Annotated in this window: 50 protein-coding genes and 2 pseudogenes; 32 read left to right on the plus strand and 20 right to left on the minus strand. The window is 44.4% G+C overall.

The features are described 5' to 3' along the window. Positions 1-343: 343 nt before the first annotated feature. Positions 344-850, minus strand: coding sequence for a 2'-5' RNA ligase family protein (locus tag BWI96_RS19535; protein ID WP_106638204.1), 507 nt, complete (start codon positions 848-850; stop codon positions 344-346). Positions 851-907: 57 nt separating this feature from the next. On the opposite strand from BWI96_RS19535, the gene BWI96_RS19540 reads away from it, so the two are divergent. Together BWI96_RS19540 and BWI96_RS19545 are read left to right on the plus strand one after the other, a co-directional pair. Next, entirely contained in the window at positions 908-1,117 is a 210-nt protein-coding gene (locus BWI96_RS19540) for a DUF2945 domain-containing protein (RefSeq protein WP_106638205.1), read from the plus strand. Between the two features lie 80 nt (positions 1,118-1,197). Next, the gene (locus BWI96_RS19545; RefSeq protein ID WP_106638206.1) at positions 1,198-1,386 is read left to right on the plus strand and encodes a hypothetical protein; all 189 of its coding nucleotides are present in this window, start codon (positions 1,198-1,200) and stop codon (positions 1,384-1,386) included. Positions 1,387-1,454: 68 nt separating this feature from the next. On the opposite strand, the gene BWI96_RS19550 is transcribed toward BWI96_RS19545, so the two are convergent. After that, a complete protein-coding gene (locus BWI96_RS19550; protein ID WP_106638207.1) occupies positions 1,455-2,519 on the minus strand; it encodes an L-dopachrome tautomerase-related protein in 1,065 nt (354 codons plus the stop codon). Between the two features lie 229 nt (positions 2,520-2,748). Here BWI96_RS19550 and BWI96_RS19555 point away from each other — a divergent pair. The 3 genes and pseudogenes from BWI96_RS19555 (at position 2,749) to BWI96_RS19565 (ending at position 5,076) form a co-directional block, all read left to right on the plus strand. Beyond that, positions 2,749-3,245: pseudogene (locus BWI96_RS19555) on the plus strand (DinB family protein). 12 nt (positions 3,246-3,257) lie between these two features. Then, a complete protein-coding gene (locus BWI96_RS19560) occupies positions 3,258-4,223 on the plus strand; it encodes an NAD(P)H-quinone oxidoreductase (protein ID WP_106638208.1) in 966 nt (321 codons plus the stop codon). A 97-nt stretch (positions 4,224-4,320) separates the two neighbouring features. Next, positions 4,321-5,076 (plus strand): NIPSNAP family protein, encoded by a 756-nt coding sequence (locus BWI96_RS19565; protein ID WP_106638209.1) that lies wholly within the window; start codon positions 4,321-4,323, stop codon positions 5,074-5,076. Between the two features lie 439 nt (positions 5,077-5,515). Here the strand turns inward: BWI96_RS19565 and hisS are convergent, their stop codons facing one another. After that, positions 5,516-6,877, minus strand: a complete 1,362-nt coding sequence (gene hisS, locus BWI96_RS19570) for a histidine--tRNA ligase (protein WP_106638256.1) — start codon at positions 6,875-6,877, stop codon at positions 5,516-5,518. A 258-nt stretch (positions 6,878-7,135) separates the two neighbouring features. Here hisS and BWI96_RS22040 point away from each other — a divergent pair, with 258 nt between their 5' ends. Beyond that, positions 7,136-7,282: a hypothetical protein gene (locus BWI96_RS22040; protein ID WP_198555320.1), complete on the plus strand. Its 147-nt coding sequence runs from the start codon at positions 7,136-7,138 to the stop codon at positions 7,280-7,282. A 40-nt stretch (positions 7,283-7,322) separates the two neighbouring features. Here BWI96_RS22040 and BWI96_RS19575 read toward each other — a convergent pair whose 3' ends face one another. Continuing rightward, complete coding sequence (locus tag BWI96_RS19575) at positions 7,323-7,745, minus strand: hypothetical protein (RefSeq protein WP_157830455.1); 423 nt, start codon at positions 7,743-7,745, stop codon at positions 7,323-7,325. 258 nt (positions 7,746-8,003) lie between these two features. Between BWI96_RS19575 and BWI96_RS19580 the strand changes: the two genes are divergently transcribed. From BWI96_RS19580 to BWI96_RS19590, 3 genes are all read left to right on the plus strand, one after another. Beyond that, positions 8,004-8,780 carry a DUF1080 domain-containing protein gene (locus BWI96_RS19580; protein ID WP_106638211.1) on the plus strand — a complete coding sequence of 259 codons (777 nt, stop codon included), beginning with the start codon at positions 8,004-8,006 and terminating at the stop codon, positions 8,778-8,780. A 129-nt stretch (positions 8,781-8,909) separates the two neighbouring features. Beyond that, a complete protein-coding gene (locus BWI96_RS19585; protein WP_106638212.1) occupies positions 8,910-9,674 on the plus strand; it encodes a class I SAM-dependent methyltransferase in 765 nt (254 codons plus the stop codon). Positions 9,675-9,794: 120 nt separating this feature from the next. Then, positions 9,795-11,084 (plus strand): aminopeptidase P N-terminal domain-containing protein, encoded by a 1,290-nt coding sequence (locus BWI96_RS19590; RefSeq protein ID WP_106638213.1) that lies wholly within the window; start codon positions 9,795-9,797, stop codon positions 11,082-11,084. A 177-nt stretch (positions 11,085-11,261) separates the two neighbouring features. Here BWI96_RS19590 and BWI96_RS19595 read toward each other — a convergent pair whose 3' ends face one another. After that, entirely contained in the window at positions 11,262-11,564 is a 303-nt protein-coding gene (locus BWI96_RS19595) for a hypothetical protein (RefSeq protein WP_106638214.1), read from the minus strand. 208 nt (positions 11,565-11,772) lie between these two features. On the opposite strand from BWI96_RS19595, the gene BWI96_RS19600 reads away from it, so the two are divergent. Next, the gene (locus BWI96_RS19600) at positions 11,773-12,291 is read left to right on the plus strand and encodes a hypothetical protein (RefSeq protein WP_157830456.1); all 519 of its coding nucleotides are present in this window, start codon (positions 11,773-11,775) and stop codon (positions 12,289-12,291) included. A 206-nt stretch (positions 12,292-12,497) separates the two neighbouring features. Here BWI96_RS19600 and BWI96_RS19605 read toward each other — a convergent pair whose 3' ends face one another. Together BWI96_RS19605 and dacB are read right to left on the minus strand one after the other, a co-directional pair. After that, entirely contained in the window at positions 12,498-13,031 is a 534-nt protein-coding gene (locus BWI96_RS19605; protein WP_106638216.1) for a DUF1003 domain-containing protein, read from the minus strand. 34 nt (positions 13,032-13,065) lie between these two features. Then, entirely contained in the window at positions 13,066-14,544 is a 1,479-nt protein-coding gene (dacB, locus tag BWI96_RS19610; protein ID WP_106638217.1) for a D-alanyl-D-alanine carboxypeptidase/D-alanyl-D-alanine-endopeptidase, read from the minus strand. Positions 14,545-14,825: 281 nt separating this feature from the next. On the opposite strand from dacB, the gene BWI96_RS19615 reads away from it, so the two are divergent. From BWI96_RS19615 to BWI96_RS19635, 5 genes are all read left to right on the plus strand, one after another. After that, the gene (locus BWI96_RS19615; RefSeq protein WP_106638218.1) at positions 14,826-16,244 is read left to right on the plus strand and encodes an MBL fold metallo-hydrolase RNA specificity domain-containing protein; all 1,419 of its coding nucleotides are present in this window, start codon (positions 14,826-14,828) and stop codon (positions 16,242-16,244) included. Between the two features lie 163 nt (positions 16,245-16,407). After that, positions 16,408-17,361: an acetyl-CoA carboxylase carboxyltransferase subunit alpha gene (locus tag BWI96_RS19620; protein ID WP_106638219.1), complete on the plus strand. Its 954-nt coding sequence runs from the start codon at positions 16,408-16,410 to the stop codon at positions 17,359-17,361. A gap of 54 nt (positions 17,362-17,415) precedes the next feature. Beyond that, positions 17,416-18,027: an HAD family phosphatase gene (locus tag BWI96_RS19625; RefSeq protein WP_106638220.1), complete on the plus strand. Its 612-nt coding sequence runs from the start codon at positions 17,416-17,418 to the stop codon at positions 18,025-18,027. 41 nt (positions 18,028-18,068) lie between these two features. After that, positions 18,069-19,220, plus strand: a complete 1,152-nt coding sequence (locus BWI96_RS19630; protein WP_106638221.1) for a site-2 protease family protein — start codon at positions 18,069-18,071, stop codon at positions 19,218-19,220. Between the two features lie 58 nt (positions 19,221-19,278). After that, positions 19,279-19,842 carry a 1-acyl-sn-glycerol-3-phosphate acyltransferase gene (locus BWI96_RS19635; protein ID WP_106638222.1) on the plus strand — a complete coding sequence of 188 codons (564 nt, stop codon included), beginning with the start codon at positions 19,279-19,281 and terminating at the stop codon, positions 19,840-19,842. A 56-nt stretch (positions 19,843-19,898) separates the two neighbouring features. Here the strand turns inward: BWI96_RS19635 and lpxB are convergent, their stop codons facing one another. Further along, positions 19,899-20,999: a lipid-A-disaccharide synthase gene (gene lpxB / locus BWI96_RS19640; protein ID WP_106638223.1), complete on the minus strand. Its 1,101-nt coding sequence runs from the start codon at positions 20,997-20,999 to the stop codon at positions 19,899-19,901. Between the two features lie 108 nt (positions 21,000-21,107). Continuing rightward, positions 21,108-21,530, minus strand: coding sequence for a 6-carboxytetrahydropterin synthase (locus BWI96_RS19645; RefSeq protein WP_106638224.1), 423 nt, complete (start codon positions 21,528-21,530; stop codon positions 21,108-21,110). 362 nt (positions 21,531-21,892) lie between these two features. Between BWI96_RS19645 and rfaD the strand changes: the two genes are divergently transcribed. The 3 genes from rfaD to BWI96_RS19660 all read left to right on the plus strand — a co-directional run bounded on the left by rfaD (position 21,893) and on the right by BWI96_RS19660 (position 24,531). Further along, a complete protein-coding gene (gene rfaD / locus BWI96_RS19650) occupies positions 21,893-22,858 on the plus strand; it encodes an ADP-glyceromanno-heptose 6-epimerase (RefSeq protein ID WP_106638225.1) in 966 nt (321 codons plus the stop codon). 185 nt (positions 22,859-23,043) lie between these two features. Next, complete coding sequence (gene nspC / locus BWI96_RS19655) at positions 23,044-24,177, plus strand: carboxynorspermidine decarboxylase (RefSeq protein WP_106638226.1); 1,134 nt, start codon at positions 23,044-23,046, stop codon at positions 24,175-24,177. A gap of 27 nt (positions 24,178-24,204) precedes the next feature. Beyond that, the gene (locus BWI96_RS19660; RefSeq protein ID WP_106638227.1) at positions 24,205-24,531 is read left to right on the plus strand and encodes a hypothetical protein; all 327 of its coding nucleotides are present in this window, start codon (positions 24,205-24,207) and stop codon (positions 24,529-24,531) included. 59 nt (positions 24,532-24,590) lie between these two features. Here the strand turns inward: BWI96_RS19660 and hslV are convergent, their stop codons facing one another. From hslV to lepA, 4 genes are all read right to left on the minus strand, one after another. Next, a complete protein-coding gene (hslV, locus tag BWI96_RS19665; protein ID WP_106638228.1) occupies positions 24,591-25,136 on the minus strand; it encodes an ATP-dependent protease subunit HslV in 546 nt (181 codons plus the stop codon). Between the two features lie 190 nt (positions 25,137-25,326). Further along, complete coding sequence (locus BWI96_RS19670) at positions 25,327-27,003, minus strand: pyruvate dehydrogenase complex dihydrolipoamide acetyltransferase (protein WP_106638229.1); 1,677 nt, start codon at positions 27,001-27,003, stop codon at positions 25,327-25,329. A 325-nt stretch (positions 27,004-27,328) separates the two neighbouring features. After that, on the minus strand, positions 27,329-28,456 hold the full coding sequence (locus tag BWI96_RS19675; RefSeq protein WP_106638230.1) for an acyl-CoA desaturase: 1,128 nt from the start codon (positions 28,454-28,456) through the stop codon (positions 27,329-27,331). A gap of 240 nt (positions 28,457-28,696) precedes the next feature. Continuing rightward, a complete protein-coding gene (gene lepA / locus BWI96_RS19680) occupies positions 28,697-30,487 on the minus strand; it encodes a translation elongation factor 4 (protein WP_106638231.1) in 1,791 nt (596 codons plus the stop codon). A gap of 248 nt (positions 30,488-30,735) precedes the next feature. On the opposite strand from lepA, the gene BWI96_RS19685 reads away from it, so the two are divergent. From BWI96_RS19685 to BWI96_RS19700, 4 genes are all read left to right on the plus strand, one after another. Beyond that, a complete protein-coding gene (locus BWI96_RS19685; protein WP_106638232.1) occupies positions 30,736-31,206 on the plus strand; it encodes a hypothetical protein in 471 nt (156 codons plus the stop codon). Between the two features lie 31 nt (positions 31,207-31,237). After that, positions 31,238-33,136, plus strand: a complete 1,899-nt coding sequence (locus tag BWI96_RS19690) for a CocE/NonD family hydrolase (protein WP_232793819.1) — start codon at positions 31,238-31,240, stop codon at positions 33,134-33,136. A 307-nt stretch (positions 33,137-33,443) separates the two neighbouring features. Then, the gene (locus BWI96_RS19695; protein WP_106638233.1) at positions 33,444-35,594 is read left to right on the plus strand and encodes a glycosyltransferase family 39 protein; all 2,151 of its coding nucleotides are present in this window, start codon (positions 33,444-33,446) and stop codon (positions 35,592-35,594) included. Between the two features lie 84 nt (positions 35,595-35,678). After that, the gene (locus tag BWI96_RS19700) at positions 35,679-36,065 is read left to right on the plus strand and encodes a hypothetical protein (protein WP_106638234.1); all 387 of its coding nucleotides are present in this window, start codon (positions 35,679-35,681) and stop codon (positions 36,063-36,065) included. A gap of 81 nt (positions 36,066-36,146) precedes the next feature. On the opposite strand, the gene lepB is transcribed toward BWI96_RS19700, so the two are convergent. Further along, the gene (gene lepB / locus BWI96_RS19705) at positions 36,147-37,295 is read right to left on the minus strand and encodes a signal peptidase I (protein ID WP_106638235.1); all 1,149 of its coding nucleotides are present in this window, start codon (positions 37,293-37,295) and stop codon (positions 36,147-36,149) included. Positions 37,296-37,449: 154 nt separating this feature from the next. Between lepB and BWI96_RS19710 the strand changes: the two genes are divergently transcribed. From BWI96_RS19710 to BWI96_RS19720, 3 genes are all read left to right on the plus strand, one after another. Beyond that, a complete protein-coding gene (locus BWI96_RS19710) occupies positions 37,450-37,881 on the plus strand; it encodes a hypothetical protein (protein ID WP_106638236.1) in 432 nt (143 codons plus the stop codon). A 167-nt stretch (positions 37,882-38,048) separates the two neighbouring features. Beyond that, on the plus strand, positions 38,049-39,338 hold the full coding sequence (locus BWI96_RS19715; RefSeq protein WP_106638237.1) for an acetyl-CoA hydrolase/transferase family protein: 1,290 nt from the start codon (positions 38,049-38,051) through the stop codon (positions 39,336-39,338). A gap of 640 nt (positions 39,339-39,978) precedes the next feature. Beyond that, positions 39,979-40,797, plus strand: a complete 819-nt coding sequence (locus tag BWI96_RS19720) for a hypothetical protein (RefSeq protein ID WP_157830457.1) — start codon at positions 39,979-39,981, stop codon at positions 40,795-40,797. A gap of 134 nt (positions 40,798-40,931) precedes the next feature. On the opposite strand, the gene BWI96_RS19725 is transcribed toward BWI96_RS19720, so the two are convergent. Then, positions 40,932-41,663, minus strand: coding sequence for a tryptophan-rich sensory protein (locus BWI96_RS19725; RefSeq protein ID WP_106638239.1), 732 nt, complete (start codon positions 41,661-41,663; stop codon positions 40,932-40,934). Positions 41,664-41,866: 203 nt separating this feature from the next. After that, positions 41,867-43,009, minus strand: coding sequence for a DEAD/DEAH box helicase (locus BWI96_RS19730; protein ID WP_106638240.1), 1,143 nt, complete (start codon positions 43,007-43,009; stop codon positions 41,867-41,869). 132 nt (positions 43,010-43,141) lie between these two features. Here BWI96_RS19730 and BWI96_RS19735 point away from each other — a divergent pair, with 132 nt between their 5' ends. Beyond that, positions 43,142-43,588 (plus strand): hypothetical protein, encoded by a 447-nt coding sequence (locus BWI96_RS19735; RefSeq protein WP_106638241.1) that lies wholly within the window; start codon positions 43,142-43,144, stop codon positions 43,586-43,588. Positions 43,589-43,757: 169 nt separating this feature from the next. Beyond that, positions 43,758-44,975: a saccharopine dehydrogenase family protein gene (locus tag BWI96_RS19740; RefSeq protein ID WP_106638242.1), complete on the plus strand. Its 1,218-nt coding sequence runs from the start codon at positions 43,758-43,760 to the stop codon at positions 44,973-44,975. An 85-nt stretch (positions 44,976-45,060) separates the two neighbouring features. Here BWI96_RS19740 and BWI96_RS19745 read toward each other — a convergent pair whose 3' ends face one another. From BWI96_RS19745 to BWI96_RS19760, 4 genes are all read right to left on the minus strand, one after another. Further along, positions 45,061-45,273, minus strand: a complete 213-nt coding sequence (locus BWI96_RS19745; RefSeq protein WP_106638243.1) for a heavy-metal-associated domain-containing protein — start codon at positions 45,271-45,273, stop codon at positions 45,061-45,063. A 123-nt stretch (positions 45,274-45,396) separates the two neighbouring features. Continuing rightward, positions 45,397-47,604, minus strand: a complete 2,208-nt coding sequence (locus BWI96_RS19750; protein WP_232793820.1) for a cation-translocating P-type ATPase — start codon at positions 47,602-47,604, stop codon at positions 45,397-45,399. A 990-nt stretch (positions 47,605-48,594) separates the two neighbouring features. Next, positions 48,595-48,912, minus strand: a complete 318-nt coding sequence (locus BWI96_RS19755; protein ID WP_157830458.1) for a hypothetical protein — start codon at positions 48,910-48,912, stop codon at positions 48,595-48,597. A gap of 125 nt (positions 48,913-49,037) precedes the next feature. After that, entirely contained in the window at positions 49,038-49,484 is a 447-nt protein-coding gene (locus BWI96_RS19760) for a hypothetical protein (RefSeq protein ID WP_106638245.1), read from the minus strand. Positions 49,485-49,684: 200 nt separating this feature from the next. On the opposite strand from BWI96_RS19760, the gene BWI96_RS19765 reads away from it, so the two are divergent. The 5 genes and pseudogenes from BWI96_RS19765 (at position 49,685) to BWI96_RS19785 (ending at position 57,648) form a co-directional block, all read left to right on the plus strand. After that, complete coding sequence (locus tag BWI96_RS19765; protein ID WP_106638246.1) at positions 49,685-51,343, plus strand: CTP synthase; 1,659 nt, start codon at positions 49,685-49,687, stop codon at positions 51,341-51,343. 270 nt (positions 51,344-51,613) lie between these two features. Continuing rightward, positions 51,614-53,413: a membrane protein insertase YidC gene (gene yidC / locus BWI96_RS19770; protein ID WP_106638247.1), complete on the plus strand. Its 1,800-nt coding sequence runs from the start codon at positions 51,614-51,616 to the stop codon at positions 53,411-53,413. A gap of 145 nt (positions 53,414-53,558) precedes the next feature. Next, positions 53,559-55,223 carry an ABC transporter substrate-binding protein gene (locus BWI96_RS19775; RefSeq protein ID WP_106638248.1) on the plus strand — a complete coding sequence of 555 codons (1,665 nt, stop codon included), beginning with the start codon at positions 53,559-53,561 and terminating at the stop codon, positions 55,221-55,223. 54 nt (positions 55,224-55,277) lie between these two features. Next, positions 55,278-56,569, plus strand: a pseudogene (gene hemL / locus BWI96_RS19780) (glutamate-1-semialdehyde 2,1-aminomutase). 65 nt (positions 56,570-56,634) lie between these two features. After that, complete coding sequence (locus BWI96_RS19785; RefSeq protein ID WP_106638249.1) at positions 56,635-57,648, plus strand: glycosyltransferase family 2 protein; 1,014 nt, start codon at positions 56,635-56,637, stop codon at positions 57,646-57,648. Positions 57,649-57,671 lie beyond the last annotated feature (23 nt).

The following is a 57,671-nucleotide window of genomic DNA, read 5'->3' on the forward strand; positions in this document are numbered from 1 at the left end:
CGCTAATTTCTTAAAGGCATAACTATACTTCTTTTTCTTTTGCATTGCTCCTTTCAGTTAATGTCTAACTTTTCGGGGGCAATCCAAAAAGTCGCGTCTGGGTAAGAGGCGGTTTTATTACCTCTACATTATTTTTCATCGCCCGACTAGACGCTCCCACCCTGGCTAGTCACCTCCCGCCTTGGCTGGTGTCCTCACCAGCCATGAATAAAACTATAGTGGTTAGTGAGGACACTAGCCAGGGCGGATGACCATTTTGTTACCTCTACATTATTTTCATCGACCGGCCACACGCAATGAAGTCGCGTCTCTACGTGATAATCACGCCGATCCATAATCGCTCTTATTTAAACTCAAATTCCTTCAGAAACTTCCAAGTCCCCTGATGGTATTCCCACAAGATTAACCCCTGAGCAGTAATCGCAAAAGGCTCAAAGGTCTCCTCTAATTGAGCAGCCAGTTGCTTCGCTTCTTCCGGGCTTACTTTATTCTGCACGGTAATATGCGGCCATAACCCTTGCTGATCCTGTGGAATCAGAAATTCCTTCCAACTTTTCTGAAGCTGTTTATGTAAAGTTTTGAGCGTATTACTTTCCACTCGAAAGGCAACTCCTTTGCCAATCATTTTTACTTCACTCACCTGCATTTCGAAGGCTTCTCTTTGGGTGACCTTAAGTAAAGTATCCTCTATGCCAGGGTCAGCATTCGGTAACTGATGAAATAAGGATAAATGAGCATTCAGATAGTTCTTTTCTACTGGAAAATATCTTTTTCGTAGGTCATCAAAATACGTCTGTGACGTTGGGTCTAGCTTGACCGTCAGGATCAACGGAATGGATTCATTCATCATTTAATAATTACTGGAATGATTTATTAGTACTTAGTTTTTAAACAAATAATAAGACCAATGAAAAAAGGAGATAAAGTAAGCTGGAAGTGGGGAAATGGGAAGGCTCACGGAACAATTGATTCCGTACATAAAGAAACGTATGAAAAGACCATCAAAGGCGAGAAAATAACTCGACACGGCACAGATGACAATCCGGCTCTGGTTATTAAACAGGAAGATGGCGATCTGGTGCTGAAACTGGCCTCAGAAGTCAGTAAAGGGGAATAATCTCTTTTCTCTTATAAACTGGAATGGATTTTTAACGTATAGATTTTATTAACTTCTTGTTCACATATCCCTTTACCCTTATGAAAACATTACAAAACTCTCGCCTGTCTATCTACGTTATTCTCGCAACCTTAATGGTAAGTTTAACCAGTTGCGAAGCCATTAAGGGTATTTTTAAAGCCGGTGTTTGGAGCGGTATTATCCTGGTCGTTTTAGGCGTTGCTCTGGTGATCTGGGTCGTTTCAAAACTCTTCGGTGGTGGCCGTTAATTTCCTTTTCTGACATAAATAATAAAAGCCCTGAATCTCAACTATTCAGGGCTTTTATTATTTACTGGCTATAATTTTAGCTTGTACATCCGAAAAGGATACTCTACTTTATTCTTTCCTTGATTAAACTTTGCTAATCGCTGATACTGAGCTGCGGTAACGTATAAATAGCCATCCGGGCCAATGGCGTAGCTATCGGGCCATAACAGCCGATCGTCCTGAACAAGCGTTTCGAATTGCTTGCGTTTGGCATTATACCGATGCAGCGTTTTCTTTTCCGAATCACCCATGTAAACATTTCCCGCTTTGTCCGCAAACATACCATGGGAAATTCCTGCCACACCTACGGTCTCTACTTTAGCTTTCAACTGCTCCGCCGATAACGAAGCATCCGCCAGAGCCGCCGTTGGAATTCGGAATAATTTGGTTTGCGTGATGGGTCGGTAATAGAAGTATTCGCCCGCCAGAGCAATGCCATTCACGTTACTACTGAAAGGCTTTCCTGACTGATCTTTTACTTCAATGCCATCAATGTGTAAATGATAAGTAGGGTCGGCCGTGGTTGAAGCGTCTTTTTCCAGTACTGTTCGGCTTTTGCCCGTTTTTAAATCCAGCACCACAAGGGCTGCCCGGCTAGGATCAGATAAATACGCCAGATTCCGTTTGGTATCGACATTCAAATCATTAAGTCCGGTTTTGCTACGGGGCAAATCTTCAAATCGATAAATGCGTTCAATCTGGTTCGTAGCCAGGTTAATTTTCAATAGCTTGATTCCCTCCGCAATCGACTTTCCAAAATCAGGATTGGCTGGATCTAAAGCCCATAAAGTGTTGGTATCATCAATGAAAACTGCCTGTAAGCTGACGAAACGATCCTGTACATGCGTAGTATCCCAGGTATTCCACTCCTGATTGGGATAGGGCACTTCCGAGCCGTCAGCCTTAATTTCAATCAAGGCATTTATATAATCATTGGACCATTTGGGGAACGTTACAAAGGTTCGGCCCTCCTTTGAGATAGCCAGGCCCACGGGTTGATATTTCCCAAATTGATGAGCTTCTTCGAGCTTATTTTTAGTGGATTGAGCCAGGGCTGTACTGCTCAATAAGACCCCCGCTCCCCACCAAAGCAATTGCTTTTCATAAGAATGATGAACTTTTAGTCGATAAATTTCAGCGGCAAACTAATTTAGATAATGATGTATCGTTGATGAGGACTGCTGGAAACGTTCTTCTATACCGTTTACTAACCAAAACACGAGTACCAACCGCCGGGGCTAACCCGTGGAATTGATTTTATGTTTGAAAGAAAACTTCAAAACCTCTCTAACCCATCTAACACATAAACTAGATTAAAATATCATGGCAGAAAAACGTGAAGTGTGGTTACGCGGTCCCCTACCCGATATGCCCGTTTTATTACAGCCTGTAGCTCATGCCTTGCTTCAGGCTCGGGAAGAACTAGCTGAACTCACCCAGGATTTTCCTTCGGTTCGTCTCTGGGAGCGTCCTTCTGAACTAGCTTCACCCGGTTTTCACCTGCAACACCTGACGGGCGTTCTTGATCGCCTGTACACCTATGCTCGCGGCGAAGCCCTTACGGAAACGCAACTGGAATACCTCAGGCTGAAGGCCTGGCAACCGATGTACGTACGGAAGAGCTGGTGCAGCGTTTTAATACTCAGGTAGAAAAAGCGTTGGAGCAACTTCGCCAGACCCATCCCGATCAACTGACCCAGGTACGTGGCGTGGGCCGGGCTCAGTTACCTTCTACCGTACTTGGCCTTTATGTTCATTCGGCAGAGCATACCATGCGACATGTAGGCCAGTTACTCGTGACAATTCGTGTGTTATCTTAAACCTCTTTACCCATGAAAGCAATCATAGTTACTCAGGCTGGTGGCCCGGAAGTATTGCAACTAGCCGAACGCCCTTCGCCACAACCCGTCGAAAATCAGGTAATTATTAAAGTAGAAGCAGCGGGCCTGAACCGGGCCGACGTTATGATGCGGCAGGGCAAGTACGGCAAGCCAGAAGATACTCCAGAAATTCTGGGTCTGGAAGTAGCCGGAACGATCTGTGCCTGCGGGCCGAAAGTAACCCACTGGAAGAAAGGAGATCGGGTGTGTGCCCTGATTCGTGGCGGGGGTTACGCTGAGTATGCCGTAGCCGATTTCCGTCATTGCTTACCCATTCCCGAAAACGTCTCGATGATAGAAGCGGCGGGCTTACCCGAAACCGTATTAACCGTCTGGAGTAATGTTTTCCAGCGAATGCGGGTACAAACGGGAGAAACCCTGCTCATTCAGGGAGGTACCAGCGGCATTGGCTTAACGGCTATTCAACTGGCTCGGGCCTTTGGCGTTCGGGTTTTTGCCACAGCAGGGTCCGACGAAAAATGTGCCTTTGCCCAAAGCTGGGGAGCCGAGCGTTGCATCAACTATAAAACCCAGGATTTTGAAAAGGAGCTAGCTCCCATCGGTGTTGACGCAATTCTGGATTACATTGGTGGCGATTATACGGCTAAACACCTGCGAATTCTTAAACCGGAAGGTCGCCTCTGCTGGCTGGCGGGAATGGAAGGCGTCAAATCGACGATTAACATCATGGATATTATGACGAAACGACTGAGCCTAACCGGCAGCACACTTTCGCCCCGTACCGACGATTTCAAGGCCCAGTTAACTGCCGATGTGGAAATGCGGGTCTGGCCGCTGGTGGCTCAGGGGAAGTTGAAAACGCACGTTTCCAAAACTTTTCCACTGGAACAGGCTGCTGAAGCTCATACGTATATGGAAGAGGGTGGACACATTGGAAAGATCATTCTTACGATCTAAATCGTCAATACCTTTTCAAAAATCCCGTCAGAATCATTACTGACGGGATTTTTGTCTATTATATTTGATCGAATAAATCAATAACCTCTACACATTCATGAATCGTCGGACTTTCGTCTCGTCTACACTAATGGCGGGTACTGCTGCCGTGGCAGAACCTTTTTCTACTTCCGCTGACACCACAAGTTATTTCGAATTACGGGTTTACGAACTGAAAGGGAATGCTCAGGAAAATTATCTAAAGTCGGCCCTGGTGCCAGCCCTTAACCGCCAGGGAATTAAAAATGTGGGCGTGTTTCGGGAATTAGGAAAAGGCGAACCCCCACTTTTATACGTGCTAATTCCCTACCCTTCAATCAACGCTTTTGCTGAAGTAAATAGTCGCTTATCTCAGGATTCGGAGTACCAGAAAGCCAGCGAAAGCTACCGGAATTTGTTACCTGACCGAGCCTCTTACGCTCGTTATAAATCTTCTTTCATGCAGGCTTTTTCGGGATTTCCCCAACTGGCTGTGCCTAAAAACGAAAGTCGGATTTTTGAATTAAGAACCTACGAGGGCTTTAGCGAAGACGCCGTTCGCCGCAAAATTGCGATGTTCAACGACGCTGAGATTCAGGTCTTTAATAAGGTAGGATTAACGCCCGTATTTTTTGGTGAAGTGAAAATTGGCGATTCCCTGCCTTGCCTGACGTACTTGCTAACCTTTCCATCCATGGAAGTAAGGGACGCTAACTGGAAGAAATTTGGTAACGATGCCGACTGGAAACGAATCTCCGGTCTTCCCGAATACGCCAATACGGTGTCCAGAATTCAACGCGTATTTCTGGAGCCCGTCGCTTTTTCTCAAATTTAAGCGAGGATTTAAAATATATAATCGTCGGACTCTCACGCGAATCGTGGCTTTTGAAACTTTGAGGGATTGGATTCCCTCCCTTCGCTGTGGTGACAGGCTTGAGGGATAACGGCAGGTAGGAACCTGCCTTATTTTAGGAACGTAATGGAATCTCGCACCAGTGATTGCAAATAGTAATTTCTCCTAAGTGTCATCTTGAACGAAGTGAGAGACCTTCTGTAGCATGGGGCGGTTCTGAGTTTATTAACGTTCCCTTAAAACCAAGTAGGTTCGTAAATTCACATAAGTTCCTTCGCTCTGGATAATAGGGAAAAGGAAATACTTCATGGCTGCCAGCAAAAAAGCTGGCCGGGTTACGCTGGCAGAGGAAAAGTAAAAGGGCACCTGATGATCAGGTGCCCTTTTACTTTGATGTGGATACAATTAACCCATTGTCCCCTTACTTCAACAACTCAATCAATGCTTCGGCGGTAACTTTCTGTTGCTCACCAGTAGTCATATTTTTTAGGGTTAACTCCCCCGTTTCCATTTCGGTTGAACCGATTAATACCACAAAAGGAATTTTCTTACGGTCGGCGTAATCAAGCTGTTTTTTAAGCTTGGCAGAATCAGGGTATAATTCGGCATTGATACCTGCCTGACGAGCTTTTTGTAATAAAGGCAATGAATACATCTCTGCCTGAGCGTCGAAATTAGTGAAAAGAACCTTCGTCGTTACACGCTGATTCTCGGGGAAGAGTTTCAGTTCTTCCATCACATCATAAATCCGGTCTACTCCCAGCGAAATACCAACGCCCGACAGATTAGGCACGCCAAAAGCAGCCGTCAGGTTATCGTAACGCCCTCCGCCTGAGATACTACCGATCTGAACGCCATTGGCTTTTACTTCGAAAATAGCTCCGGTGTAATAACTCAGCCCCCGAGCCAGGGTAATATCGAGTTGAATCTGGTTTTCCGGCAGCCCCATCGTGCGAACCATCTGCCATAGCGTTTCCAGTTCCTGCACGCCTTTCATTCCTACCTCAGAGCCTTGCAACCAGCTTTTCAAACTGGCAAAAGTTTCTTCATTAGAAGTCAGGCTGCTGAATAGAGGTTGCAGTTTATCGATCGAATCGTTTGAAATTCCTCTTTCCCGCAACTCTTCCTCTACCTTTTCTTTACCTACCTTATCCAGTTTATCAATTGCTACGAACAAAGTCGTTTCCATGCCGGCTACGCCAATTACTTCCGCAATTCCACTCAGAATTTTACGGTTGTTAATCTTGATCGTGAAGTTTTCGATGGAAAGTCCCTGAAAAATTTCGTGCAACATCGCTACGATCTCGGCTTCGCAGAGCAAGGAATCCGTACCAACAATGTCAGCATCACACTGATAAAATTCCCGGTAACGTCCTTTTTGCGGACGGTCGGCCCGCCAGACGGGCTGTAACTGGTAACGTTTGAAAGGAAAGGTTAACTCACCCCGATTCATCACCACGTAACGGGCAAAGGGCACCGTCAGGTCATAACGCAGGCCTTTCTCGGCAATTTTTGGAGTTAACTTTTTATAGCCTTCTTCCAGATCGGAAGGCTGGATTTTTTCAGAAAAATTACCCGAATTCAGTACTTTAAATAACAGTTGGTCGCCTTCTTCGCCGTATTTACCCATCAGCACCGAGAGATTTTCCAGCGTGGGTGTTTCCAGCGGCTGAAAACCATATTTCTGAAACGTACGACGGATGGTATCAAAGATAAAATTCCGCTTCACCATCTGCTCTGGACCAAAATCGCGGGTCCCTCGGGGAAGGCTGGGTTTTTGTATACTCATGATGGTATGGATGCCGGAAGCAGGGGAAATCTCCCGAATAAAAGCTAAATGAATGATTTGATGCTGCAAAAATAGCAGGGAAAGCCCTTTACTTCCGTATTAATCTAAATTTCCTTGATATTTCGGAGGAATGAGATTTGACATTTGCCGAAAAACCAGTATTTTTGCGGCTCATTTTAGGTTCTGAGTATGAGAATCAGGTATTCCTGGATTACTCGAACCGGTAACCAGTAATACCAAACTTCCAAAATCATGGGTGTATCACAACTGAAACGCAAGGATCGCAGAAATAAGGCTATCGCGAATAACAAAGTAACGACGATCAAACGCCTTACACTGAAACCTACTATCAAGAAAGTAGACGTAGAAGCAATCAAAGCTTCTTTCGAAAAGAAATAAGTAGTTAACACAATGGTTAACTTAATTTTCTGGAACCCTGCTACGATTGTTTAGCAGGGTTTTCTTTTGTAGCTTCTTTAGGTTTCTCCTTATCCGGGTTTTGTTGCTTGGTCCGTTGCGTTTTCTTCTTGACGATCATCGCCTTGGGTTTGGCAAATAATCGCCGATTTTTTCGAATAAAACGACGCATCTCCCGTCGGGTGTCCATCCGGGTACGAATTCGCAACGCGTTTCCGTACATGATAAATCCGGTAATCATTAATACCAGGGCATAAATTCCCAACAGAAACCAGCGGTTAAAAACCTCCCCCGCCGCCTGAAGCCAGACCGCCCGCACCAGCACTATGATCCCATAGCTGGATAAAATCATACTAAAAACAGACAGCAAAATCCACTTGGTCCGCAAACTCATGTGCTTGACGAGTTGCCTTCCGGGTGCCTTTTTATTTTCAATAACTTTCATAACCTTAAGGACATATTTAAGAGTACCAGGGGGATCGTATGATCCATCAAAACAGAACCCTAACTTTTTTAATTCCTACTAGCTTGTCGCTGCTTAAACGTTTTCTGTTTCTGAACAGGCCTATCGTATATAACCGAATTTTTATATTTTTATACCAAAAATGTACCAAAAATCCTTTTTTTTTGAAAAATTAGCTATATACGAATCTGTTGGCGTAATTTCCAGCCACAATCTTACTTTCAAATTTTGTATTGACCAATGCAGATCGCTCAAAAGCTAACACTCTCGCTGTGTTTATCATTAACTGCCCTGGGTTATGTTTCAGCTCAGGACCAACGAGCTGTCAAGAAAAACTACCTCGTTAAACCTGAAGAAACTGAGTTCTGGGACCCCGAAATTCCAACGGTAACTCCCGGAAAAGCTTACGGTATTCCCCCATCCGACGCCATTGTTCTCTTTGATGGTAAAAATCTGGATAACTGGGTTTCTGTAAAAGATGGCAGCCCCGCCAAGTGGGAAGTAAAAGACGGTGCTTTTACGGTTGTGAAAGGTGCCGGTAATATCTCCACCAAGCAGGATTTCCAGGATTACCAACTCCACATCGAATGGCGTTCACCTAACGAACCCGAAACACTAAAAAGTCAGGGTAAAGGAAACAGCGGTATTTTCATGCAGGGTATGTATGAAGTTCAGGTGCTGAATAGCTACCAGAACCGCTCCTATCGTAACGGTCAGGCCGGGTCGATTTACAAACAAACGGCTCCGATGATTAACCCTATTCGTCCGATGGGTGAATGGAATACCTACGATATTATTTATACGGCCCCCCGCTTTAACCAGAATGGTGGCGTGGAGACCCCTCCTTATGTAACGGTGATTTTCAACGGTATTGTTGTACAGAACCACACGAAAATTCAGGGTTCAACGGAATACATTGGAGCTCCTAAAAATGTCCCTCACGGCAAAGGCCCCATCAGTTTACAGGATCATGGGAATGCCGTAAGCTTCCGCAACATCTGGATTCGGGAGTTATAAGCCTTCCATTCGTTATAGACCTAAGGGTAGAGCATGGCTCTACCCTTTTTTATTTGCCAGCCAGTCAAACATCCGCAGATAACGTAGATGTCTTATCTTTGCCGACTATCACTCTTAGCATTTCATTAAGTGAAGCGATTAATCTCCTTAGTTCTTCGTACAGTACCCCGCCCCGTTTTACAACGGGTTAGTTATATTCCCCTGAAAATCACTGCTTTTTTCTTACGTGGAAATGACAAGGAATGTCCCGTTTGTGGCAAAACCTTTCGTCGTTTCTTACCCTACGGACGTTTACAGTCGAGAGCCAACGCTCTGTGCCCTAATTGTCTGGCTCTGGAGCGGCACCGACTCATGTATCTGTTCCTAAAAGAAAGAACCGATTTTTTCCAGGGAAAAAAGAAAGTACTTCACGTAGCTCCGGAGCATTGCTTCATGGAACGTTTCGAGAAAATACACGGAGATGGCTATATCACGGCGGATATTGAAAGTCCGCTGGCGAAGGTAAAAATGGATATTCACCAGATACCTTTCCCTGATAACACCTTCGATGTGGCCTTCTGTAACCACGTTCTCGAACACGTTGACGATTACCATCAGGCCACTCGGGAATTGCACCGGGTGCTGAAACCTGGCGGTTGGGCCATTATTCAATCGCCGCAGGACTGGTCTAAGCCTCATACCTTCGAAGATCCGACGATTACCGATCCTAAAGAACGCGAGCGTATTTTTTGGCAAAATGACCACCTCCGGCTCTTCGGACAAGACTATGGTCAGGAGTTAGCCAAAGGTGGTTTTAACGTTCGCGAGGATCGCTTTGTGCTGGAAATGCCCCGCGAAAAAGTGGAACGTTATGCCCTGCCCAGCAAGGAGATTATTTACTACTGCCAAAAATAGTGTCTAAGCCATCAGCTGGTTTTGGCAGACTGTTGATGATCGAACCGTGATTAGCAAGTAATATCTCACTGCTTCTTCATCCTGTCATTTTTTACCAGAACGCGAAAATCAATTAAACGCATGAAATATCACCCCATTCCGAACAAGCTATTTATCCGTAATCGCCATCGTTTAAGTAACCTGCTCAAACCCAAATCTATTGCTATTTTTCACTCCAACGACATTCTGCCGACCAATGCCGATGGAACGCTACGTCTGCGTCAAAATAGCGACCTCTTCTATCTCTCAGGTATTGATCAGGAAGAAAGTATTGTGGTATTATTCCCCGATGCTCCCGATGAAAAACACCGTGAAATTCTCTTCCTGAGAGAAACCAACGAGCACATTGCCGTTTGGGAAGGATATAAATACACGAAAGAACACGCTCGGGAAGTATCCGGTATTCAGACCGTTTACTGGACTCGTCAATTTGATACGATTATTCGTACCCTGATTTTTGAAGCCGAGCATATTTATCTGAATGCCAATGAACATACTCGGGCAGACATCGTAGTGGAAACTCGTGAGGCTCGATTTGTACAAAAATATCAGTCACTGTATCCTCTTCATAAATTCGAGCGTCTGGCTCCGTTGATGCATAACCTTCGGGCCATTAAGCAGGAAGAAGAACTTCCGCTGCTTCAGGAAGCCATGCGAATTACCGAAGATGGCTTCCGTCGTTTGCTTTCCTTTGTGAAGCCCGGTGTGTGGGAATTTGAAATTGAAGCCGAATTATTACACGAATTCGTTCGTCAACGGTCCAAAGGCTTTGCTTACGAGCCTATCATTGCTTCAGGAGCGAATGCCTGTGTACTTCACTACCTGGCCAACGATCAGCAGTGCAAAGCGGGTGACGTTATCCTACTGGATGTAGCTGCCGAATACGCCAATTACAATGCTGATATGACTCGTTCCATTCCGGTTTCGGGTCGTTATACACCCCGCCAGCGTCAGGTGTACGATGCTGTTCATCGCGTTATGAAAGAAGCTACAGCGATGCTTGTGCCCGGAAACCTCTGGGATGAATATCACTACGAAGTAGGTAAAATCATGGAAAGCGAGCTGAAAGGTCTGGGACTGATCAGTCAGCATGACATTGACAATCAGGACCCTGATTGGCCGGCTTACAAAAAATACTTCATGCACGGAACCTCTCACTTCCTCGGCCTTGACGTACACGATGTAGGCAGTAAATACCGTCGCTTCGAACCCGGAATGGTATTTACCTGCGAACCAGGCATTTACATTCCCGAAGAAGGACTAGGCATCCGTCTGGAAAACAACATTCTGATTACGGAAGGCGGCAACATCGACATGATGGCCTCCATCCCCGTAGATGCCGACGAAATCGAAACGCTGATGAATGCTTAAGTTTTCAGCTTACAGTTTTCAATTTTAATTCTAAAAAAGACTCTGGCTCGTTCATGGGCCAGAGTCTTTTTTTTGAAATCGGTTTGTTTGGGATGGTGTCGCGGAGGTGCGTATATAATGTTAGTGCTAGCATTATATACGCGTTTCTCAAGAATCGTAATGAAATTTTGGACTAACTTATGAAATAATTTGATAGATAATTGCTGTTAACAATAATAAAAGTAAATCTATCCAGAATAGATAAACTAATGCATTTACTCTATTTACTAAAATCAATTCATCTTTTAAATTAGAACGTGGTGTAATAGCGAATGGCATTGCAGCTTTGATCCAAAAGAAAGGATTAGTAAAAGGGACAAAAAATATTTTCGAAAAGTTATCTCCATAATAATATCTTCCTAATCGTAAATAATAGTACCCTTTTACATTCATAATAATTGGTAATGCAAGTATGATAACTAATATAATATTGTCCAGCATAGATTAAAAGAGCTTCGTTTGGGCACTTGCTCTTTCGGATTTACAATCCGAAAGCCTTCTGTCCAGGATTTGTAATCCTCGCTAACGCTTTTCTCGAGAATTTGCGTTGCAAATGAGAATAATACTTAGAGTATTGAAATCAATCTATACTTTTCATTATTCAGATTCAATAATTAATTTAATATTAGCAATAAATATATTTCAACTTATGAAAGCATTACCTATCCTCCTATTAGCTATTTGTATTTGCTGTACTTTAAGTGAAAAAAAAGAAGTGACAATAGAGGAATTCAACATCATAGATGTACCACAGATTGAACAAGATTATGTTTTTTCAACATTTGATAAAGTTGATACTAACCTGAGTGGAGATCCCTTCGCAAAATCAAAAATAAAAGTTGACTTACAGACTATAGATGAAAAATCATTTTATCTTACTATTAACAATAAGTCAACTGATACTCTTACGCTATCTCCCAAAAATGCTATTTATATCTTAAAAGACACTGTATCCAATGATGAAAAGATCAGTGAAATATTTGTTCGCAAGTATAACTCTTCACATTTTAGACCTTTATTTTATGAAATAAATTTCCCTAGCAGTCCAATCTTATTACCTAAATCGGTTGTAAAATTTAAAATTAATTGCGGTAATTTTATTTATAAAAATCGTGTATTAGGTATTTTTTTTCAAAAAACAATTACCCATACTGGGGTGGCCAGTTAAAAATTGAGAATTGGACATTATTTAAATAAAAGCCAAGTAAACTCAGTGTGACTTAAATATTTTCTAGAAAATCTCAGCGTCACGAACGCTTTTCTAAGAAATTAATCTTTTTTAGAAAGGATAATTAACTTAGTTCAACAAATTATAACCCCGCTCTTTCGGATTGTAAATCCGAAAGAGCGGAGTAAAGGGATTTATAATCCCCCCTAATGCCCAAGCTTCGCCTTTAAATCTGCAATTTCATCCAGCAGAAAATTCATTTTATCGTGTAAACGCTGAATTTCGATTTCTGCTTTCAGATTCGTGGCATAATCGTTCCTGGCCCGTTGCCGATCTTTAGCTTCCTGTCGGTTCTGACTCATCATGATAATTGGAGCCTGAATGGCCGCTACGCAGGAAAGGATGAGATTTAACAGGATAAATGGGTAAGGGTCAAAGGGTTTCTGTAGGATAAAGTAGAAGCTATTGATCGCAATCCAGATGATGAGAAAGGCCATGAAGCTGAGAATAAACTTCCAGCTTCCCCCAAATTCCGCTACCCCATCGGCCATGCGATTACCGAAACTAGGCTGCTCGTCTGCCTCCGTTTCCGAAATTTTCTGCGTGATTAAAGTCTCATCGACAATCGTTTCCCTTACCCAGGAATGCACCTGCTGCAAGGTCTGATCCGAGCTTTCGAGTTCCGTTTCTACTTTTTTCAAATGAGCCAGCTTTCTGAACTTATGTGAGTCATTCATCATTTTTAACGTTACTAAATCGTTATAATAATTTATTCTATAAGTTGACCATCATTACCATTAACTTTTCCAGTTCACGAGTGGAACTGCCGAAGTTTAAATCATACTGCTGAATATTGAAGGCAAATGCGTAAAGCTGCCCGTTTTTTCCATTGAAGTAGCCCGCAAAAGCCCGGGTCCCTCCGATACTTCCACTCTTAGCTCTGACATTACCGGCTGCTTTGGTACCCCTACCCATGTTCTTAACCGTTCCATTTTTCCCCAAAACAGCTATGGTCGAATAGAAAGCCGGAAAGTAAGATTCCCGGGCGGCTACGGCCAGGATATCTGTCATCGTGTCGAGTGTAAGCACACTTTGGGGCGACAGTCCGCTTCCATCTTTAATCCGAAACCCAGCCAGACTTACGCGTTTCGATGTCCAGATTTTTTCCAGAGCTTTTACCCCATCCTGCGTCGTATTTCCGTAATTCAACGCCACTCCAATGGTTTTCAGAAAAGCTTCGGCGTAGAGGTTAATACTTTGGAAATTACATTCGGTTGCCAGGTCTTTTACGGTGGGTGATTGAACTTTTGCCAGCGTATCCCGAAAAGCTAAGGCTTGATTTCTTCTCAAAAAATCGAAAGACGTTTGCGAGGTATCGCCCACCGTAATGCCATTTTCCAGTAATACTTGCTGCAAAGCGGTGGCCGTGAACAAACTGGGATTAGCCAGACTTCCCTGTACCCCGAATTCCGCCGGACCCTGGGGTACGTATCCTTCCAGGAAATACTGAGACCCCAGCGGCGTTGAATAGATAGTGACCTGATCGCCCGACCGGGGGCTATCGGTTTTCACGCGGTTAATCAAGGTATAACCGGGCAAGGCAGGTTCCGTACGAATCAAGCCTGCTGGATCATCAAGCTCAGTACCGGGTTTAAAAACAGCTCGGAATTTATTCTCGTTCATGTTCAGTCCACTAACTCCAGCTCCGTAATAGTTACCCAAATCCTCCCAGGGCCAGCCGCCGGGGATACTGTTTTCGTCAAAAACACTACCGTCTCCGATAACGCGACCCGTCATATGCCGTATTTTTTTATCTCGCAAAGCCGTCGCCCAGCTTTTTAATAAGGTGGGTAAGGTCGGTGTTGATTTAAAACGGCCACTGCCCAGCGAAGGATCGCCCGAACCCCGAATCCACAGGTTACCAAACAGGGTATCATTTCGAATAACTCCGTCTGTCTCAAGCGTCGTGGTATACGTAAAGCTCTGATTCAATACGGCCAGAGCTGTTGCGGTGGTAATCAGCTTCATAGTTGAGGCCGGAGGCACCGATTTCCGATGGTGGAAAGCCAATACCGTTTGCCCGGTTTTCACGGACTTGATGCAGGCCGAAACGCTTCCATGCTGCATAAAAAAGCTGTTTTGCAAAGAGTCCAATCGGCGAATCAGAGCCTCCTGGGCCAACGTGTCAATGTTTTGAGCAAACGAGGAAGAAGCAAAAAAGACGGAAATAATCAGGAAATAGATGCGGTTCATTCGGGTTTGGATATACTGAGGATGCTCAAGTTCGGGTTTCTTTTGGTAGATTTGCCTGATTTGCTAGTCACTAACCATAAGCCACTGGTGTAGCCCGACGCGAATTTACACCGCTTTTCCGCCTGAATACGGGGCTGTGCCCTACTGAATCGAATATTCTATTCTTCAGGCAGCAAAGTGGAAATCTCTTCTCGACAAACGACCCTTCGATTTTAGGTGTACCTAATAGAACCGGCCTTTCGACTAGAGTGCTTGGGCTATAGTGGCTTTGAAGATATACAATGAAACTAACTTTTTGGGGTGCTGCCCGGCAGGTCACGGGTAGTATGTATTTGCTGGAGCTGGCGAATAATTACCGGATTCTAGTGGATTGCGGCACCAACATGAGTCGCAGCGTGGAGGAAGAAGAAGAGCCAAAAGCATTATTTCCGTTTGATGTTACGACGATTAACCTGGTTTTGCTAACGCATGCCCACATTGACCATTCCGGTAACATTCCCAACCTCTACCGCGATGGCTACGAAGGACAAGTGCTCTGTACCTCCCCTAGTTATGATCTGACCCGGCTGTTATTACTGGATGCCGCCCATCTGAACCAGAAACGATTAACCCGGGCTACCGGTGATTCCAACAAGAAAAGGAAACGCATGGCCCGGATTGAGAAGAAAGGCGACATCTATCTGGATAAGCACGTCGATGACTCGCTGGAAAACTTTGTTCCGATTGCCTTCAATCAGAAATTTCAGGTTCAGGAAGGTCTCTGGATTACCTTTATTCCGGCAGGTCACTTATTAGGGGCTGCTCATATTGTGCTGGAAATTACTGAAAACGGAGAAACGAAAACCCTCTGCTTTTCGGGCGATTTGGGTCGTAAAAACTATCCGCTTCACAGCGAGCCTTTTCCCGTACCACAGGTAGATTACCTGATTTGCGAAAGTACGTATGGAGCCCGTCTGCACGAAGACACCCGCTCGCCAGAGGAAGCTTTGGCGGATGTTATTCGCAGAACCTGCATTAACATTCCCGGTCGGTTGATTATTCCAGCCTTCTCGGTGGGCCGAACGCAGGCGTTGCTGTTTACGCTCAACCGCTTATACTCGGAGCAAGGTTTCAAACCCATTCGGGTGTTCAGTGATAGTCCGCTGGCTCATTCCACGACGAAAGTCTACGAACGCAATATTAAATACCTGAATCAGGAAGCAAAGGATTTCAAGGAAAAGCATGGTCGGTTATTTGATTTCAAGAACCTTACTTTCGTTGAAAGCGAAAAAGCCAGCCGGGCCATCTCCAACCATAACGAACCCTGCATCATCATTTCGGCTTCAGGGATGGTTTCTGGCGGTCGCGTCGAACAGCACGTGGCAGCTAACATTGGAAACCCGTACTGTACCATTCTTTTAGTAGGTTATGCCGCTGAAGATACCCTGGGCTGGCGACTACTGAATGGTCAGAATACTTTGCGTGTCAAAGACGTAGAACATACGGTACAGGCAAAGATTGAAAAAATCGATGTCTTTAGTGGTCACGGCGATCAGAAGGATCTGGTGAATTTTGTTAAATACCAGTCTCCGACGCGATTAAAGCGTATCTTCCTGATTCACGGGGAAGAAAAATCCATGCAGACCTTCGCTAATTTACTGAACGACGAAGGGTATGCAAACGTGGAAATTCCGCTTAAAGGGCAGAGTTACGATTTATAATAACTTCGTAATGAGCCACCCATTCAACCGCAAATCCGTTAAAACTAGGTAGCTAAACGTCAAAAGAACTGCGATCACCCGCTTTTCTTATTACTTTTGCACCGCCCTAACCATTTTTGGTACGTAGCCCCTGGCTAACGAATAGGAACCCAGAAACTTGTTTATGCGAACTTTACTCGACTTTGAACGGCCCATAGCCGAACTGGAATCCCGGATTGAGGAAATGAAACGGCTGGCCGCCGAAAAAAATCTAGACGTTTCTTCGGCCACCACGGTATTAGAAAACCAACTAGTAGATCTTAAAAAAGAGACGTTCCGTAACCTGACTCGCTGGCAGCGGGTCCAAGTTTCACGTCACCCCGATCGCCCTTATACACAGGATTATATCCACCGCATCTGCACGGACTTCATTGAAATTCACGGAGATCGCCAGGTAGCTGACGATAAAGCCATCGTCGGTGGTTTTGCCACTCTGGATGGGCAGCCCGTCATGATCATTGGTCAGCAAAAAGGCCGTAATACAAAAGAACGTCAGTTCCGTAACTTCGGAATGCCCAACCCTGAGGGTTACCGCAAAGCCCTTCGCCTGATGAAAATGGCGGAGAAATTCAATGTCCCTATTGTTACCTTGATTGACACGCCCGGTGCATTTCCCGGCTTGGAAGCGGAAGAACGCGGTCAGGGAGAAGCCATCGCTCGTAACTTACGGGAAATGTTCATGCTGAAAGTTCCCGTGATCTGTGTCATCATCGGCGAAGGTGCGTCTGGTGGTGCTTTAGGGATTGCCATTGGCGATCAGGTATTAATGCTGGAAAACACCTGGTATTCTGTTATTTCACCCGAATCCTGCTCTTCTATTCTCTGGAGAAGCTGGGATTACAAAGAACAGGCAGCCGAAGCTCTTAAGTTAACGGCAACGGACATGAGTAATAATGGTCTGATTGATGGAATCATTCCTGAACCACTGGGAGGAGCTCACCTCGACCACGACCGAATGGCTGAAATTCTCAAGAATGAATTACTTACCCGTATTCATAACTTATTAGCCCTGTCTCCCGAAGAACGCATCGATCAACGAATCGAGAAGTTCTCGAAAATGGGCGTTTTTTCAGAATAATACGAATGGTTTCGGGTTGCGGCTCGAAACCATTTTTCCTTCATAACCTATCTTATGATCAAGAATATTATCTTCGATATGGGGAATGTCATTATTGATATTGACGTTCCGCTGACTTATCGGGCTTTTGCTCAAATGGCTAATCTTTCGGAAGAAGAAGCTACCCGACTTTTTCACGAAAAAGCTTTCTTTCATCAATTTGAAATTGGAAAAGTAAACGAAGCCGATTTTCGTAATTCGCTCCGCAATGAATTTAACGGAAGCTGGACGGACGAAGAAATCGATAAGGCCTGGTGTGCTTTATTACTCGAAATGCCCGTAGAACGTCTGGCACGTATTCAGGAACTGGCTAAAAAATACCGCGTTTTCCTACTGAGTAACACTAATTCCATCCATGTAACGGAGATTCTGAAGCGTGCCGATTCGCTTGGGTACGATTTTATGAGTCTTTTTGAGAAACCTTTTTTGTCCTACGAAATGGGTTTCATGAAACCAGATCCCGAATTTTACCGACAGGCTCTGCGGGAAGGTGGCGGATTATTACCGGAAGAAACCCTCTTCATTGATGACAACGCCGATAATATTGAAGCGGCTGCCACCGTTGGCATACAAACGATCTGGTTGAATCCCATTGGCAGTGTTCTGGATAAATTGCTGAATTACTAGCCATTTATTCATTCAGCCCACACTTAAGAAAACGTATATCTATGAGCCGCACCCGGCGTCGACTATTCATTCAGATACTCTTATTCGTAGTAACCCTCGTTACCACCACTATCGCCGGAGCCGAGTGGATGCACGGTACTTCCTTGTTTTATGCGAATCCGCCACTCACGTTTACGCAGGTTTTAGAGGGATTATACTTTTCCGTTCCTTTTCTGCTGGTCTTAACGTTTCATGAATTTGGTCACTATTTCACGGCTCGCTACAATAAGGTAAAAGTTACCCTACCTTTTTATATTCCACTCTGGTTTGGCCCTTTTACCACCATGGGCACCATGGGGGCCTTTATTCAGCTTAGAAGCCGGGTCAAGACCAACAAGCAATACTTTGATATTGGCATTGCTGGTCCACTGGCGGGTTTTTTCGTTGCCCTGGGCCTACTTTGGTACGGGTTTACGCACTTACCACCCGCAGATTATATCTTCACCATTCACCCCGAGTGGAAAGCCCTGGGTGATCAATATCCACAGCACGTCTATACCGAAGAAGCTCTGGCCGGACGCGGAGCTGTCAAACTGGGCGATAACTTATTATTCTGGTTTTTCGAGAAATTCGTTGCCACCGGACCCGTTCCTTCTCCGTACGACATGGCGAATTATCCCTTTCTGTTTGCGGGGTATTTGTCACTCTTTTTCACGGCTCTCAACCTTTTCCCAATCGGTCAGTTAGACGGCGGGCACATTCTGTATGGATTAGTAGGTCGTCGCTGGCATCGTATTATTTCGCCCATCATCTTTGTGGCTTTTCTGTTTTACGCGGGCCTCGGTTGGTTTAAATATCAGGACTTTAACCAGAGTAATACCGACGATTTTCTCATTCAGGCGGGTTATCTGGCAGCCTATATTGGCCTGAATTTCATGGCCATGAGCCGCCTGCATCCCGATCGCTGGACGGTGGCTGCTCTGGCTTTAGGCATGGTACTGATGCAATTGGTGATTAGTTATTTTTTCCCAGCCGTTGAAGGTTACCGTGGATTTTTGCTTTTTGCGGTCATGCTGGGACGTTTTCTGGGGGTTTACCATCCGCCAGCGGAAATCGAAGTACCCATTGGCTGGAAACGTCAGTTACTCGGCTGGTTTTCTTTACTGGTTTTTGTACTTTGCTTTAGTCCGAAACCATTCATCATGTTTGAGTAAGTCCTGAAGCCCTGTTTTCCAAAACTGTAAACCGTACACTCTAAACTGAACACAAAAAATGTTTCGCTGGATTGCCGCTTCTCTATTTCGCTTAGCAGGCTGGAAGCTCGCAGGTCCCTATCCAACGAGTTTATCCAAATACGTGTTAATGGTAGCTCCCCACGCCACCTCTAAAGATTTTTTCGTCGGCGTTGGAGCTCGGGCCGCTATAGGTCACTGGATTTATTACCTGGGTAAGAAAGAGTTATTTAAACCTGCTCCGGTAGCCTGGTTTATGAAGGCCATGGGTGGTTATCCGGTTGATCGCGGCAAAACCAAAAACTTTGTAGATAGTGTGGTAGACCTGTTTAACAATCACCAGGAATTTCGCATTTGCGTTACTCCCGAAGGTACCCGTGGCGACGTTACGGAACTGAAAACGGGTTTTTATTATATGGCCTTAAAAGCTCAGGTTCCGATTATATTTTGTGCTTTTGATTACGCCAGAAAGCTGGTTTACTTCGGAGAACCTTTTCGCCCTACTGGCAACTGGAATCAGGATAAAGTCGAAATCGCCCGCTTCTTTAATACGGTGCAGGGAACGCGTAAATCCTGGATTCAGCATTACTTATCGGAAGCTTAGTCTACTCACTTCCCGAATGTTTAAACCCTTCGGGAAGTTCTATTCTAACAGTACCATTACTTTTTCAAAGCCTTCACCATTAGCCCTCCGGTACGTTCGGAGGCTCCGGGTTGACCTATCAATTCCTGAAGTCGTTTGTATTCCTTGAGCATCGTTTGGCGGGATGCTCCTTCCAACGTCAGCTTTAATTCCTTCGCAATTCGTTCGGTATTAAATTCCTCCTGAATTAGCTCCTTTACTACTTCTTTATCCGCAATCAAATTTACCAAAGAGATAAATGGGACTTTGACTAATTGTTTGGCAATCAGGTAGGTTAAACTTCCTGCTTCATAACAAACCACTTCGGGAACATTGAACAAGGCCGTTTCCAGCGTAGCTGTCCCTGAGGTAACCAGAGCCGAATGAGCAACGGATAGTAGATCATATGAAGCATCCGTCACAAACGATAGATCGGCTACATCCGTTGCGTATAACGCATCGGAAAGATTCGAAACTTTTCCGATTACGAACTGATACTGAGGAAACTGATTCCGTACGGACAACATCTTCGGTAACATCCGCTTCACTTCCTGCACCCGACTACCCGGCAGTATGGCCACGATCGGACGTTCGCCCAGTCCGTGTTTAGCTTTGAAAGCAGGATTGGGCTGAAACGAAGCAATGGCATCCAGCAAAGGATTGCCCACATAATCTACTTCATAATCAAACTTGCGGAAGAAATCGACTTCAAAGGGAAAGATGCAGAACATCCGATCCACTACCCGCTTGATTTTTAACGCTCGTTTCTGATTCCAGGCCCAGACTTTGGGCGAGATATAATAGAACGTGCGAATCTGGTGTTGTTTGGCGAAAGTCGCCATGCGAAGATTAAAGCCAGCGTAATCAATTAGAATCAGAACATCAGGACGAAACGCAAGTATATGCTGTTTGCACTCCTTCATCTGCCGTCGGATGGTTCCATAATTTTTGGCAACCTCCCAGAAACCCATGAACGCGGAGTCGCGGTAATGATGCAGTAGATGAGCTCCAGCTTCCTCCATTAACTCCCCACCCCAACATTGAATCTCAGCCGAAGCGTCGTGCTGCAAAATGCCCTTGATGAGATTGGAACCATGTAAATCACCCGAACGCTCGCCGGCAATGAGAAAGTACTTCATGGGCTTAGTTTACTGTTTTCAGTTTGCAGTTTTCAGTTAAAATGGCATAAGCAAGTAAAAGCCCGTTACTCGAAATTGAAAACTGAAAACAGCAAACTGAAAACTAGTTTATTCTCCGTAATACTCCACAAAATTCTTGGGAGTTTCTATTAGTTTTAGGCTGTGAAGCTGGCTGCGACCTGCGGTGGATTCGGTTACTTTATCCGCCAGAATTTTCCAGATTTCCATGACGAATACCTCACAGGTCGGAATTTTATCTTTCAGAAAATCAACCTCATGATTCAGGTTGCGGTGGTCTACCTTCTCAACGATGTGTTCTTTAACCAATTTGCCTAACTGCTTCATATCCATCACAAAGCCCGTATCGGGGTGCGGAAGGCCTTTCACCGTAACGATCAGTTCGAAATTATGACCGTGGAAGTAAGGATTGGCACAATTGCCGAAAACCTCGTAGTTCTGTTCATCGCTCCAACTCGGATTATAAACCCGGTGGGCTGCATTAAAATGCTCTACTCTTGATACATATACCATCGTTCAGTGCTTGCTAAGTTCCACATTTTCCGATTCTGATCCGGTGGGAACGACCTAGCACCGATCAAAACAGACCGCAAAGGTACGGTTTTCTATTACTATATTATTCTTTTCGATTCAAACTAAAACCACATTTTTCCTTTTCCTGAATTTGAGCAGAAATTAGCTATCAATTTTTAGTCGATTTATTAATTACGTACTATTTCACCTACGCTAAAGTCTACACTTATTGAGAATATTATTAAATAAATACAATTTTTTCACAAAATCTTGACTAGGTTTTACCTAGCGATGCCCCTACCTTTGTTCTCTATTTAAAGAATTTCTATTCGAACGAAACTCTCCATACACTGCGAGGATCTATGATTATCGTTACCGGAGCCGCTGGCTTTATAGGAAGTAATCTTATTCAACGGTTAAACGAGGATAAATTCAATTTTATCATTGCCGTTGATGATTTTTCGAATGTTGAAAAACAGAAAAATCTAGAAGATAAAAACATTCAGGAATACGTTGATCGGGAGCATTTCTTTGAGTGGCTCGATCAGAATTATCATGAAGTAGAATTCATTTTTCACATTGGAGCCCGCACCGATACCACGGAGTTTAATTACGAGATCTTAGATCATTTAAACGTTAATTATTCCAAACAAATCTGGCGGAAATGCGTAGCCTATCAGATTCCGCTGGTCTACGCTTCGTCAGCTGCAACCTATGGTTTAGGTGAGTTAGGGTATGAAGATAATGAAAGTCTCATTCCAGAACTGAAACCATTGAACCCCTACGGAGAATCAAAAAATCAGTTTGATATCTGGGCCCTACAACAGGAAGAGAAGCCTTTCTTCTGGGCGGGCCTGAAATTCTTCAACGTATACGGTCCTAATGAATACCACAAAGGCCGCATGGCTTCGGTGATTATGCACGCTCATCGTCAGATTAAATCGACGGGTGGTATGAAGTTGTTCCGTTCGCATAATCCCGATTTTAAAGACGGCGAACAGATGCGTGATTTCGTATACGTCCGCGATGTGGTTGAAGTTTGTATGTTCCTGATGTACAGTCGCAAAGACTCCGGGATTTATAACCTCGGTAGTGGCAAAGCCCGTACTTTCCTGGATCTGGTTACGAGTACATTCAAAGCCATGAACTTGGAACCTAACATTGACTTCATCGATACGCCGCTTGACATTCGCGATAAATATCAATATTTCACGGAAGCATCCATGAGCAAACTTCGTTCGATTGGTTACGACAAACCTTTCCACACGCTGGAAGAAGGCGTAACCGAATACGTAACGAAGTACCTGAACGACGCCAAGTACGTTTAATAACGTAACGTTTTCGTGTCTGAAGATACCGACGCCTGAAGAAATTCTTCAGGCGTTATTTTTTAAAACTTTCTCTCTCAAATTCAAATAAACTTTTCGCCTAGAATCGAACTCATTCGAGTAGTTAACAATTTGATTCTATAGGTTCTCAATAATTTCTGAAAGCCATAGCTATTTTTGTCAGCATGAACTATAATCTGATTCCTTCTCCGTGTTTTGTGCTCGAAGAAGCCAAATTGAAGCGTAATCTTTCTCTGCTTAAGTACGTACAGCAACAAGCTGGTGTGGAGATTATTTGTGCCCTGAAGGGTTACTCCATGTTCAGCACCTTTCCCCTTCTGCGGCAATACCTGGCAGGAGCTACTGCCAGTAGTATCAATGAAGCCCGGCTCATTAATGAAGAATGGGGTACAAAAGCTCATAGTTACGTCCCAGTCATTCGCGAAGACGAAATTGCAGAGTTAATTGAACGGTCTTCTCACCTGACTTTCAATTCCTGGCGACAGTTTGAGAAGTTTGGAAAGCAGGCTGCTTCTGCCGGCGTTTCGGTAGGGATTCGCATTAACCCTCAGTATTCTGAAGTTACCACTGATTTATATAACCCCTGCGTTCCTGGGTCTCGTTTAGGCGTTACCCGGGCCATGTTGCCTGAACAATTACCCGCTGAAATTGAAGGTCTGCACTTTCATACCCTTTGTGAGAACGATTCTCACACATTGGAGCGGACACTCATACATGTAGAAGAACGCTTTGCGGATTTGTTACAGCAGGTGAAATGGCTCAACATGGGTGGTGGTCACCTCATTACCCGTGCCGATTATGATCCCGAACATTTAATTCAGGTGTTAAAGAATTTTAAAGCGAAATTCCCACACCTGAAAATCATCATGGAGCCGGGCTCAGCCGTCGGCTGGCAAACGGGTGTACTGGTTTCTACCGTTCTGGATGTAGTAGACGCTCAGGGGATTGATGTTGCCATGCTGGACGTTTCATTCTCCGCTCACATGCCTGATACGCTGGAGATGCCTTACAAACCCCGCATTTTAGGAGCTCATCAGGACCCTGTAGCTGGTAAACCTACGTATCGCATGGGAGGAACTACCTGTCTGGCCGGCGATTACATGGGCGACTATAGTTTCGATGAAGAGCTGAAAGAAGGCGACAAGATTGTACTGGATGATATGATTCACTACACGATGGTAAAGACGACGACCTTTAATGGAGTTAACCTGCCCAGCATTGGTATCTGGAAAGAAGATGATACCTTCCAGCTCGTTCGTAGTTATGGATATGAAAGTTATAAAGATCGTCTTTCTTAGAAATTTCGATTGACGGAAATATTAAAGATGCCAGCAAAAAAGCTGGCATCTTTAATTTTAAGCATTGCTTATTCTTTCATTACTAGAAATCCAATAACTCGTGATGCCAACGAAAAGGCTGGCATCAACTCCCCTAGCCATCACTTGTTTGTTGTTACTACAATTCTACTAACTCATGATACCAGCAAAAAGGCTGGCATCGGCATACCTTCAGCTTTTTCCCACAAAACTTTAGCAGCCACCGATGCCAGCCTTTTCGCTGGCATCAACCACCCCAGCCATCATTTATTCATTGTTACTTTAACTCCACCAACTCATGATGCCAGCGAAAAAGCTGGCATCGGTATACCTTAGCTTTGCTTATTTCCCATGAAACTTTAGGAGCTATCGATGCCAGCTTTTATTAATAGTAGTTACCCTACTTTCTCTACAACCAGATTATGGTTCGTATAAATACAAATATCCGCAGCGATGTGAAGGCTCTCGCGAACCATTTCTTCGGCTGTCAGATTTGTCGCATGCTTCTTCAGAGCAATCGCGGCAGCCTGAGCGAAGTTTGAACCGGAACCAATAGCTGCAATGCCATTTTCGGGTTCCAAGACATCTCCCGTTCCTGAAATAATTAATATTTCTTCCGCATTAGCCACGATCAGCATGGCTTCCAATTTCCGCAAGTAGCGATCAGTACGCCAGTCTTTGGCTAATTCAATGGCCGCCCGTTTCATATTCTGACCATAGGCATTGAGTTTTTCCTCAAAACGCTCGATCAGGGTAAACGCATCGGCAGTGCTTCCTGCAAAACCAGCTATGATTTTACCCCCAGCCAGCTTACGAATTTTTTTCACATTGGATTTCGCAACGGTATTACCCATCGTTGCCTGTCCATCGGCACCAACGACTACTTCGCCGTTATGCACAATTCCTAATACGGTAGTCGAATGAATTTCCACGGGTTTCATAGTATCATTTTCATGGTTATAAAAACGGCCCCGAATAACATTCCGGAGCCGCTTTTTAGTTGTTGGTTGACTGTTAATCGGTTGTTAGTTCAACTACACCTAACAATCAACCCTTTTATTTTAAGGATGAGTCAGTTTTAATTGTAATTGATTTCTAACAACCATCAACTAAAAACTAACAACAAACTATTTATACCAGCATACGCATGGGATCCTCGATGAGTTGCTTGAACGTTTGCAGGAAGGCTGCACCCGTGGCACCATCTACGGCCCGGTGATCACACGCTAAAGTTACTTTCATGATGTTGGTAACAAAGAATTCACCAGCGTCGTTAACACCTACGGTCTTCTTGATTCCGCCAACGGCCAGAATACAGGAATCAGGGGAGTTAATGATCGGATTGAATTCTTCTACGCCGAACATACCCAGGTTAGAGATACTGAAGGTAGAACCTTCCATCTCCTTAGGCTGAAGTTTCTTGCTTTTCGCTTTACCTGCATAATCTTTTACTTCCGTAGAAATCGTGGAAAGTGTTTTCTGATCAGCATTACGAACCACAGGAACGACCAGACCATCTTCAACCGCTACTGCCACACCGATGTTGATGTATTTATAACGACGAATCTTATCACCTAACCACGAAGCATTAACGGCAGGATGTTGTTTCAGAGCCAAAGCCGCAGCTTTAATCGCAAAGTCGTTGAAAGAGATTTTTGCGGGAGAAACTTCATTCACCTGGCCCCGGAATTTCATCGCGTTATCCATCGTAATTTCCATCGTCAGATAGAAATGCGGAGCGGTGTACAGAGACTCCGATAAACGACGAGCGATGGTTTTACGCATCGACGTTACGGGCAGATCTTCGTACTCACCGACTGGTTCAGGAACCGCCGCTGGTTTCGGAGCTGGAGCCGCCCCAGCCGGTTGTGCAGCTGGAGTAGCGGCAGCCGCTGGAGCTGGAGCTTCTTTCGCTGCTGGCGTAAAGGTATCCAGATCTTTCTTAACAATACGTCCGTTTTCACCGGAACCTGTTACGTCAGACAGGTTAATACCTTTATCTTTCGCAATAGACTTAGCTAAGGGAGAAGCCTTGATACGGCCTTCTGCATCACTAGACTGGCTAGCTTCAGCGGAAGATCCATTTACAGATGCGGCAGGAGCTTCTTCTTTTGCTTCCGCAGGAGCCGACGAAGTGCCATTTTCAGCATCCAGAATAGCCTGGAAGTTGGCCCCTTCTTCACCTACAATCGCAATGATTTGGTTTACCTGAGCAGCTTTACCTGCTTCTACCCCGATGTACAGCAGAACGCCGTCGTCGTAGTTCTCCAATTCCATCGTGGCTTTGTCGGTTTCGACTTCAGCCAAAATGTCACCACTTTTCACTTTATCACCTACGTTCACTACCCAGTTGGCAATGACACCTTCAGTCATGGTATCACTCAACAGAGGCATGCGAACAGCCGTAGCTTTAATACTGGATAAGTCAACCGCAGCTTTGGGGGCTTCTGCTTTTTTAGGCTCTTCAGTAGTTTTGGGTTGTTCAGCAGGAGCGGGTTCTGCTTTAGTTTCAGCGGCTGCACCATTAGATGATCCACCTTCACCATCCAGAAGAGATTGATAATCTTCACCTGGTTTACCTACCACAGCCAGTACACCATTTACTTCAATAGCCTGGCCTTTATCAGCGGCTACGTACAGGAGGGTACCATCTGCGTAGTTTTCCAGTTCCATCGTGGCTTTGTCGGTTTCAACTTCAGCCAGGATATCCCCGGATTTAACGGTATCGCCCACTTTTTTGAGCCACTCAGCGATGACCCCTTCAGTCATCGTGTCGCTCAGGAGGGGCATACGAATTACTTCTGCCATGTGTAAACTAACGGAAAGGGTTTAGAACAGAATTGCGAGTCAAAAATACGTCTGATTCTCAGATTTCGGCATTGGAACCTGTTAAGTTTTCCAATGCTACTGATTATCAGTTCGTTTAAACCTATTTATATACAACCATTTAAGATTACCTTTTGATTCAGCTTTTGCGTCTGATTCGGAAAGAATCCTGAATAATCCCTCAAAATAAAGCAAAAAGAGAGAAACCAGCAGGGGTTTTCTCTCTTTTCTCATTTCATTATTACAATTATACAATTACAATTCCTGATAATCAAAGCCTAACGATTTTCTTCGTTCCCTCGGAATATTAGGCTCGAACGGCCACAGGCTGAAGTTCTTCTACGGATTCCAGTGTAAACTCCTCTTTCCCGTATTTTCTCAAAACCCGGTAGTGGGATTGCAGAGCCGTCCAGAAGGTTTTGTTCTCAATGTAATGAATGCCGTGATCAGCCGCAGTGGCTTTCACGATTTTAGAAATCTCGGGGTAATGAATGTGGCAGATCTTGGGGAACAAGTGGTGTTCAATCTGGAAATTCAGACCTCCGCATAGGAACGTAGCCACGGGGCTGTTACAGGAGAAATTTGCCGTGGTCTGCATTTGATGGACTGCCCAGGATTCTTCGATGTTGCCGTCTTCATTAGGCTCAGGGAATTCAGCATGTTCCACAATGTGGGCCAACTGAAACACTAAACCCAGCACCAGTCCTTCAAAGTAATGCATCACCAGGAAGCCAATCAGAAACTGCCACCAGGTAATGGAAAGCACACACAAAGGCAGCACGATGAAGAGTGCGTAATAAACCGCTTTATAGAAAAAGAGGTTGAAATACTCTTTACGTGGGTGTTTGCCGCTGGCCGTTTTTCCAATATCCTTCTGAAAAAACTTTACGTAGTCCTTCCGTAATACCCAGCTCAACGAAGCCAGTCCGTACAGCAAAAAGGCATAATAATGCTGGAAACGGTAAATCTTTTTATTCGGTTCTTCGTGGTGAATACGCACCAAACCCGGAGCAATTTCCAGATCTTCATCGTGACCAGGAATGTTCGTATACGTATGATGCACCACATTGTGGGAAAGGCTCCAGACGTAAGGATTTCCACCAATCAAGTGAAAACACAAACTTAAAGCCTTATTCGTTTTTGAATCTGCGGCGAAAGAGCCGTGTACAGCATCATGGCAAATATTAAAACCAATGAAGGCACAGGTCATGCCTAAAGCAATGGCAAGCACTAACATCACCCAAACGTTGAACTGATTGGAAATGATCAGTCCGTAGAGAACCCAAAAAACGACCATATAAAAGATGGTCTTGTTCCACATCGCACGGTTCCCAGTTTTAGGAATGTTGTTTTCAGTGAAGTACGCATCAACTCGGTGGCGGGCATCGGCGAAGAAAGTAGATCGCCGCTTGTCAACAAATCGGAGTTTCGACATTCAGAGTAAAAAAAGGGTTAGATGAAAGTGTAAGAAATGTAGGTTAGGCTTTATTTGGTAAAGGCAATCCCTCAAACTTACGAGAATAAAAACGAAGTAGCTTGTATAATGCATATAAAAACACGAGTCTTTTTCAAAACCCGTGTTTTTATACTTGTACAGTACGAAACGATACGGATGATATAAATGGGGTCATTCGGTTGCTTACACATGCAAACCGTATCACACCTGAACTACTTGCTAGCTCTCTAGTTTCAGAACGGCCATAAACGCTTCCTGCGGGATTTCTACATTACCCACCTGACGCATCCGTTTTTTACCTTTCTTCTGTTTCTCTAACAGTTTTCGCTTCCGGCTGATGTCACCACCGTAACACTTGGCCAATACGTCTTTCCGAAGAGCTTTTACCGTTTCGCGAGCAATGATTTTTTGTCCGATAGCAGCCTGAATAGCAATTTCGAATTGCTGACGAGGTAATAACTCGCGGAGTTTCTCACACAGACGTTTGCCCCACTCATAGGCTTTATCCCGGTGAACAATGGCCGACAGGGCATCTACTTTCTCCCCGTTCAGCATAATATCCAGCTTCACCATGTCGCCTTCTTTGAAACCGAGGTATTGATAATCGAGCGAAGCGTACCCGCGGGAAATCGTTTTCAGACGATCAAAAAAGTCGAAAACTACCTCAGAAAGTGGCATTTCAAATTGCAGCTCAATTCGGTCTGAAGTCAGATATACCTGATTTTTCAGCACGCCGCGTTTATCCATACAAAGCTTCATGATGGCTCCGACGTATTCACTTTTGGTGATAATCTGAGCCGCAATGAAGGGTTCTTCAATGTTATCAATGTGGTTAGGCTCGGGCATTTCCGAAGGAGCCGATACTTTCAGGTGTTCCCCTTTCGTCGTCTCCACGTTGAACTGTACCGAAGGAACTGTGGTGATCACCGTCATGTCGAACTCACGCTCCAGCCGCTCCTGCACGATTTCCATGTGCAACATGCCCAGGAAACCGCAACGGAAACCAAAGCCCAGGGCCGCCGATGTCTCGGGTTCCCAGATTAGGGCCGCATCGTTCAGTTGCAGCTTTTCCATGGCTTCGCGAAGTTCTTCGAATTCACTGGTATCCACGGGATAAATCCCGGCGAATACCATCGGCTTCACATCTTCGAATCCTTTGATTGCTTCCGTAGCCTTATTATCCATCCGGGTGATGGTATCCCCTACTTTTACTTCTTTTGCCGTTTTGATACCCGAAATCAGATACCCTACGTCACCCGTTTTAATTACGTCACGGGGTTCCTTTTCCAGACGTAATACGCCAATTTCATCAGCAAAATATTCACGGCCCGTCGCCATGAATTTAATCTTATCACCTTTACGAATTTCGCCGTTATATACCCGGAAGATTACTTCGATACCCCGGTAAGAGTTAAATACCGAATCAAAAATCAAACCCTGGAATCCTCCCTGGGGATCACCTTTGGGGGCGGGAATACGGTGAATAATCGCCGCCAGAATTTCCGCAATGCCAATGCCTTCTTTCGCCGATGCGTGAATAATATCGGAACGGTCGCAGCCAATCAGATCCACAATCTGATCGGATACTTCCTCGGGCATGGCACCCGGTAAATCAATTTTATTTAATACAGGAATAATTTCCAGATCATGTCCCAAAGCCAGATACAAGTTACTGATCGTCTGAGCTTCAATACCCTGCGAAGCATCCACTACCAATAAGGCTCCTTCGCAGGCAGCGATGGAACGGCTTACTTCATAACTAAAATCGACGTGACCCGGCGTGTCAATCAGGTTCAGCACGTACTTCTGACCCTCAAACGTATAATCCATCTGAATGGCATGCGACTTGATGGTAATGCCCCGCTCGCGTTCGAGATCCATATCATCCAGCAACTGATTTTGCATTTGTCGCTGGGATACGGTCTGGGTTTGCTCAATTAGTCGGTCTGCCAATGTACTCTTGCCGTGGTCAATGTGGGCAATGATGCAGAAATTGCGAATGTTATTCACGTGTTATGTTTAGTTGAACAGCCAAGGCTGCTGGCTTTTAGCTTATAGGCTATCTGAATACCTGGAATGAATCGAAACGCCGGGACGCGTGTACTCGACTTCCCTTCCAATCTACAAAAATACACTCAATCTATTGAAAAGTCGCAATACTCCTGCGAAAAGGCCTTAAATGAATACGGGAAATCGCATTCGTGTGAAAAAATCAACTCTTCGTCCGATATTGCAATGGAAGAAGTAAACCCTCTCCCATGAAGAAATTACTGATTTTAGTGCTTTTACTGGCGGGTCTTCATCCCGCCAAATCCCAAACGCTCCAGGACTTCCGCCGGGACAGCCTTCGTCGGGCTTATGACCGTGAAACCATTTTTGTTTTTGCCAATGGCACCCGCTTTGCCAAAGGAGGTCAAGCCTATTCGTCCGGTTTAGGTCAACGCAACTTGCAAAAGGAGTTTGAGTTCTCCCCTTACGGTATGGCTGAATACCGGGGGTACCGTAAGCTTAAAAATATCTCGTCGATCCTAACCGTTGCGTCCCTCGGCACTACCATTGTGGGTCTGACCCAGGTGAGTGGTAATCGAGGCCGCTCTTACTGGGCCTGGTGGGGAGCCGGTATTGCCATTGGACTCGGAAACGGCGTTGTTAGCGGCATGGCGAATAACCGCCTGCAACAAGCCGTCTGGATTCGTAATCGCGATGCTCTCACGTCCCCTGCGAACTAAAGCCTTTCTTGCATTCACATAACCATTTGATATGAAACACGTTTTCAAAACCATGGTCACGGTAGCAACCAGCATCCTACTGGCTACTACTGCGACGGATTCTTTCGCCCAAATTCCCGGGAATTTGCGGGAAGATTCTCTGTACATCCGCAAGAACTATAGTAAGCTCGAGCGTCTGATTCCGATGCGGGACGGGGTGAAACTATTTACTTCGATTTATGTACCTAAAGACGAGTCAAAGAAATATCCCATTATGCTGGATCGTACGCCGTACAGCGTTGCTCCTTACGGGGAAGATAAATATAAAATGAGTCTGGGCCCTTCGATGCTCTTTGCCAAGGAAGGCTATATTATTGTCTACCAGGATGTCAGGGGTAAATACATGTCTGAGGGCGAATTTGTGGCGGTAAAGCCCTTCATCCCTAACAAGACGAAAAAAACCGATGTTGACGAAAGCTCAGATACCTATGATACCATCGAATGGTTACTGAAAAATCTCCCCACTAATAATGGCAAAGTAGGTACCTGGGGCATCTCGGCTCCAGGTTTTTACACGACCATGACGGCTATTGAAGCCCACCCGGCTCTGAAAGCGGCCTCGCCCCAGGCTCCGGTAACGGACTGGTTCATGGGTGATGACCGCCACCATAATGGAGCTTTCTTTTTGATGGGAACTTTCTCGTTTCTGTCTTCCTACGGTGCTCCCCGCCCCGAGCCTACCACGCAGACGGCTCCCCAATTCAGCAACTTCGGAACGCCTGATTCCTACGAGTTTTACAAGAATATTGGACCGATCAAGAATATTAACGAGAAGATTTTAAAGGGCGAAAACGTCATCTGGAATCAGATGATGGAGAACGAGAGTTATAACGAATTCTGGAAGTCCCGCACGCCCGTGCCGCACCTGAAAAACATTACTCCAGCAATTTTAACCGTGGGTGGCTGGTTTGATCAGGAAGATTTATACGGTCCACTGAAGACCTTTGCCGGAATCGAAAAAAACAGCCCGAAAACTTCCAATTTTCTGGTGATGGGTCCCTGGATTCACGGCGGCTGGTCACGGGTGAAGGGCGATGTACTGGGTAACATCCGCTTCGATTCAGATACCGGGCCTTTTTACCGGGAAAACATCGAGCTGGCCTTTTTCAATCATCACCTGAAAGGCGAAAAAGACCCACAATTACCGAAAGCCTATATTTTTGAAACGGGTTCGAACGTCTGGAAAAAGTATGACGCCTGGCCGCCGAAGCAGTCACAGGAAAAAAACTTGTACTTCCACGCAAAAGGTAAGTTATCCTTCGAGGCTCCGAAAGCGACTCCCACCAGCTTTATGGAATACCTGAGCGACCCCAACAAGCCCGTGCCTTTTACCAGCGAAATTCGTAACGTCCGTGGAGCTGACTTTATGTACGAAGATCAGCGTTTTGCAGCTACCCGCCCCGACGTGCTGGTGTACGAATCAGACGTGCTCACGGAAGACGTAATCATTTCGGGTAACGTTATGGCCGATTTATTTGTCTCTACCACCGGAACTGACGCAGATTTTGTGGTAAAACTCATTGATGTGTACCCCGGCGACGCTCCTAACAACAGCCCGATTCCGGGGACAAAAATGGGTGGTTTCCAGTTAATGGTACGCGGTGAAGTAATGCGTTCCAAATTCCGTAAAAGCTTCTCCAAACCCGAGGCTATGGTGCCTAACAAGGTAGAAGAAGTAAAATTCGACATGCAGGACGCGGCTCATTGCTTCAAGAAGGGCCATAAAATCATGGTGCAGGTCCAAAGCTCCTGGTTCCCGCTGGTAGACCGCAACCCTCAGAAATTTGTAAACATCTATAAAGCCAGCGAATCCGATTTCCAGAAGGCTACGCACAAGGTGTATTCTACGCCCAGCCAGCCTTCGCATGTGAAGGTGCGGGTGGTGAAGTAGGTTGTTAAGTTAGGTTATATAGAAAAAGGGCGAAGAGTTTCTTCGCCCTTTTTCATATATGAAAAATTTCAATAATCTGTTCATTCTGAAATAAGTAGTACTGACTTTTGCCTATTAGTTTTTTTAATTATCAATTACATTTTATGTAAATTATTTTAATCTCTATTACCCATCATCATTGGTGATACTTCGCTAAATATCAACAATGGTGAGTAATAGGTGAAATCGCATTGATAACCTTTTTGAGAAATGGATATAGTAGATAACTAATTCTGTATAAACTAGTGTTCTCCTAAACATCCTACCCATGAGTTATTTACTACTGATATTAACTTTTTTAGTTATCTTTATTCTCAATTATGATAGCAATAAAGAATTAGGATTTTATAGTAATATTCGGATTTCTTTAATTTTTACCTTACTATCATTATCTACTCTAGTATTTATTTACAATGAAACAGCCTCCTACTTCAATTTTATTTCATCTAATACTGCTTCTATCTATTGGGGATTTGTACTAATTATAAGTAGTACAGCATTTATTCTTAAACTAAAACATAATAATTTTATAGTAAGTCTATACAAAGATTTATTTATTATTAAAACATATCCTTATAAAATTAGCACCACTTTGATTTGCTTATGCATACTTTTACCCTTGCTTTTTTTATCAGTTTATGTATCTCCCAATAATTTTGACAGCCATGCCTACCATCTGAACAGGATTATTTACTGGATTACCAATGGCAATCTAAACCATTATCCTACTCAGCATCTCCAGCAGTTGTATCTCAATGTATTTGCAGAATATCTTGTTCTTGATAGTATTCTACTCGCTCATACTGATCATGTTGCAGGATTAGTACAATATACAGCATTTATAGGCTCTTTATGTACAATAGGTCTATTAGCAAAGCTTTTGGGAATAACTATCAGAGGGCAATACTTGGCTACAATTTTATTGTTAACAATACCTATATTTATTTTCGAAAGCACTAGTACTCAGGTTGATCTAGTAGCCTGCTTTTTCTTTCTAGTATTCGTTTATGCTGGTTTTAGCTTAGTTAAAAATCATAACAGTAAAATAATATTTATATTTATCACTTCCTTAGCTTTTGGAGGATTTACAAAATATACTGTATTTATTTTTACACTTCCTTTCGCTTTCTATTTTGGCATTAAAATTCTTAAAAAGTATAAATTTTCATATGCTATACGTATTTTACTCCTATTCATTATTGTTCAATCTATAGTATTTTATCCTTTTATACAACGAAACTATGAAGTTTTCGGAAGAGCAATAGGTCCCATACCGGGGGATGATCTTTTTGTGGAGAATATTCCTGTTGGCAAACATTCTTTAAAATATACTATTTCAGGTATAGTAAAGAACATAAGCTTGCATATCGGTGTGCCAAATAATGAAATTAACACTTTGAATGAGAAAGTTATTGTACATTTTCATCATTGGCTTGGAGTTAACGTAGACGAAATATCTCAAAGACTAGATCCCTTCTTAATACGCTTTACCATTCATGAAGATATGATTCCTAATAACATTCACTTGTTATTGATCATTGTCGGCAGTATTATCTTTCTCTTCGTAAAAAAGCCCAATTCATTAGTCTCACTTTTGATTTGTACCTTTGCTGGTTTTATTCTTTTTTGTACTTTGTTAAAATACCAAGCTTGGAGTACTCGAACACATATGCCTTTTTTTTCATTGGGTGTTATAATTGTTTCTTATGTATACACTCAATACAAAAACCTTAGATTATCTTATTTAACAATACCCCTACTATTAATTTCTCTTTTCCTCGTATTTGCTAATCCGAGTAAGCCAATCATCCCTTTCGGATATTACATTAAAAAGTACACAAGTTATGTCCCGGCATACGTATGTATACCAGACAAGCCCGATAATATTACATTAAAAAAAGATCTTTGTCATTATTACAATTTTAACTCTTCTACTGACTGCTATCCTTTAAAAAAGGGGCAATCTTTTTCGAACCGAAAACAAATATTTGATATATTAGATCGTTCAGGGTACTATAATGAATTGAAAAACGCAACTATTTTTAATAAAAGTGAACAAGAATTGGCTTTTATTAATCATATTCATCATTATAATAGCATTAAAACCTTATTGCCTCACATTACTGCTGGTTCTAATATTGGAATCATATTTAGGGGGCAGGAAGGTTTCTATCATTATTGGAACATAATTAGAGATAACAAAAAAATCCCTAGTAATATTCAATACGTTAGGTATAGAAAAGAGTTTAATAAATTAAAAAATGCTAATACCCCTTTTACGTATCAATACATATTAGGTGATGATCCATTGTTAATCCGTGAATTGTTTTTAACTAATCAAATAGATACAATTTATCGTTCTTCAGAACATTGCCTAGCTAAACTGAAAGCTTTTTCTAATAAAAAATTCCTTTACTAATTTATTTCTTTGTACAAGTATGGAGTTTATTCCTACAACATATGCATGATTTGCTATACAGGAAGTTAAAATAAACCTTACTTTATGAAAATCACTATCACTTTTTTTACAATTTTAAGCTTTTCCTTTTGCACAGCGGCCCAAGAGCTTCGTACAGAGAAAGCTTTAGAACTTTATAATACACTTGCAGCTCGTCAATTTGATTTGATTGCCCAAGGAGACACTTCAGAAATTGGAGATGCGAAGTGGGGCACTCATAAGCTTAAAGATATGTACCCCACTGCTAAATATGGCTATTATACAGCCATTAGTAAGGGAATTATTCATGAATTAAGAAAAGACTTAGCCAAACATCCCAAAGATCTTTCAGAAATCCTTACATTTTTAGAAGAAGCGTATAGAAAGAAATTTCCCAAATTACCTGATTCATTTTATACGGATGTTAAGAAACAAGTCAAGCAACTTAAGTAAGCTACTTTATGGTTAGAGTTAGCGGAGCATCACCAACCATAAGGCCGAAAATACTAAAGAATGAGACATTAGCCTCATTCTTTAGTTAATAACCGAAAACAACCGATTCCAGCGAATTTTATTCCAGACCTGTGCCGCTACCGGGTCGATGGACATCCAGACGAACACGGCTTTTCCTACGATGTGATCGGCGGGAACGAAGCCCCAGTATCGCGAATCGTCGGAGTTATGCCGGCTATCTCCCATCATGAAATAATAATCCTGTTTGAAGGTATACGATTGAATCTTTTTGCCGTTAATCTCAACTTGATCAGGGTTTACTTTCACGTTTTCTAAATGTTCGTAACGTTCAATGACCGGTCCGTAAAGGGCAATGGTTTTTGCATTTATGGGAATGGTCATTCCCTGTTTGGGAACGACTAAAGGACCAAAGTTATCCCGGTTCCAGTGATAAACGGAGTTGCCGTAGATGCCCGATTCTTTTTCCCCCGCCAAAGCCGTTAAGGGTTCCACTCCTTTTATCCAATCCAGTTGGCGTAACTGCTGGGCTGTAGCTTCTGTAGTCAGAATCTGATACCCTACAAGTTCATTTTTTTGTGTTTTTTGATTATATATCTCTATAGGGTTCCAGTTAATAAACGGCCCCTCGGCTGACTGGTAATCATTCACCAGATTATACTTTCTAAAGAAACGCTCGTCTAGCACTTCACTGGTTTTGAGCAGGTAACTTGTCTGAGCCTTCTCAGGCATGGCTTGCTTCTTTCCATTGACATACACTTGCTGTTGACGCACTTCAATCACATCTCCACCCATACCGATGCATCGCTTAATTAAATGTTTTCGCAAATCGGCCGGATGGTCCTTCTCGCCGTTCACTTTGGGAGGAAAATTAAATACGACGACATCATTATTTTTCACCTCCGTGAATCCGGGCAGCCGATATGTAGGTAACTGAATGACATCCGTATAAGAAGGCAAATCAGTACCCCAGATTTTCTGGTGCGTCAATGGTAATTGCAGGGGCGTTTGTGGCGTGCGGGCTCCGTAATGAAGCTTACTCACCAACAGAAAATCGCCTACCATCAGATTTGCTTCCATCGAAGGCGTAGGAATGGCAAAGGCTTCCATAGTGAAAAAACGAATCAGTGTAGCAGCTATGACCGCAAACACCAGTGAATTTAACCACTCTCTCCTCGCCGAAGCTGGTTTCTTTGACTTGAATTTGAACATAGGACTGATAGTTATGAAGACTTGATCTCAAAGTAGAAAGCTTTTGAATCTGACTCTAAATCTTTTACACCAACGGTCCATGATCTGAGTAGAAAGACACTCAAATCCAATGCTTTTTTGTTACTTCACGACTTCTAAAACCTATGATACTCCAATGAAACTCGCCTTTTTTGCTTTCGCTCTCCTTTTCATTACCGCGTGTCAACCCAAAAATGAATTAAAAGGAAGCTGGGAACTGGTGGCTGCCCAGAAAATTGAAGCGGGAAAGACTACTTCGGATGACCTTTCCGGTCGGAAAATGATCAAGATCCTCAATGACACTCACTTCTCCTTTCTGAATCATGATTTGAAGGCCGGGAAAGATTCGTCTACTGCCTTTTTTGCCGGAGGCGGTGGTACCTACACTTGGCAAGGGGACCAATACACCGAACACGTAGAGTATTGCAGCTATCGGCCTTATGAAGGCAAAAGCTTTCAGTTTACGGTTGAATTTCGTCAGGATACCCTTATTCAAACGGGCAAGGAGGAAATCAAAGAACTGGGTATTAATCATACCATCGTTGAAAAGTACATTCGGGTCAAGTAAATTACCTCTCGTCAGGGGTTACCTTCCTGATCACTGGCCATCTGACTTCATGGAAAGTTTAATTATTTAGAATATTTCTAAATAATTTTCTTCAAAAGCTGATATTCTTCATTTTTTGTACGAATTTGACGCGTCAAATTTGACCTTTCTTTCGACAAAAGATTACCATGAATCATTACAGCTATGTATCGCCCGCCGAGGCGGTTCGCCATATTGAAAGTCACGAACGCGTATTTATACAGGCCGCCGCCGCTACGCCCATGCCGTTGATTGAGGCCCTGGCCCAGCGAGCATCCGAACTGGAGGACGTACACACCATTCACATGCACCTGGAGGGAAAAACTTTTCCTCTGGTTGAGCCCGAAGCTCGCCACGCTTTTTTCCCCAATGCCATTTTTATTGGTTCAAGTCTGAGGAAAGCCGTTGCGGAAGGATACGCCCAATACCTGCCCATTTTTTTAAGTGAGGTACCCAATTTATTCCGAAATCGAATCTGGCCGCTGGATACCGCTATCGTTCAGGTTTCACCGCCGGATCAGCACGGGTATTGTTCGCTTGGGACTTCAGTGGATGTGAGTAGAGCTGCCGTTGAATCCGCGAAGAAAGTAATCGCTCTGGTTAACCCGCAGGTTCCCCGCTCACACGGAGACGGAATTGTTCACGTTCAGCAATTTACGGCGATGAGTTATGTGGATCGTCCGCTGTATGAGCATGAATTGAGTCGACCCACGGACGTCGAATCGGCCATTGGTCGGAATGTAGCGGGATTGGTAGAAGACGGAGCCTGCATTCAGATGGGAATTGGCGGTATTCCTAATGCCGTATTACTCTATCTGGAAAATCACCGCGATCTGGGTGTTCATACCGAAATGTTCTCCGATGGGTTATTACCTCTGGTTCATAAAGGAATCATTACGGGTAAACATAAGAAAATACACCCCGGAAAAATTGTGTCAAGCTTTGCCGTAGGTAGTCGTAAGCTTTACGATTTTATTGATGATAATCCGGGGGTGTCTATGCTGGATATTGGTTATGTTAACGACACGGCCATTATTCGTCAGAATCCTAAAGTAACGGCCATTAACAGTGCTATTGAAGTAGATCTTACCGGACAAATTTGTGCTGATTCCATCGGCACACGGATGTATTCGGGCGTAGGCGGTCAGATGGATTTCATTCGGGGAGCCACCTTGTCTCAGAATGGGAAAGCCATTATTGCCATTCCTTCGGTTACTAATCGGGGTGAATCTAAAATTGTACCTCTTCTCAAACAGGGAGCAGGCGTGGTAACGACACGTGCCCACACGCGTTACATCGTGACCGAATACGGCGTTGCTGATTTATACGGTAAAAACCTGGCTCAGCGAGCTAAAGCTCTGATTCACATTGCTCACCCTGACCATCAGGAAGCTCTGGAAGAAGCCGCTTTTGATCGATTGCAGCAAATGCGTTATTAACTTCTATCCAATCCCGTTCATAAGTCCGGCAATTGCTTGCCGGACTTTTATATTTCATTTAATTCACTATTGATTACTTCTGTTTTTACCCTCCAACTGGCCCAAGTATTAAAAAGAGTCAGAAACATCAATACATATCTATTTTGGGTAGGAACGAGATGACATCTCGCACAGACCGCTGGAAACTTTAGTTCTGACTGCCTCGCTGTATGCATTACTTAAGAAGACAAAGAACCCATATATAAGCTGACTCTTTATCTTATGGTTCTTTTCGTAGATGCTTATTTCCTCTAGTGATAAATATCCAAAATCGGTACATTTGTAAGGCATTTAATCGCACCTTCCTAACATGTCCCGTCTCTATCAAGTAATTAGTTTATTAGTGATTTCGGTAAGCTCTTTTGCTCAGTCAAACCGTATCATTTGGACACCCTCTACTGAACTGTCCTTTCGAAATTTTTCAGAAGTTACTACTCGGAATTATCTGGACATACAGTTAAATTTTAATTATCAAATTAACCCCATAACCTTTCAGCGTTTCAGACCCATTGTTACTTCTGAAGTAGTTTTTGATCCGAGGCATTCGACTCTGGAATCTGAAGATCCGAGAAATCTAAAATACGCTCAGATTATTTTTGATATGCAGGGCTATGCTTCAAGGGTTTTGAAATATAAGGTTATGCAGCTTGGAGATATTAAGGATTCTCCTCAGCAAGCCCAACGAATTCTGGATGATTTATACGCTCAGGTTAGACAGAACACCAATCAAATGCAAAATGCATTTGAACAGGAATTAACCGCCGATCCGTCCGCCGCTACACTTCAACGTTGGGCTAATAAAGTTGCAGAGTTAATCAAACAAACACCTGAAGTTGAGGTAGTTGAAACCTTTACTCAATGGAGTATTGGCCTGTATACGGGCATTGGCAGAAACTTTTTCCTAGGAAAGACAAAATCGTATTTTACGGATGCTACCAGCTTCAATTTGGGTTTCTCCTTCGATCATGCTAAATCCAGAATCAGCTTTGATATGAATTTAGGAGGCAATAAAACCAGAGATTACTTTTACAAAAAAGGAGACTGGTTACCTGGTACTAAAACGAACCTAGCCGCCATAGAATTAACTTACGGGCGAAAAATTCAACGCAATCATTGGGTATATATTCCTTTTGTTGGAGCTGCTGTTAATGAGTTTACTCCCCGCAAAAATAAAGATGATGATCGGATTTTAATCGGATATGGTCCAACTGCCGGAATCGAAATTTGTCGTATTTTTAAAATAAAGAGTGATTATCAGGAACGAGCTTTCTTTTTCTATAAAGCCCGATTATCTGTCAATCCAACCAATTTTATATCAGGGTTATCTGGTACCCATATTAACTTGCGGATTGCCGTCGGCTTTGATGCTTCAAAAACAAGAAGAGGAATGGCAATTGTTAAGAAAAACGATACGATCTAATGTTCTTAGCAGTATCTTTTCTTTCTTCTACAATTAATTGATTCTGTAAATCGAGGTAAGAATTCTATAACTTCCCGAAAGTTTAAATCGGGGCACGTTGCTTTTCGGGAAGTTATATTTACCATAAAATCCCCCTATTCTTCAATACGTTCCAAAGGCTTGGATTCCTGTAACTGCTTGGCAAAAACTCCAGCAACCGTTACAGCCAGCGTAGCAGCACAAAGGGCTACTTCCTTCCGCTCATTCTTCTGTTTCGCGGCGATTCCAGCAAGGGCGGCGATGAACGGAATTAAATAATAAGGATCATTCAGTTTGCGGGCGACACCTATGCCCAACGTAGCCGTCAGCGATAAAGCCCCGCAGGTTAATTGCCCTTTTAAGGATTCAGGTATTTTAATGCCCGATTGTAACAACAAATTTCCTCCACTAATCACCGAAGCTGCCGTTAACCAACCAGCATATAGACTGATCGATTTTTGAAAAGTGCGTTCCGGCTGCGGAACGTTGGTTTTACCAATTTCCAGGGCTTCATGCAGCATCAACGCATTGGGTAATAAGGCAATCGTAGTTAAAGCCGCAGCACGACGACTTAGCAAATCATCTTTAGCAAAGAAGTACGTAAAGACATTATTTAAAGCGTAACTACTTACTAACCAAGGCACCGCTTTCTGGTAACGGGGATTATCGAGCTGATCAGGTAAGGCCTGGTGAACGGCGAGAGCCGTAGTTCCGGTATAAATCGTGGGCCACATAATCCCGAAGGTTTCATTGGCCGGAGTTAACAGATTTTCGTCTACCTCTTTCCGCTGCTTGCTAAAAGAGCTTTTACGTTGGGTTCGGGAACGGGTAAAAAATAAGTACGACAATGCTACCTACAACAGCAATGGCGGTACCTACTCGTTGAATGGAAATGGTATTCATAAAAAATAAAGGTTTTGTTCTGTATTAACTCTTTCCGTTATTTTTTAAAAACCAGTGCCAAATAATTCGTTTCCTTGTGACGTATCGCGACACTGCCGCTGATGAAAATACGAATAAACAACGACTCAGAACTATCAACTGAGCCTCATTAATACCCGTGTAAATCGATGTGGTTGCTCTCCAGAATTTCTACCCGCTTTTTCATCTTTTTCTGAATAATCTTGAAATGATGTTCATCTTCAGGTGTAATCAGCGAAATGGCTTCGCCGGAAGCATCAGCCCGACCCGTCCGGCCAATCCGGTGGACATAATCTTTCGGGGAACGAGGTAACTCGAAATTAATGACGTAGGGTAAAAACTGAATATCAATTCCACGAGAAATCAGATCGGTGGCGACTAATACCTGAATTTCACCGGATTTAAAGCGGTTCAATGCCATCATCCTCGCTCCCTGACTTTTCTGACCATGCATGGCATACGCCTGAATGCCGTTCTTGTTCAGCTTGACAACCAGATTATCAGCCGTTCGGGTGGATGAAACGAAGACCAGCACTTGCTTCATGTTTTCAGACTTAATCAGGTAGCGTAAAAACGGGCCCTTCCGCTCGGCTGTTACCGCAAAAGCGATCTGGTGAATCTGATCGAGGTCAAGTTCGGGTTCTTCTATTTCAATCTTAACGGGTTGGGTTAATATCTTTTTTTGAACCACGTCTACTGAATCCGCTAGTGTCGCCGAAAACAGGAGGTTCTGACGCTTTCGGGGTAATAAGGCGAAGATTTTATTCATCTCTTCTTCAAAACCCAGATTCAGCATTTTATCGGCCTCATCCAAGATCAACGTATTAACCTGAGCCAGCGAAAGAGCATGATTATCCAGCAGGTCAAGCAAACGTCCGGGCGTGGCCACTAATACGTCCGTTCCGGGCAGATGCTGCATTTGAGGATTGATGGAAACTCCACCGTATACCGCTAGCGTTCGCACTTTTCGGGGTAATTTTTTACTAAATCCCTGAAAGACTTCGGCAATCTGAACGGCTAATTCCCGCGTGGGCACCAGAATCAGAACTTTGATAAAGCGATTGTGGGCGGGCGAGGTTTTCTGAAGTAACTCCAGAACAGGCAAGGCAAAACTGGCGGTTTTCCCCGAACCGGTTTTAGCAATTCCCAACACATCTTTTCCATTCAGAATAACCGGAATGGCCTCTTGTTGAATAGGATAAGGTGTGGTGTATGACTGCTCGGCAATGGCTTGAAGTAAAGCCTCGGATAGACCCAGAGAGTGGAATGACATAAGAATTGATAACAATACCCTGCAAAGATACTAAGGCAAAAGTTTATTTTATTTTTACTTGAGTATTAGCACCCATTACGGTCAAAATTGGAATACTTCTTTACCCAGTTGAGGAAACCAATTTACCAATCCATGAACTTTCCTGCCCTTTTTATCGCCAGTCTGGCGGGTACTTCTGCCATGACTTTATTCATGTATATCCTAAGTTTTATAACGGGTTATAGAACAAAAGTTATCAATGTATTAGGCACCTTACTTACCTTCCAAACCGGACCCAACGGTGAATTATCGACAAGTCCCCTGGCGGTGATTGTTGGCACGCTGGTTCATTACGCTATAGGCTTTGCTTTTGCATTAGTCTATGGCTGGATTTGGTGGAAAGAACTTCTACAGCCCGACTGGTGGTCTGTTCTTATTCTGGGTACGGCCAGCGGAATTCTGGCTGTTGGCTTCTGGGGCACTGTGCTTAAAATTCATCCCCGACCACCCCGGGTAAAGCTTTCGGCCTATCTCATGGCCATCTTTTTCGCCCATTATGTCTTTGTGTGGGGAGTTGTTTTTGGTTTTAAATTTTTGTAAACAACGAGGAATAGTCACCCCTTTTTCACTGGAACTACTATTTTTGCGGCCGAAGAACTCAAAAGAAGCTAAAATCCAGCCTTAGGACTCAGGTCTGAAAAGGGGTAACTTCTGTTGTTGGTTAAGTTTAGAACCCTCAAAACACTCGTTCGTTCATACACAACTGAAAATGGGCAAGAAAGTCTTAATTATTGGTGCAGGTGGCGTTGGTAACGTAGTTGCCAAAAAAGTAGCCATGAACCCGGATTCCTTCAGTGAAATTCTGCTGGCTTCTCGTACAAAGTCTAAATGCGATAAAATTGCAGCGGAAGCAGCCGAACACGGTCTGCCTACGCCTATCCAAACCGCAGCCGTTGATGCGGATAATGTTCCTGCACTGGTTGCATTAATCAATGAATTCAAGCCTTACATGGTCATCAACGTGGCTCTTCCTTACCAGGATTTGACCATCATGGATGCCTGTCTGGAAACGGGAACGCATTACCTCGATACGGCCAACTACGAGCCTAAAGATGTAGCCAAGTTTGAATACTCCTGGCAATGGGCTTATCAGGAACGCTTCAAAGAAGCGGGTTTGATGGCTCTCTTGGGTTGCGGATTTGACCCCGGTGTTACGCAGGTGTTTACTTCCTATGCAAACAAACATCAGTTCTCCGAAATGCAGTACCTGGATATCGTGGACTGTAATGCGGGTGATCACGGAAAAGCGTTTGCCACGAACTTTAACCCAGAAATTAACATCCGGGAAATTACGCAACCGGGTCGTTACTGGGAAAATGGGGAATGGGTAGAAATCCCCGCGATGAGCATTCACAAGCCCATTGCGTATCCTAACGTAGGTGAAAAAGAAAGTTACGTACTTTACCACGAGGAACTCGAATCGCTGGTGAAGAACTTTCCAACCCTGAAACGGGCTCGTTTCTGGATGACTTTTGGTCAGCAGTACATTACTCACCTTCAGGTTCTTGAAAATGTCGGAATGACCAGCATTCAGCCCATCAAATTCCAGGGCCAGGACATCGTTCCACTGGAATTCCTGAAAGCCGTATTACCCGAACCCGGAACGCTGGGCGAAAATTATACGGGCGAAACCTCTATTGGTTGCCAGATTCGTGGTATCGGTAAAGACGGTGAAGAGAAGACCTATTTCGTCTGGAATAACTGTAAACACCAGGATGCCTATAAAGACACGCAAGCTCAGGGTGTAAGTTATACAACGGGTGTTCCCGCAATGATCGGTGCCAAGCTGATGTGCGACGGCGTTTGGATGCAACCCGGCGTTTGGAACTGCGAAGAACTTGATCCAGATCCATTCATGGAGTTACTGAACCAGCACGGTTTACCCTGGCACGAAGCGGTTAACCAACCGCTGTCAGTAGAAGCCTAATAAGCAAAGGAGGCCGATTCTAAGTTAGAATCGGCCTCCTTTTTTACTTAACTTCCCGAAAGTTAAAAACTTTCACGAAGTTGAATTAACCAACTACTTCCGCGTTAAAACCGGCTTTCTCAACGGTTTTAATAATCTCATCCGAATCCAGTTCCTCTCCTTCGACACTGAGAATTTTATCAGGATTGTTAGTATCCACTTTCCAGTGATCAATCGAATCTTCCTGATTCAGAAAAGGAGAAACTTTAGCGACACAGTTACTACAGTTGATATTGGTTTTAAATTGAAGCGTTTCCATGAGTTAGTTTACGGTTGTTTGTTTTCAGTTGTTTTTTCCTAGGTTAATTGATGAAGGCACCAAACGATTACGGTGATGAGTCAAAGCAAAAATTCACTCATTCTATCCTTCACTCATTCAAAATTAAACCCTACGGTATTTCAGTAATAAGCTATTCGTCACCACCGATACTGAGCTTAGAGCCATTGCTGCTCCGGCAATCATGGGGTTTAATAAAAATCCATTCACGGGGAATAACACACCCGCCGCAATGGGAATTCCAATCAGGTTATAAATAAAGGCCCAGAATAAATTCTGACGAATAGCCTTGACAGTTAATCGCGAGAGTCGTAGAGCTTTGGGTAACTGCTGCAAATCACTTGAAATGAGCGTCATTTTTGCGACATCCATCGCCACGTCCGAGCCCTGTCCCATGGCGACACTAACATCTGCCTGAGCCAGTGCCTGCGAGTCATTGATGCCATCGCCTACCATGGCCACTACTTTTCCCTGAGCCTGTAATGCTTTCACCACATCGGCTTTCTCGCCCGGTAACACCTCCGCCCGAAACTGATCCAGGTTTACTTCACGGGCTACGGCTGCCGCTGCTTGAGCATTGTCGCCCGTCAGCATCATGACTTCGATGCCATTTTTATGCAGTTGCGTAATGGCTTCGCGAGACGTTTTTTTCACGGGATCGGTAACAGCCAATAATCCAATGACCTCCCGTTGATTAGCAAAGACAATTACCGTTTTGGCTTCTGACTGCCACTGGGACACGGGCCAGCCTTCCAGCGAAAAGCCCTGTTCCTGCATCCATTTGGGGTTACCCACTTGAAAAAGCTCACCATCGGCAATCCCCTGAATACCTTTTCCGGGAACGTTCTCCAGATTACTGAATGAAGCCGATTTGATCTTTTCAGCTTTAAGATAGGTCCCTACCGCCTGAGCCAGGGGGTGCGTTGATTGACTTTCCAGTCCCATCAATGCGGCTTTATAGCGTTCATCTTTCCAGAGCGTCTGGGTAACCGTTGGTTTTCCTTCAGTAATGGTTCCGGTTTTATCTAAAATCACCGTTGTAACCCGATGAGCTCGCTCCAGACTTTCGGCATCTTTAATCAGAATGCCTAACTCGGCTCCTTTCCCTACTCCCACCATAATCGCCGTCGGCGTAGCCAGCCCGAGGGCACAAGGACAGGCAATTACCAATACCGTAATGGCATTAAGTAAGGCATAGGTTAAAGCGTTTTCGCCCCCCAAAATCAGCCATACGATAAAAGTAATGATCGAAATACCGACCACAACGGGCACAAAGATTCCGGCGATTGTATCCACCATCCGCTGCACAGGGGCTTTGCTTCCCTGAGCTTCCTGTACCATTTGAATAATCTGAGCCAATAAGGTTTCTGAGCCTACTTTCTGAGCAATGAAGTGAAAACTTCCCTGCTGGTTGACGGTTCCCGCGAATACCTTTTTACCCTTTGATTTTTCTACAGGAACGGGTTCCCCGGAAATCATGCTTTCATCGACATACGATTGTCCTGACTTTACCTGACCATCCACTGGAATCTTATCGCCCGGTCTTACTACGAGCCGATCTCCTACGCCTACTTCGGATAAGGCAACTTCTACTTCTTCCCCATTTTCAACCCGAATAACCGTTTGAGGCTGTAAACCCATCAGTTTTTTAATGGCGGATGACGTATTGGATTTTGCCCGCTCTTCCAGCCATTTACCTACCAGAATGAAGGTCACCACAACAGCCGCCGCCTCAAAGTAAACGTGCGGATGCAAGCCCTGGCGATGCCAGAATTCAGGATATACGGTATTAAAAACGCTGAATGCATACGCAATACCCGTACTCATGGCCACGAGTGTATCCATCGACGTTTGCCCATAACGGGCCTGCTTTACTGCATTGACAAAAAACTTGCGGCCAAACCAGAAGAGCACGGGTGTACTTAAGGCCCACATGAGGTAATTGGCAGGCGGCCAGTCCATGAAGAACATGCCGAGTATAAAAACCGGAAAGGTGAAGACCGCCGACCAGATCAGGCTTTTCTGAAGATTTTTCAGACGGTTTTCTTTGTACTCGGCCTGTTTTTCCTGAGCATTTTCAGCATCCAGAATTAAGCCATATCCTATATTCTGGACGGCTTTCTGTAAAGTTTCTAATGAGGTTTCTTGAGGATTCAGCGTAATCCGAGCCGACTCATCCGCAAAATTAACCGCTACTTCAGAAACGCCGGGTTGTCTGGAAAGCACCGTCTCAACACTGCGAGCACAAGCCGCACAGCTCATACCTGTTACGGGTATACGTACTTTATTCACTGCTGCTTCTGTTGTTTCCATGTCCGTTTTCATTACTCTACAAATTTCGCCTTTTCTGGACTGGTTTCCCTTACAACTTTTAGGAAGATCGTTGCAGGATTTTGGGTGGAGGATTCTGGGTTGAATAGGAAAAGCCACTTCCCCGTGGTTGGTGTCTTCACCAGCCACTTCCTTCAGGAATTGAAACCTTGGCCGGAGAATTACAATTCGGGGAACGCCTTCCCTAATCGTCGTCCCCGGATTGTTACCCCGGATTATCATCCGGGGCTATCCAGGTTCAACCCCTCCGGGGTTATACCTCCCATTTCCAAACGTCTCCCCTAACTTTATGGATTTTCCCCCGTGGTTGGTGTCCTCACCAACCACTTACTTCAAAAATTGAAACCTGAGCAGACTGGCTGGTGAGGACACCAGCCAGGGCGGAGGGTCCATCCAGAACGGGTCCATCCAGAACGGATCTATTTACCTTTCATCTCACCCCGGGTTGCACCTGGGGCTATTCATAATTAAACCTCTCCGGGGTTACTATTCTCATTTTTCCCCGTGGTTGGTGTCCTCACCAACCACTTCCTTCAGAAATTGAGACATGGCCGGAGAATTACAATTCGGGCAACGCCTTCCCTAATCGTCGTCCCCGGATTGTTACCCCGGATTATCATCCGGGGCTATTCATAATTAAACCCCTCCGGGGTTATGATTCCCATTTCCAAACGCCTTCTCTACCCTTATAGATTTGCACTTTCCGCCATGGGGAGGGTCCGTCCATGGGGAACCCCGGATTATCATCCGGGGCTATTCAGGTTCAACCCCTCCGGGGTTAGTATTCTCATTTCCAAACATCTCCCCTATCTTTATTGGTTTTCACTTTCCAACTGAAAACTGAAAACTGAAAACTGAAAACTGAAAACTGAAAACTGAAAACTGAAAACTGAAAACTGAAAACTGAAAACTCAAAACTCAAAACTCAAAACTCAAAACTCAAAACCGCAACGGCGGCCGCTCAAAACTCATTTACCGTTTTCTAGGATAATCTTCCATTTCTACGGTTGGTAACACCGGGTTCAATAGCTGTTTGGAAATCGTGACCCGGAAAAATTTTACTCCACTCACTTCGTAATCCTGCCAGAATTTGTCCCTGATCTGTAAGTTTCTGTAGATGGTCGAGTAACTCAGTTGAGCGTCCCATCCATGAATCTGTAAAGTGGTTAATAAGAATTCTACCGTTTTAGTTAAATTAGAGAAATACACCACTGAGGGAGGGCGTCGCCGCTGTTCAGCCAAAGCAGGGTAAGGCTGAATATTTAGTTCATAAATTGGTTGCTGCTGCATTGCTGGGTTAATTTCATGAAAAACTATGGCCTTATTTTTCATAAACACAACAATAGCCCAATAAGTGCCGTTTTAACAACATATCTCGCATAAAAAGAGCCTGGATTTGCAAATCCAGGCTCTTTTTATTTCTGCAAAGTATCTTTTCTAGTATAGCCATAAATGGGCCAATCTGCCGCAGAACCCTGATCTATGATTAAATTCTGCTCACACACCTGAATCTGGCCCGTTAGATAGTCCGTTCCTCTGTATTGATACTTACCGGATGAATCCATTAAAAACAGCGACTGATTTGAGCTTCTAATGCCGTAAACTCCTTTGTAAATGACCTGATTGTTTTTAGACACAGTTACCTGCTTGTTGTCCTGAAAGGCTAACACTACCGATGGGACATCTTCGGAATAGGTCCAGCCCCTACTATATTTTAGTTGCCAAATGCCTACCAACAGTTTTTCTGCAGTACTGACGTCCGTTGCCCCGGCGTTCATACAAGCATCAACCTTGACTTCGGCCTCCTTTTTACAGGACATTACCAGAGATAATCCAACCAGAATTAAAAGTATATTTTTCATAGGATATAAGTTTTCAATCAGACCCCAGATTTTACTTTAAGGTTGGAAACTCTGTTATTTTTAAACATTTTTTGAGCTACACAACCCGCTGATGACCAAAATCTTACCTCCCACTTCAAAAAAAACTGTCTAGCCTATACCTTCAAATCTACTTTTTTGCTATTATCTTTGCATCCCGTACACAAACATCACGTCGTTTCATGTCCACGGTCAAACCGACGAAATATATCTTTGTTACGGGCGGGGTTGCATCTTCTCTCGGCAAAGGCATTGTCGCCTCCTCGTTAGCTAAACTTCTGCAAGCCAGGGGCCTTTCAGTTACCATTCAAAAAATTGATCCCTACATCAACGTAGATCCCGGAACGCTCAATCCTTATGAGCACGGTGAATGCTATGTTACCGATGACGGGGCCGAAACCGACTTAGATTTAGGTCACTACGAGCGTTTCCTGAACGTTCCTACGTCTCAGGACAACAACGTTACCACGGGTCGTATTTACTACAACGTCATCATGGCCGAACGCGAGGGTAAATACCTTGGCAAGACGGTTCAGGTGGTTCCTCACATTACGGACGAGATCAAACGCTGCATTACGGCTTTAGGTAATACGGGCCAGTTTGATATTGTCATTACGGAAATTGGGGGTTGCGTAGGTGATATCGAATCCTTACCGATCATTGAAGCGGCCCGTCAGCTCAAGTACGAATTGGGAGAACACAACACGCTCTTTATTCATCTGACGCTGGTACCCTACCTGAGTTCAGCGGGTGAGTTAAAAACCAAGCCCACGCAGCACTCGGTACGCACGCTTTCAGAATCCGGTATTCAAGCTGACATTCTGGTTTGCCGCACGGAGCATCCGATCCCAACTGACATGCGTCGGAAGATCGCTTTGTTCTGCAACGTACAGCCTAATGACGTAATCGAGTCCATCGATGCCGATACGATCTATGACGTTCCCTTGTTGATGAAAAAAGAGAAACTCGATCAGCGAGCTCTCTACAAACTCAACCTGTATAACGATCAGGAACCCGATCTGGACTCGTGGAAGGACTTCCTGGGTAAATTCAAAAACCCAACGGAAGAAATTACTGTGGCTCTGGTCGGTAAATACGTTGAATTGAAAGATGCGTATAAGTCCATCGCGGAAGCGTTTAACCACGCCGGTGCCGAAAACGAATGCCGCGTGAAAGTAGAATGGATTTCATCCGAAACGCTGGAACAACAGGATACTATCGACTTATTACTGAGTATGGATGGCATTCTGGTCGCTCCGGGCTTCGGAGAACGCGGTCTGGAAGGTAAAATCCGGGCGGTACAACTGGCTCGCGAAAACAAGATTCCTTTCTTTGGTATTTGCTTAGGGATGCAAATGGCCGTTATCGAGTACGCTCGTAACGTGGCTGGTATCGCTAATGCTTCTTCGTCCGAACTGGAGCCTGAAACGCCAAACCCCGTTATTGATCTGATGGCCGAGCAAAAAGGCATTAAGGCAAAAGGCGGTACGATGCGTCTGGGAGCCTGGCCCTGCGATGTGAAAAAGGATTCTTTAGCTCATGCGATCTACGGAAAGACGAAGATTTCCGAGCGTCACCGTCACCGTTATGAATTCAATAACGCGTACCTGAAACAACTGAATGCGGCTGGGCTGGTTACATCCGGTATTAACCCCGAAAGCAAACTGGTTGAGATTATCGAGCTGAAATCAGAAGTACACCCCTTCTTTATCGGGGTTCAGTTCCACCCTGAGTATAAAAGTACGGTGTTAAACCCGGCTCCGCTTTTCGTGAAATTCGTGAAAGCCGCATTGACTTACTCGCTGGCAAAGCGGGAGTCTGTTAGCGTACCTGCTAACTAAGATCATGTTCTTAATGAACTAGTACATAAGTAGTTACCCAGTTGTCTCTAAAGTATTCTTTAGTTTCGACTGGGTAATTTCTACGTTTATAAGCTTGACTTCTGTTCGTGCCGACTTTACCGTTCAAACTAAATTTCCATTCATTTCTGGAAAAATTGAATCCATAGGTCGGGCTTTCGTGATTGTTTACGAACTTTGCGTGCTTATTTTTAAATTGTCTCATTTCATTACCAGCCGGAGACGAATAATCTCCCCACTTAAAACATCCTTATGGATCGTAATACCATCATTGGGTTGCTTTTGATTGTTGGCATGTTACTTGGGTATCAGCTTTTGGTGCCTGAAGAAAAGCCGCAACCCCAGAAACCCCAGCAAGCCGGAGTCCCTCAGAAAAACGTCGCCCCTACCGCCACGCTTGATACCGCCGCCTTAGGAACATTCGCATCAGCCGCCAAAGGCACTGCTTCAGATGTCGTCCTTGAGAACAAAGACGTTCGCGTCAAATTCAGCACGAAGGGTGGTCAGATTAAAGAAGTATTACTGAAAAACTACAAGACCTTCGATCAGAAACCTCTATACCTGTTCGACGAAAAAGGTTCTAAACTCGGTCTTGAGTTACCCAATGGCCCCGGTAAAGTAGACGTGAGCCAATTATTTTTCGCCACGAACAGCCAAAGCCAGGTAGTAGCGGAAGCAGGTTCAGGTTCAGTAGTATTTACCCTCGCTCTGGCGGGTGGTCAAACCATCGAACAACGCTATACCTTAGGTGGTAGCGGATTCTCCATCGCCTATGACGTGGCCGCTAAAAATTTTGGTGGCAACGCTCGTCTGTTCTGGTCACACAAAGTAGATCGGACAGAAAAGGATGTGAATAAACTCCGTAACGAGAGTACCATTAACTACTTCACTGCTGACGAATCTTTCGATCATTTAAGCCCCAATAGTTCAGGAACGGAAGAAAAAACGCTCGAAGAGCCCGCTAAATGGCTTTCCTTCAAGCAAATGTACTTCGTTTCGGGTCTGATAGGTGAAGGTACTAATCTTTCAGGAGTTAAGCTGAAATCAACGGCCTTCCCTGATAACAATCAGGAAAACCTGAAAACGCTGGAAGCAGAAGTGCAAATCCCGGCGGCTGATCTGGCAGCGGGTAAGGGTAAATTCAAGTTATACTTTGGCCCTAACGATTACCAACTGACTTCGCAGGTAGCTCCCGAATTCAACGAAAACGTATACCTGGGTTATGCTTTCCTGAAACCCGTCAACCGTTTTGTGTTCGTTCCCCTATTCAACCTTCTGGGTGGATTTATTTCGAACTACGGTATTCTGATTCTGGTTCTGGTATTAATCATCAAGTTGATCCTGACTCCTTTAACGTACAAGAGTTATATCTCGATGGCGAAAATGCGGGTGCTGCAACCTGAGTTAAACGAACTGAAAGAAAAGATCGGTGACGATGCTCAGAAAATGCAGCAGGAACAAATGAAACTGTATCAGCAGGTAGGTGTCAACCCCCTTTCCGGTTGTATCCCACAGTTACTCACGCTGCCCATTCTGATGTCGGTGTTCTTCCTTTTCCCAAACCTGATTGAGTTACGTCAGCAGCCTTTCCTGTGGTCAAATGACCTTTCGGCGTATGACGATTTGATTCATTTCGGTTTCTCATTGCCCGTTCTTGGTAATCACATCAGCTTATTTACCCTGATGATGACGGGTTCCAGCATTCTGTTTGCGTACTATAACAACCAGACGACTCCCGCTGCGGCTGGTCCGGTGGATTACCGTACGCTGGGTTACATCATGCCACTGGTGTTCTTCTTCATTATGAACTCCTTCCCTGCAGGTCTGGCCTGGTATTATCTGGTATCCAACCTGATTACCGTTGGACAACAGCAGATCATTAAGCGATTTGTGGACGAAGACAAAATCAAAGCTATTCTGAATGAAAACCGTCGTAAAATCGCTACAGGCGAGAAAAAACGTTCGAAATTCTCAGAAATGCTTGATAAGCAACTGAAAGCCGCAGAAGAGGCGAAAAAGCAGGCAGAAGCTCAGGCTAAGAAGAAAAAATAATTTCAGCTTATGAAGCTACGAAAAGCCCCTCACTGCACTGGTCGGGGGCTTTTTGTACTTTAATGGCATCTTCTTTTTCACGAAACCTTTTTAGAAATAGCGTCCCTCACTGATCCTGTTCCTATTTTTGCTTAAAGACTTTTTCATGTGTAGAACCATCATCCTTTTTCTGGGAATTTTCTTTACCCTCACCTCCATTGCTCAAACGATTCCTGAGGAGTATCAACAGGCGTATCAGAAAGGCGAGCGGGCCATTCGCGAAAAAAAATACGAGCAGGCCCGTGAATACTTTGCTCCGCTGACTTCCTCCCGTTACCAGAACGAACTCGTTCCGTACAGTCATTACTTCATGGCTCTGGCTTCGCTCAAGAGTAATAAACTTGCGGAAAGTCGCTCCTATCTGCGTCAGCTTGAAACTCGTTATCCCAAATGGAATAAAATTGACGAGGCCCGTTACCTCTACGCCAATATCCTCTTCGAAGAAAAACAATACATCCCGGCAGTAGACGCTCTCAAACGGCTCCCCGACTCCAGAATCACGGAAGATGCCCGCACGATGGAGAATTATTACCTGTCTCAATGCACGGATATTTCCACGTTAAAACAGTTGAATGCCAAGTACTCGACGGATCCTGTTATCGCTGAAAACCTGGTTTACCTCATTCGTAAACGCTCGTCCAGCAAGGCCGATCTGGATTTGGCAGATAAACTCATCAATCGTTTTTCTATCAAGCCCAAAGCCATTGAAAAAGCGATAACGGAGAAAAAGCCTACGGTTAACGTTCCCGCAAAAGGTAAAAAACAGTCGTATAATGTAGCCGTATTATTCCCATTCCGGCTCAATGAATTGGGTACTTCCAACAACTCAAATCAATTTATTATAGACTTATACGATGGCATTCAGATGGCGGTAAAGAAGCTCCAGAAAGAATCGGTTACCATCAATATTCAGGCGTATGAAGTAGATAATTCAGAAGCCAGCATGAAGCGGCTCATTGGAAACGAACCATTTCAGCAAACGGATTTATTAATCGGGCCGCTGTATCCGATTAGTTACGAAATTGCTTCTGCCTGGGCGGCGGAACGGAATATTCCCATCGTTAACCCGATTTCGACCAATAGCTCCCTGCTCAAGAATCTGACGTATTTAACCCAGCCTTCCACCGAATCACAGGCGAAAGCATTGCTCCAATTTGCCAACCGTTTTACGCCTAAAACCACCTACATCACCTATGGTAGCAGTCGTCAGGATTCGTTGCTGGCGGTTACGTATGCATCCCTGGCAAAAGAAAATGGATTTAAAATTCTGGGACTAAAACGCGGATTGAGCGAAACGATTACCACGGATTTAAAAGGACAAAAGCCCGGACATATCCTGGCACTTTACCAGAATTCCGGCCCAAGCGTGATGTCCTGGTATAATAAAAGTACGCTTCCGTCGCCTCTGCTGGTTTCTTATCAATCCTTCAACATGGCAACGGCATCCGCTTACACTTTTAAAGGCCCTCAGGTTTATTTTTTTGACTCCATGTACGCCAACGATGCCGAACCGGTTACGCTGGAATTTCGTCAGCAATACCTGAATACGTATAACCTTTTCCCTTCTACTTATGCTTATCTCGGCTATGACACCATGCTGTTTTTTGGTCGAATGCTGGGGAAATTTGGTTCGGACTTTACAAAAGGTGCCCACAGTCAGGCCTATACAAACGGGTACACACTGGGCGGTTTCGATTATCGGCAATCCAACGACAATCAGAACTTTACGATTCTTAAATTCAGTAACTATCAATTCATTCCCGTCAAATAATAAGCGAAGTACCAGACAGGCAAATGCCTCGGTTACTCTGCTTAGCTCTATACTATGACTAATTCAGAACAACTTTTTCAGCAAGCAAAAGAAGTCATTCCGGGCGGTGTGAACTCTCCGGTTCGGGCGTTCCGGGCGGTGGGTGGTAACCCGATCTTTATTAAATCGGCGAAAGGAGCTATCTGGTCGATGAAGACGATAACACCTACGTTGATCTGATTAATTCCTGGGGTCCGATGATTCTGGGGCATGCCAACGAAATGATTCAAAAAGCTGTTTCGGATGCTGTTCAGCATTCCTTCTCTTTCGGAGCTCCTACGCGTCGTGAGGTAGAAATGGCCGAGTTAATCATTTCGATGGTTCCCTCGATTGAGAAAGTTCGCATGGTTAACTCTGGAACGGAAGCTACCATGTCGGCCATTCGTGTGGCTCGTGGCTTCACAGGTCGCGAAAAAATGATCAAGTTTGAAGGATGTTACCACGGGCACGGCGATAGCTTTCTGATTGCTGCCGGTAGCGGTGCCGTAACCATGGGCGTTCCTGACAGCCCCGGTGTAACTAAGGGGGTAGCCAATGATACCTTAACTGCACCGTTTAACGACCTGACTGCAGTTAAAGCTCTGGTTGATGCCAACAAAAACCAAATCGCAGCAATCATCCTGGAACCCGTCGTAGGTAACATGGGGCTGGTTTTGCCGGAACCTGGTTTTCTGGAAGGTCTTCGCGAACTCTGCGATCAGGAAGGAATTTTATTAATCTTCGATGAAGTAATGACCGGATTCCGGCTTTCAGCTTCCGGTTTCCAGGGCATTACTTCCGTTCGTCCTGATCTGACTACTTTAGGAAAAATCATTGGCGGTGGTATGCCCGTAGGAGCTTACGGCGGACGAAAAGAAATCATGGATTTCGTTTCTCCGGCGGGCCCGGTTTATCAGGCAGGAACGCTTTCGGGTAACCCTATCGCGATGGCGGCGGGTAAAGCCATGTTGACGTACCTGAATGAAAATCCCGGCGTTTATGCCGAGCTGGATCGTATTGGAGCCAAGCTGGAAAATGGATTACGAGCCGGAAACAAGAAAGCTGGGAAAAACTATACGATCAACCGGATTGGTTCGATGTACACGCTTTTCTTTAACGAAGAAAAAGTAACCGATTTCAATTCAGCGAAGGCTTCTGATTTGACGCTTTTCGGAGCCTACTTCCAGGCGATGCTCAAACGTGGTATCTACCTGGCTCCTTCGCAGTTTGAAAGCCTCTTCCTCTCGCATGCCTTGACGGATGAAATCGTAGACCAGATCATAGCGGCTCACGAAGTATCCCTGATCGAAGTATTAGGCGGAGCGTAATTCGTTCAAAATTTCATATACAAAGAAGGGCAAAGCTTTATAGTTTTGTCCTTCTTTCGTTTTCTATGCGTCGTTTTTCAATCATTATTCCCGTTTATAATCGCCCGGACGAACTGGCAGAGTTACTTGAAACTTTAGCCCAGCAAACCTACCCTTATTTTGAGGTGGTCGTGGTTGAGGATGGGTCCCAGATTCGGGCGGAAGCAGTAGCCAAGCTGTTTGCTGCTCAAATGGCGATTCATTATTACGAAAAACCAAACAGCGGACAGGGCTTTGCCCGTAACTACGGCATGCAACGAGCCACGGGTGACTGGTTTATTATTCTGGATTCGGACGCTCTGGTAGAACCGAATTACCTGGAAATTGTCAATCGGGAAATTGATCGGCAAAAGCTGGACTTATTTGGTGGACCTGACCGCGACCATCCCAGTTTCAGCCCCATTCAGAAGGCCATTAGTTACTCCATGACTTCCCTGTTCACAACCGGAGGCATTCGTGGCAAAGCGAAAAATGCCGGAGGAACTTTTCATCCCCGGAGCTTTAATATGGGACTGAGCCGAAACGTATGGGAAGAGACGGGCGGCTTTCGCATTACCCGCATGGGTGAAGACATTATTTTTAGTATCAAAGCCCTTTCTTTGGGCTTTAAAAGTGCCCTGATACCCGAAGCTTTCATTTACCATAAACGCCGCAGTAACTTCCCGGCCTTCTTCCGCCAGTTGAAGTTCTTTGGTCGGGCCCGGATTAACATAACCCGCTTTTTCCCGGATACGTTAAAGCTGGTTCATTTTTTCCCGGCGGCCTTTACCGTCTGGATTTTCAGTTTCCCGCTGCAGCTGCTTATTTTCAAACCCTTGTTTCAACTTTCAGTGCTGGTATTACTGATGTACTGCCTGATGATTTTCTTTGATTCCTGGCGACAGAATAAAAGCATTACAGTGGCAAGTCTCAGTATTCAGGCCGTTTTTGTGCAAATGATTGGCTATGGAACAGGATTTATAAGTGAAGGATGGAAGTACCTGCGTGAACCCAAAGGCACCATTCATACGGGAGAACAAGTAGATTATCCTTCCGCCTGATTCAAAAATATCCCTCACCTTTC

The organism is Siphonobacter sp. SORGH_AS_0500 (assembly GCF_002838835.1).
Classification (GTDB): Bacteria; Bacteroidota; Bacteroidia; order Cytophagales; family Spirosomataceae; genus Siphonobacter.

Bases quoted from the DNA above. Each gene is read 5' to 3' on its own strand.
- BWI96_RS19670 (WP_106638229.1), bottom strand. From the start codon at position 27,003: ATGGCAGAAGTAATTCGTATGCCCCTCCTGAGCGACACGATGACTGAA.
- rfaD (WP_106638225.1), top strand. From the start codon at position 21,893: ATGATTATCGTTACCGGAGCCGCTGGCTTTATAGGAAGTAATCTTATT.
- yidC (WP_106638247.1), top strand. From the start codon at position 51,614: ATGGATCGTAATACCATCATTGGGTTGCTTTTGATTGTTGGCATGTTA.
- BWI96_RS19740 (WP_106638242.1), top strand. From the start codon at position 43,758: ATGGGCAAGAAAGTCTTAATTATTGGTGCAGGTGGCGTTGGTAACGTA.
- BWI96_RS19545 (WP_106638206.1), top strand. From the start codon at position 1,198: ATGAAAACATTACAAAACTCTCGCCTGTCTATCTACGTTATTCTCGCA.
- BWI96_RS22040 (WP_198555320.1), top strand. From the start codon at position 7,136: ATGGGTGTATCACAACTGAAACGCAAGGATCGCAGAAATAAGGCTATC.
- BWI96_RS19635 (WP_106638222.1), top strand. From the start codon at position 19,279: ATGTTTCGCTGGATTGCCGCTTCTCTATTTCGCTTAGCAGGCTGGAAG.
- BWI96_RS19765 (WP_106638246.1), top strand. From the start codon at position 49,685: ATGTCCACGGTCAAACCGACGAAATATATCTTTGTTACGGGCGGGGTT.
- BWI96_RS19575 (WP_157830455.1), bottom strand. From the start codon at position 7,745: ATGAAAGTTATTGAAAATAAAAAGGCACCCGGAAGGCAACTCGTCAAG.
- BWI96_RS19695 (WP_106638233.1), top strand. From the start codon at position 33,444: ATGAGTTATTTACTACTGATATTAACTTTTTTAGTTATCTTTATTCTC.
- BWI96_RS19565 (WP_106638209.1), top strand. From the start codon at position 4,321: ATGAATCGTCGGACTTTCGTCTCGTCTACACTAATGGCGGGTACTGCT.
- BWI96_RS19675 (WP_106638230.1), bottom strand. From the start codon at position 28,456: ATGTCGAAACTCCGATTTGTTGACAAGCGGCGATCTACTTTCTTCGCC.
- BWI96_RS19775 (WP_106638248.1), top strand. From the start codon at position 53,559: ATGTGTAGAACCATCATCCTTTTTCTGGGAATTTTCTTTACCCTCACC.
- hslV (WP_106638228.1), bottom strand. From the start codon at position 25,136: ATGAAACCCGTGGAAATTCATTCGACTACCGTATTAGGAATTGTGCAT.
- BWI96_RS19625 (WP_106638220.1), top strand. From the start codon at position 17,416: ATGATCAAGAATATTATCTTCGATATGGGGAATGTCATTATTGATATT.
- lpxB (WP_106638223.1), bottom strand. From the start codon at position 20,999: ATGAAGTACTTTCTCATTGCCGGCGAGCGTTCGGGTGATTTACATGGT.
- lepB (WP_106638235.1), bottom strand. From the start codon at position 37,295: ATGTTCAAATTCAAGTCAAAGAAACCAGCTTCGGCGAGGAGAGAGTGG.
- BWI96_RS19535 (WP_106638204.1), bottom strand. From the start codon at position 850: ATGATGAATGAATCCATTCCGTTGATCCTGACGGTCAAGCTAGACCCA.
- BWI96_RS19600 (WP_157830456.1), top strand. From the start codon at position 11,773: ATGAAAGCATTACCTATCCTCCTATTAGCTATTTGTATTTGCTGTACT.
- BWI96_RS19560 (WP_106638208.1), top strand. From the start codon at position 3,258: ATGAAAGCAATCATAGTTACTCAGGCTGGTGGCCCGGAAGTATTGCAA.
- BWI96_RS19645 (WP_106638224.1), bottom strand. From the start codon at position 21,530: ATGGTATATGTATCAAGAGTAGAGCATTTTAATGCAGCCCACCGGGTT.
- BWI96_RS19730 (WP_106638240.1), bottom strand. From the start codon at position 43,009: ATGTCATTCCACTCTCTGGGTCTATCCGAGGCTTTACTTCAAGCCATT.
- BWI96_RS19540 (WP_106638205.1), top strand. From the start codon at position 908: ATGAAAAAAGGAGATAAAGTAAGCTGGAAGTGGGGAAATGGGAAGGCT.
- BWI96_RS19710 (WP_106638236.1), top strand. From the start codon at position 37,450: ATGAAACTCGCCTTTTTTGCTTTCGCTCTCCTTTTCATTACCGCGTGT.
- BWI96_RS19750 (WP_232793820.1), bottom strand. From the start codon at position 47,604: ATGGAAACAACAGAAGCAGCAGTGAATAAAGTACGTATACCCGTAACA.
- BWI96_RS19595 (WP_106638214.1), bottom strand. From the start codon at position 11,564: ATGCTGGACAATATTATATTAGTTATCATACTTGCATTACCAATTATT.
- BWI96_RS19590 (WP_106638213.1), top strand. From the start codon at position 9,795: ATGAAATATCACCCCATTCCGAACAAGCTATTTATCCGTAATCGCCAT.
- BWI96_RS19660 (WP_106638227.1), top strand. From the start codon at position 24,205: ATGCCAGCAAAAAAGCTGGCATCTTTAATTTTAAGCATTGCTTATTCT.
- BWI96_RS19745 (WP_106638243.1), bottom strand. From the start codon at position 45,273: ATGGAAACGCTTCAATTTAAAACCAATATCAACTGTAGTAACTGTGTC.
- dacB (WP_106638217.1), bottom strand. From the start codon at position 14,544: ATGAACCGCATCTATTTCCTGATTATTTCCGTCTTTTTTGCTTCTTCC.
- BWI96_RS19605 (WP_106638216.1), bottom strand. From the start codon at position 13,031: ATGATGAATGACTCACATAAGTTCAGAAAGCTGGCTCATTTGAAAAAA.
- BWI96_RS19715 (WP_106638237.1), top strand. From the start codon at position 38,049: ATGAATCATTACAGCTATGTATCGCCCGCCGAGGCGGTTCGCCATATT.
- BWI96_RS19620 (WP_106638219.1), top strand. From the start codon at position 16,408: ATGCGAACTTTACTCGACTTTGAACGGCCCATAGCCGAACTGGAATCC.
- nspC (WP_106638226.1), top strand. From the start codon at position 23,044: ATGAACTATAATCTGATTCCTTCTCCGTGTTTTGTGCTCGAAGAAGCC.
- BWI96_RS19580 (WP_106638211.1), top strand. From the start codon at position 8,004: ATGCAGATCGCTCAAAAGCTAACACTCTCGCTGTGTTTATCATTAACT.
- BWI96_RS19690 (WP_232793819.1), top strand. From the start codon at position 31,238: ATGAAACACGTTTTCAAAACCATGGTCACGGTAGCAACCAGCATCCTA.
- BWI96_RS19785 (WP_106638249.1), top strand. From the start codon at position 56,635: ATGCGTCGTTTTTCAATCATTATTCCCGTTTATAATCGCCCGGACGAA.
- BWI96_RS19700 (WP_106638234.1), top strand. From the start codon at position 35,679: ATGAAAATCACTATCACTTTTTTTACAATTTTAAGCTTTTCCTTTTGC.
- BWI96_RS19615 (WP_106638218.1), top strand. From the start codon at position 14,826: ATGAAACTAACTTTTTGGGGTGCTGCCCGGCAGGTCACGGGTAGTATG.
- BWI96_RS19685 (WP_106638232.1), top strand. From the start codon at position 30,736: ATGAAGAAATTACTGATTTTAGTGCTTTTACTGGCGGGTCTTCATCCC.
- BWI96_RS19735 (WP_106638241.1), top strand. From the start codon at position 43,142: ATGAACTTTCCTGCCCTTTTTATCGCCAGTCTGGCGGGTACTTCTGCC.
- BWI96_RS19720 (WP_157830457.1), top strand. From the start codon at position 39,979: ATGCAGGGCTATGCTTCAAGGGTTTTGAAATATAAGGTTATGCAGCTT.
- BWI96_RS19630 (WP_106638221.1), top strand. From the start codon at position 18,069: ATGAGCCGCACCCGGCGTCGACTATTCATTCAGATACTCTTATTCGTA.
- BWI96_RS19755 (WP_157830458.1), bottom strand. From the start codon at position 48,912: ATGCAGCAGCAACCAATTTATGAACTAAATATTCAGCCTTACCCTGCT.
- BWI96_RS19760 (WP_106638245.1), bottom strand. From the start codon at position 49,484: ATGAAAAATATACTTTTAATTCTGGTTGGATTATCTCTGGTAATGTCC.